This is a genomic window from Ruegeria sp. ABV3_008 (genome assembly GCF_056161185.1).
In genome coordinates this window covers 222,813-276,725 of record NZ_JBSWYP010000006.1, presented here as the reverse complement: position 1 = coordinate 276,725, position 53,913 = coordinate 222,813, and the positions used below count along the sequence as shown (strand labels likewise).

At 56.9% G+C, this 53,913-nt stretch carries 63 protein-coding genes and 3 pseudogenes (2 of these 66 running past the window's edge); 34 read left to right on the top strand and 32 right to left on the bottom strand.

All coding sequences use genetic code 11. The annotated features are described in order from the left end of the window. The 4 genes from ACXAH8_RS13050 to ACXAH8_RS13035 form a co-directional block, all read right to left on the bottom strand. Positions 1 to 650: the 5' portion of a tyrosine-type recombinase/integrase gene (locus ACXAH8_RS13050; protein ID WP_475219026.1), read on the bottom strand. It extends 445 nt beyond the left edge of the window; 650 of the gene's 1,095 nt are visible here — the first part of the coding sequence; its start codon is at positions 648 to 650; its stop codon lies beyond the left edge, outside the window. A 219-nt stretch (positions 651 to 869) separates the two neighbouring features. Then, positions 870 to 1,235 carry a hypothetical protein gene (locus ACXAH8_RS13045; RefSeq protein WP_475219024.1) on the bottom strand — a complete coding sequence of 122 codons (366 nt, stop codon included), beginning with the start codon at positions 1,233 to 1,235 and terminating at the stop codon, positions 870 to 872. A gap of 167 nt (positions 1,236 to 1,402) precedes the next feature. Next, entirely contained in the window at positions 1,403 to 1,654 is a 252-nt protein-coding gene (locus tag ACXAH8_RS13040) for a helix-turn-helix domain-containing protein (protein WP_475219021.1), read from the bottom strand. A gap of 596 nt (positions 1,655 to 2,250) precedes the next feature. Then, a complete protein-coding gene (locus ACXAH8_RS13035; protein ID WP_475219019.1) occupies positions 2,251 to 2,487 on the bottom strand; it encodes a hypothetical protein in 237 nt (78 codons plus the stop codon). Between the two features lie 423 nt (positions 2,488 to 2,910). Here ACXAH8_RS13035 and ACXAH8_RS13030 point away from each other — a divergent pair. The 6 genes and pseudogenes from ACXAH8_RS13030 to ACXAH8_RS13005 form a co-directional block, all read left to right on the top strand. After that, a pseudogene (locus tag ACXAH8_RS13030) lies at positions 2,911 to 3,048 on the top strand (helix-turn-helix domain-containing protein); the annotation flags it as partial. 77 nt (positions 3,049 to 3,125) lie between these two features. After that, positions 3,126 to 3,300: pseudogene (locus ACXAH8_RS13025) on the top strand (integrase core domain-containing protein); the annotation flags it as partial. A 222-nt stretch (positions 3,301 to 3,522) separates the two neighbouring features. Beyond that, positions 3,523 to 5,319, top strand: a complete 1,797-nt coding sequence (locus tag ACXAH8_RS13020) for an adenylate/guanylate cyclase domain-containing protein (protein WP_475219016.1) — start codon at positions 3,523 to 3,525, stop codon at positions 5,317 to 5,319. A 43-nt stretch (positions 5,320 to 5,362) separates the two neighbouring features. Next, complete coding sequence (locus ACXAH8_RS13015; RefSeq protein WP_475219014.1) at positions 5,363 to 6,301, top strand: phosphatase PAP2 family protein; 939 nt, start codon at positions 5,363 to 5,365, stop codon at positions 6,299 to 6,301. Positions 6,302 to 6,387: 86 nt separating this feature from the next. Continuing rightward, positions 6,388 to 6,984, top strand: coding sequence for a C39 family peptidase (locus tag ACXAH8_RS13010; protein ID WP_475219012.1), 597 nt, complete (start codon positions 6,388 to 6,390; stop codon positions 6,982 to 6,984). After that, positions 6,981 to 7,559 (top strand): hypothetical protein, encoded by a 579-nt coding sequence (locus ACXAH8_RS13005; RefSeq protein WP_475219010.1) that lies wholly within the window; start codon positions 6,981 to 6,983, stop codon positions 7,557 to 7,559. The genes ACXAH8_RS13010 and ACXAH8_RS13005 overlap by 4 nt, the downstream gene beginning before the upstream one ends. Positions 7,560 to 7,816: 257 nt before the next feature. Here ACXAH8_RS13005 and ACXAH8_RS13000 read toward each other — a convergent pair. The 4 genes and pseudogenes from ACXAH8_RS13000 to ACXAH8_RS12985 form a co-directional block, all read right to left on the bottom strand. After that, positions 7,817 to 8,018: pseudogene (locus ACXAH8_RS13000) on the bottom strand (IS481 family transposase); the annotation flags it as partial. A 365-nt stretch (positions 8,019 to 8,383) separates the two neighbouring features. Next, positions 8,384 to 8,698, bottom strand: coding sequence for a DUF1244 domain-containing protein (locus tag ACXAH8_RS12995; RefSeq protein ID WP_475219008.1), 315 nt, complete (start codon positions 8,696 to 8,698; stop codon positions 8,384 to 8,386). A gap of 76 nt (positions 8,699 to 8,774) precedes the next feature. Further along, positions 8,775 to 9,014: a DUF6868 family protein gene (locus ACXAH8_RS12990; protein WP_475219006.1), complete on the bottom strand. Its 240-nt coding sequence runs from the start codon at positions 9,012 to 9,014 to the stop codon at positions 8,775 to 8,777. Positions 9,015 to 9,075: 61 nt separating this feature from the next. Then, the gene (locus ACXAH8_RS12985) at positions 9,076 to 9,813 is read right to left on the bottom strand and encodes an N-formylglutamate amidohydrolase (protein WP_475219004.1); all 738 of its coding nucleotides are present in this window, start codon (positions 9,811 to 9,813) and stop codon (positions 9,076 to 9,078) included. Between the two features lie 127 nt (positions 9,814 to 9,940). On the opposite strand from ACXAH8_RS12985, the gene pyk reads away from it, so the two are divergent. From pyk to rplT, 5 genes are all read left to right on the top strand, one after another. After that, complete coding sequence (gene pyk, locus ACXAH8_RS12980) at positions 9,941 to 11,386, top strand: pyruvate kinase (protein WP_475219003.1); 1,446 nt, start codon at positions 9,941 to 9,943, stop codon at positions 11,384 to 11,386. Positions 11,387 to 11,632: 246 nt separating this feature from the next. Then, on the top strand, positions 11,633 to 12,070 hold the full coding sequence (locus ACXAH8_RS12975) for a universal stress protein (protein ID WP_170380993.1): 438 nt from the start codon (positions 11,633 to 11,635) through the stop codon (positions 12,068 to 12,070). A 14-nt stretch (positions 12,071 to 12,084) separates the two neighbouring features. Beyond that, on the top strand, positions 12,085 to 13,635 hold the full coding sequence (locus ACXAH8_RS12970; RefSeq protein ID WP_170380992.1) for an alanine/glycine:cation symporter family protein: 1,551 nt from the start codon (positions 12,085 to 12,087) through the stop codon (positions 13,633 to 13,635). 181 nt (positions 13,636 to 13,816) lie between these two features. After that, positions 13,817 to 14,017, top strand: a complete 201-nt coding sequence (rpmI, locus tag ACXAH8_RS12965; protein WP_010443552.1) for a 50S ribosomal protein L35 — start codon at positions 13,817 to 13,819, stop codon at positions 14,015 to 14,017. A gap of 14 nt (positions 14,018 to 14,031) precedes the next feature. Then, positions 14,032 to 14,397: a 50S ribosomal protein L20 gene (gene rplT, locus ACXAH8_RS12960; protein WP_008756009.1), complete on the top strand. Its 366-nt coding sequence runs from the start codon at positions 14,032 to 14,034 to the stop codon at positions 14,395 to 14,397. Between the two features lie 87 nt (positions 14,398 to 14,484). On the opposite strand, the gene ACXAH8_RS12955 is transcribed toward rplT, so the two are convergent. Together ACXAH8_RS12955 and ACXAH8_RS12950 are read right to left on the bottom strand one after the other, a co-directional pair. Next, on the bottom strand, positions 14,485 to 15,303 hold the full coding sequence (locus ACXAH8_RS12955) for a DUF2189 domain-containing protein (protein ID WP_475218998.1): 819 nt from the start codon (positions 15,301 to 15,303) through the stop codon (positions 14,485 to 14,487). Positions 15,304 to 15,445: 142 nt separating this feature from the next. Further along, a complete protein-coding gene (locus tag ACXAH8_RS12950) occupies positions 15,446 to 16,837 on the bottom strand; it encodes an aminotransferase class III-fold pyridoxal phosphate-dependent enzyme (RefSeq protein WP_170475109.1) in 1,392 nt (463 codons plus the stop codon). Between the two features lie 224 nt (positions 16,838 to 17,061). On the opposite strand from ACXAH8_RS12950, the gene ACXAH8_RS12945 reads away from it, so the two are divergent. Further along, entirely contained in the window at positions 17,062 to 18,690 is a 1,629-nt protein-coding gene (locus ACXAH8_RS12945; protein WP_475218996.1) for an acyl-CoA synthetase, read from the top strand. Here the strand turns inward: ACXAH8_RS12945 and ACXAH8_RS12940 are convergent. The 4 genes from ACXAH8_RS12940 to hmgA all read right to left on the bottom strand — a co-directional run bounded on the left by ACXAH8_RS12940 (position 18,687) and on the right by hmgA (position 22,375). After that, positions 18,687 to 19,022 (bottom strand): DOPA 4,5-dioxygenase family protein, encoded by a 336-nt coding sequence (locus ACXAH8_RS12940; RefSeq protein ID WP_475218994.1) that lies wholly within the window; start codon positions 19,020 to 19,022, stop codon positions 18,687 to 18,689. The genes ACXAH8_RS12945 and ACXAH8_RS12940 overlap by 4 nt on opposite strands. Before the next feature lie 90 nt (positions 19,023 to 19,112). After that, positions 19,113 to 20,369, bottom strand: coding sequence for a fumarylacetoacetase (gene fahA, locus ACXAH8_RS12935; protein WP_475218992.1), 1,257 nt, complete (start codon positions 20,367 to 20,369; stop codon positions 19,113 to 19,115). A 20-nt stretch (positions 20,370 to 20,389) separates the two neighbouring features. Then, positions 20,390 to 21,013 (bottom strand): LysE family translocator, encoded by a 624-nt coding sequence (locus ACXAH8_RS12930; RefSeq protein ID WP_475218990.1) that lies wholly within the window; start codon positions 21,011 to 21,013, stop codon positions 20,390 to 20,392. A gap of 6 nt (positions 21,014 to 21,019) precedes the next feature. Continuing rightward, positions 21,020 to 22,375: a homogentisate 1,2-dioxygenase gene (gene hmgA, locus ACXAH8_RS12925; protein WP_475218988.1), complete on the bottom strand. Its 1,356-nt coding sequence runs from the start codon at positions 22,373 to 22,375 to the stop codon at positions 21,020 to 21,022. Positions 22,376 to 22,432: 57 nt separating this feature from the next. On the opposite strand from hmgA, the gene ACXAH8_RS12920 reads away from it, so the two are divergent. From ACXAH8_RS12920 to ACXAH8_RS12910, 3 genes are all read left to right on the top strand, one after another. Then, entirely contained in the window at positions 22,433 to 22,873 is a 441-nt protein-coding gene (locus tag ACXAH8_RS12920) for a MarR family winged helix-turn-helix transcriptional regulator (protein WP_475218986.1), read from the top strand. A gap of 59 nt (positions 22,874 to 22,932) precedes the next feature. Beyond that, complete coding sequence (locus ACXAH8_RS12915; protein ID WP_475218984.1) at positions 22,933 to 24,189, top strand: adenylate/guanylate cyclase domain-containing protein; 1,257 nt, start codon at positions 22,933 to 22,935, stop codon at positions 24,187 to 24,189. Positions 24,190 to 24,270: 81 nt separating this feature from the next. Further along, on the top strand, positions 24,271 to 25,608 hold the full coding sequence (locus tag ACXAH8_RS12910; RefSeq protein ID WP_475218982.1) for a serine hydrolase domain-containing protein: 1,338 nt from the start codon (positions 24,271 to 24,273) through the stop codon (positions 25,606 to 25,608). A gap of 3 nt (positions 25,609 to 25,611) precedes the next feature. Here ACXAH8_RS12910 and ACXAH8_RS12905 read toward each other — a convergent pair whose 3' ends face one another. Beyond that, the gene (locus ACXAH8_RS12905) at positions 25,612 to 26,421 is read right to left on the bottom strand and encodes a division plane positioning ATPase MipZ (protein WP_170463159.1); all 810 of its coding nucleotides are present in this window, start codon (positions 26,419 to 26,421) and stop codon (positions 25,612 to 25,614) included. A gap of 154 nt (positions 26,422 to 26,575) precedes the next feature. Between ACXAH8_RS12905 and ACXAH8_RS12900 the strand changes: the two genes are divergently transcribed. Beyond that, positions 26,576 to 27,526, top strand: coding sequence for an AEC family transporter (locus tag ACXAH8_RS12900; protein ID WP_475218980.1), 951 nt, complete (start codon positions 26,576 to 26,578; stop codon positions 27,524 to 27,526). A gap of 80 nt (positions 27,527 to 27,606) precedes the next feature. Continuing rightward, on the top strand, positions 27,607 to 29,193 hold the full coding sequence (locus ACXAH8_RS12895) for an MFS transporter (RefSeq protein ID WP_475218978.1): 1,587 nt from the start codon (positions 27,607 to 27,609) through the stop codon (positions 29,191 to 29,193). 120 nt (positions 29,194 to 29,313) lie between these two features. Here ACXAH8_RS12895 and rpmE read toward each other — a convergent pair whose 3' ends face one another. Both rpmE and rplS read right to left on the bottom strand, forming a co-directional pair. Next, positions 29,314 to 29,535, bottom strand: coding sequence for a 50S ribosomal protein L31 (gene rpmE / locus ACXAH8_RS12890; protein WP_170380502.1), 222 nt, complete (start codon positions 29,533 to 29,535; stop codon positions 29,314 to 29,316). 11 nt (positions 29,536 to 29,546) lie between these two features. Continuing rightward, positions 29,547 to 29,930: a 50S ribosomal protein L19 gene (rplS, locus tag ACXAH8_RS12885; RefSeq protein ID WP_170380501.1), complete on the bottom strand. Its 384-nt coding sequence runs from the start codon at positions 29,928 to 29,930 to the stop codon at positions 29,547 to 29,549. 366 nt (positions 29,931 to 30,296) lie between these two features. On the opposite strand from rplS, the gene ACXAH8_RS12880 reads away from it, so the two are divergent. Further along, positions 30,297 to 31,094, top strand: a complete 798-nt coding sequence (locus ACXAH8_RS12880; RefSeq protein ID WP_170474278.1) for a glycoside hydrolase family 25 protein — start codon at positions 30,297 to 30,299, stop codon at positions 31,092 to 31,094. A 5-nt stretch (positions 31,095 to 31,099) separates the two neighbouring features. Here the strand turns inward: ACXAH8_RS12880 and ACXAH8_RS12875 are convergent, their stop codons facing one another. The 11 genes from ACXAH8_RS12875 to ACXAH8_RS12825 form a co-directional block, all read right to left on the bottom strand. Next, positions 31,100 to 31,432 carry a hypothetical protein gene (locus ACXAH8_RS12875; protein ID WP_475218975.1) on the bottom strand — a complete coding sequence of 111 codons (333 nt, stop codon included), beginning with the start codon at positions 31,430 to 31,432 and terminating at the stop codon, positions 31,100 to 31,102. Positions 31,433 to 31,663: 231 nt separating this feature from the next. Continuing rightward, positions 31,664 to 32,473: a tRNA (guanosine(37)-N1)-methyltransferase TrmD gene (trmD, locus tag ACXAH8_RS12870; RefSeq protein ID WP_475218973.1), complete on the bottom strand. Its 810-nt coding sequence runs from the start codon at positions 32,471 to 32,473 to the stop codon at positions 31,664 to 31,666. Next, positions 32,470 to 33,285 (bottom strand): hypothetical protein, encoded by an 816-nt coding sequence (locus tag ACXAH8_RS12865; RefSeq protein ID WP_475218971.1) that lies wholly within the window; start codon positions 33,283 to 33,285, stop codon positions 32,470 to 32,472. Before ACXAH8_RS12865 ends, trmD begins: the two co-directional genes overlap by 4 nt. Beyond that, a complete protein-coding gene (gene rimM, locus ACXAH8_RS12860; RefSeq protein WP_475218969.1) occupies positions 33,285 to 33,788 on the bottom strand; it encodes a ribosome maturation factor RimM in 504 nt (167 codons plus the stop codon). The genes ACXAH8_RS12865 and rimM overlap by 1 nt, the downstream gene beginning before the upstream one ends. 143 nt (positions 33,789 to 33,931) lie before the next feature. Further along, the gene (bluB, locus tag ACXAH8_RS12855; RefSeq protein ID WP_475218967.1) at positions 33,932 to 34,567 is read right to left on the bottom strand and encodes a 5,6-dimethylbenzimidazole synthase; all 636 of its coding nucleotides are present in this window, start codon (positions 34,565 to 34,567) and stop codon (positions 33,932 to 33,934) included. A 12-nt stretch (positions 34,568 to 34,579) separates the two neighbouring features. After that, entirely contained in the window at positions 34,580 to 34,969 is a 390-nt protein-coding gene (gene rpsP, locus ACXAH8_RS12850; RefSeq protein ID WP_475218965.1) for a 30S ribosomal protein S16, read from the bottom strand. 70 nt (positions 34,970 to 35,039) lie between these two features. Beyond that, positions 35,040 to 35,336 (bottom strand): chorismate mutase, encoded by a 297-nt coding sequence (locus ACXAH8_RS12845; protein ID WP_170380494.1) that lies wholly within the window; start codon positions 35,334 to 35,336, stop codon positions 35,040 to 35,042. Then, complete coding sequence (locus ACXAH8_RS12840; RefSeq protein ID WP_475218963.1) at positions 35,333 to 35,884, bottom strand: GNAT family N-acetyltransferase; 552 nt, start codon at positions 35,882 to 35,884, stop codon at positions 35,333 to 35,335. Before ACXAH8_RS12840 ends, ACXAH8_RS12845 begins: the two co-directional genes overlap by 4 nt. Next, the gene (locus ACXAH8_RS12835) at positions 35,881 to 36,435 is read right to left on the bottom strand and encodes a GNAT family N-acetyltransferase (protein WP_475218961.1); all 555 of its coding nucleotides are present in this window, start codon (positions 36,433 to 36,435) and stop codon (positions 35,881 to 35,883) included. The genes ACXAH8_RS12840 and ACXAH8_RS12835 overlap by 4 nt, the downstream gene beginning before the upstream one ends. Beyond that, on the bottom strand, positions 36,436 to 37,944 hold the full coding sequence (gene ffh / locus ACXAH8_RS12830) for a signal recognition particle protein (RefSeq protein WP_475218959.1): 1,509 nt from the start codon (positions 37,942 to 37,944) through the stop codon (positions 36,436 to 36,438). A 161-nt stretch (positions 37,945 to 38,105) separates the two neighbouring features. Further along, positions 38,106 to 38,624, bottom strand: a complete 519-nt coding sequence (locus ACXAH8_RS12825) for a hypothetical protein (RefSeq protein WP_170556351.1) — start codon at positions 38,622 to 38,624, stop codon at positions 38,106 to 38,108. A gap of 88 nt (positions 38,625 to 38,712) precedes the next feature. On the opposite strand from ACXAH8_RS12825, the gene ACXAH8_RS12820 reads away from it, so the two are divergent. Next, a complete protein-coding gene (locus ACXAH8_RS12820; RefSeq protein ID WP_475218957.1) occupies positions 38,713 to 39,243 on the top strand; it encodes a prolyl-tRNA synthetase associated domain-containing protein in 531 nt (176 codons plus the stop codon). On the opposite strand, the gene ACXAH8_RS12815 is transcribed toward ACXAH8_RS12820, so the two are convergent. Together ACXAH8_RS12815 and ACXAH8_RS12810 are read right to left on the bottom strand one after the other, a co-directional pair. Next, positions 39,244 to 39,984, bottom strand: a complete 741-nt coding sequence (locus tag ACXAH8_RS12815) for an aspartate/glutamate racemase family protein (RefSeq protein WP_475218955.1) — start codon at positions 39,982 to 39,984, stop codon at positions 39,244 to 39,246. It abuts the gene before it with no gap. Between the two features lie 73 nt (positions 39,985 to 40,057). Beyond that, a complete protein-coding gene (locus ACXAH8_RS12810) occupies positions 40,058 to 40,639 on the bottom strand; it encodes an FMN-dependent NADH-azoreductase (RefSeq protein WP_475218953.1) in 582 nt (193 codons plus the stop codon). A 112-nt stretch (positions 40,640 to 40,751) separates the two neighbouring features. On the opposite strand from ACXAH8_RS12810, the gene ACXAH8_RS12805 reads away from it, so the two are divergent. The 4 genes from ACXAH8_RS12805 (at position 40,752) to ACXAH8_RS12790 (ending at position 43,365) form a co-directional block, all read left to right on the top strand. After that, on the top strand, positions 40,752 to 41,630 hold the full coding sequence (locus ACXAH8_RS12805) for a LysR family transcriptional regulator (protein WP_475219042.1): 879 nt from the start codon (positions 40,752 to 40,754) through the stop codon (positions 41,628 to 41,630). Next, positions 41,627 to 42,532, top strand: a complete 906-nt coding sequence (locus tag ACXAH8_RS12800) for a DMT family transporter (protein WP_170641471.1) — start codon at positions 41,627 to 41,629, stop codon at positions 42,530 to 42,532. The genes ACXAH8_RS12805 and ACXAH8_RS12800 overlap by 4 nt, the downstream gene beginning before the upstream one ends. Before the next feature lie 58 nt (positions 42,533 to 42,590). Then, positions 42,591 to 42,866 carry a hypothetical protein gene (locus tag ACXAH8_RS12795; RefSeq protein ID WP_170668017.1) on the top strand — a complete coding sequence of 92 codons (276 nt, stop codon included), beginning with the start codon at positions 42,591 to 42,593 and terminating at the stop codon, positions 42,864 to 42,866. Between the two features lie 85 nt (positions 42,867 to 42,951). Further along, positions 42,952 to 43,365, top strand: a complete 414-nt coding sequence (locus ACXAH8_RS12790) for a universal stress protein (RefSeq protein WP_170556358.1) — start codon at positions 42,952 to 42,954, stop codon at positions 43,363 to 43,365. 1 nt (position 43,366) lies between these two features. Here the strand turns inward: ACXAH8_RS12790 and ACXAH8_RS12785 are convergent, their stop codons facing one another. After that, positions 43,367 to 43,702 (bottom strand): ArsR/SmtB family transcription factor, encoded by a 336-nt coding sequence (locus ACXAH8_RS12785; protein WP_170641466.1) that lies wholly within the window; start codon positions 43,700 to 43,702, stop codon positions 43,367 to 43,369. A gap of 84 nt (positions 43,703 to 43,786) precedes the next feature. Between ACXAH8_RS12785 and ACXAH8_RS12780 the strand changes: the two genes are divergently transcribed. The 8 genes from ACXAH8_RS12780 to ACXAH8_RS12745 all read left to right on the top strand — a co-directional run bounded on the left by ACXAH8_RS12780 (position 43,787) and on the right by ACXAH8_RS12745 (position 50,124). Then, positions 43,787 to 44,698, top strand: a complete 912-nt coding sequence (locus ACXAH8_RS12780) for a DMT family transporter (RefSeq protein WP_475219040.1) — start codon at positions 43,787 to 43,789, stop codon at positions 44,696 to 44,698. Positions 44,699 to 44,883: 185 nt separating this feature from the next. Beyond that, entirely contained in the window at positions 44,884 to 45,216 is a 333-nt protein-coding gene (locus ACXAH8_RS12775) for an AtpZ/AtpI family protein (RefSeq protein ID WP_170380482.1), read from the top strand. A 2-nt stretch (positions 45,217 to 45,218) separates the two neighbouring features. Further along, positions 45,219 to 45,977 carry a F0F1 ATP synthase subunit A gene (locus ACXAH8_RS12770; RefSeq protein ID WP_170380481.1) on the top strand — a complete coding sequence of 253 codons (759 nt, stop codon included), beginning with the start codon at positions 45,219 to 45,221 and terminating at the stop codon, positions 45,975 to 45,977. A 48-nt stretch (positions 45,978 to 46,025) separates the two neighbouring features. Then, on the top strand, positions 46,026 to 46,250 hold the full coding sequence (locus ACXAH8_RS12765; RefSeq protein WP_005981269.1) for a F0F1 ATP synthase subunit C: 225 nt from the start codon (positions 46,026 to 46,028) through the stop codon (positions 46,248 to 46,250). An 86-nt stretch (positions 46,251 to 46,336) separates the two neighbouring features. After that, positions 46,337 to 46,888 (top strand): F0F1 ATP synthase subunit B', encoded by a 552-nt coding sequence (locus tag ACXAH8_RS12760; RefSeq protein ID WP_475218948.1) that lies wholly within the window; start codon positions 46,337 to 46,339, stop codon positions 46,886 to 46,888. 5 nt (positions 46,889 to 46,893) lie between these two features. Beyond that, positions 46,894 to 47,454 carry a F0F1 ATP synthase subunit B gene (locus tag ACXAH8_RS12755; protein WP_170668015.1) on the top strand — a complete coding sequence of 187 codons (561 nt, stop codon included), beginning with the start codon at positions 46,894 to 46,896 and terminating at the stop codon, positions 47,452 to 47,454. A gap of 147 nt (positions 47,455 to 47,601) precedes the next feature. Continuing rightward, positions 47,602 to 48,459 (top strand): DUF5672 family protein, encoded by an 858-nt coding sequence (locus ACXAH8_RS12750; RefSeq protein ID WP_475218946.1) that lies wholly within the window; start codon positions 47,602 to 47,604, stop codon positions 48,457 to 48,459. 150 nt (positions 48,460 to 48,609) lie between these two features. Next, positions 48,610 to 50,124, top strand: coding sequence for an FkbM family methyltransferase (locus tag ACXAH8_RS12745; protein ID WP_475218944.1), 1,515 nt, complete (start codon positions 48,610 to 48,612; stop codon positions 50,122 to 50,124). Between the two features lie 17 nt (positions 50,125 to 50,141). On the opposite strand, the gene ACXAH8_RS12740 is transcribed toward ACXAH8_RS12745, so the two are convergent. Then, entirely contained in the window at positions 50,142 to 50,918 is a 777-nt protein-coding gene (locus tag ACXAH8_RS12740; RefSeq protein ID WP_475218942.1) for a FadR/GntR family transcriptional regulator, read from the bottom strand. A 149-nt stretch (positions 50,919 to 51,067) separates the two neighbouring features. On the opposite strand from ACXAH8_RS12740, the gene ACXAH8_RS12735 reads away from it, so the two are divergent. The 3 genes from ACXAH8_RS12735 to ACXAH8_RS12725 all read left to right on the top strand — a co-directional run. Next, a complete protein-coding gene (locus ACXAH8_RS12735; RefSeq protein WP_475218940.1) occupies positions 51,068 to 52,276 on the top strand; it encodes an aminotransferase-like domain-containing protein in 1,209 nt (402 codons plus the stop codon). Positions 52,277 to 52,311: 35 nt separating this feature from the next. After that, entirely contained in the window at positions 52,312 to 52,707 is a 396-nt protein-coding gene (locus ACXAH8_RS12730; protein ID WP_475218938.1) for a hypothetical protein, read from the top strand. A 141-nt stretch (positions 52,708 to 52,848) separates the two neighbouring features. Continuing rightward, on the top strand, positions 52,849 to 53,913 hold the 5' portion of the coding sequence (locus tag ACXAH8_RS12725; protein WP_475218935.1) for a chromosome segregation SMC family protein. It continues 2,391 nt past the right edge of the window; only the first 1,065 of its 3,456 coding nucleotides appear in the window; its start codon is at positions 52,849 to 52,851; its stop codon lies off the right edge, out of view.

The following is a 53,913-nucleotide window of genomic DNA, read 5'->3' as shown; positions in this document are numbered from 1 at the left end:
GTTCCTGAACGGGTGACGATCAGAGGCTTATCCATATCAAGCCCCGCGAGGTTTTTGATACGCATGGGGCAACTCAAGAGGATGGTCAGCGCAGCAGCGTGCATCGCCGCCAAAGCGCTGTCCCGCTGGGTCGGATTGTCATTTGCGCGTTTCATCAGTGTATCTGGCAGACTTAGCAAGAGGGCCACGTTTTCCCAGTCGTTGAACTGGGCAAGACGCTCCGCGTTTTTGTTGCTCATACCGCGCGGGGTCGTAGCGACCCGTTTGTGTATGGCTTTGAGTGCCTTGATAACGTTTTCCGGCGCGTTCAGATGGTGCCTTCCAATCGCGATACCGGTTGCAGCTATGTTGCTGAGGCCGGAAGGCACGCAATTGCTTCCATGTCGATCCATCATCGCCCGGAAGGCAGTTTTGAGGTTGTCTGGTGTGACCAATGCAGAAAGGCTGGTGATGTCTTCCGGGTTGCTACCAGTTGTGACCAATGTGTCCAGCATTTGACGCAGATGCGCTTGGGTGTTGCGCAGGCTGTTCTCGCGCAGCGGCTTGTCAGGACCGTCCTCGCTGAACAGATCACGTTGCGCCAAGCGGTCGATATAGGCTTTGATCTCTGCTTGCAGGCTTTCCGGGTAATCCGTCAGCGGGCGGGCCACGTACCGATCAGACGGCAAACGGTCCAGCGGAGGCAGATCAAGGTCGTGTTTGCCGATCACGTGGTTCCACGTGTCGATCATGGATTGAATATACTTCGCGGGTTCGTTCTTCAGGAGCACAGCGTCAAGGGCTGCCTGAAATGACCGAACCTCTTCGCTGTTGACTTCCAATGGTTGGATCGATCGGGCACTGCAGTAGCGTGCAAAACGCATCAAGCCCTAAACCTGATGGCTGGACACTACGGCATTGAGAAATGTGTCCCATTCTGGTGTCGGGTCAAACTTGGCTTCCACGTCTTGCAAGACGCCGACCGTCCGCAACGCTCTGGCCAAGTCGCTTAGGGTAGTGCTGAGGGTTTTAGGCTTCACACCACAGGCTGCCGGATGCAACGATGCCAGTAGCTTGCGTAGCTGCGGTATGTCTGTCGGAATGTCCGACGGCGGTCGGTTCAAATATGTGCTGATGCGTGAGATCGCGGATAGATTGGACTGCTGACGCTTCTTGTCAGGGTCTGGGTTGGCCTTTAGCGCGTCTAACACTTCGGCCAAAGTCGCTGGGGGTTGGATATCTTGGTGATGTACCACGATAAACCTCTTCGGTTTTGAGATAAGGACAAAGGGGGACATTTGAGGACAGGCAGACCCATGACGGCCCTCTTGTGGACATTCGGGAAACCAAGGGTGTGAATTTAAATCCAAAGTTCGTTCCCCCGTTTTCCCGAACGCTGAAAAAGACGAATATTGTGAATATGTTAGAGAACATGTGCCGCAGCCTGATTGCCGCGTTGTTTGGCAAGGGCCTGCAGATCATTACGGGCGACGCGCCAATCGCGGCCCAACCGAGTTGCAGGCAGTTTACCGGATTTAATCCAGCGGCGAACGGTCTTGGTGCTGATGCGAAACAACGCGGCGACATCGCGTACGCTGAGATAAGCGGCATCTTCGTCGAGCGGCAAATCAACCATGATCCACCTCTCGATCTTCGTCGTTGCAACGGGTTGCAAAATCCGACCGAGCCACTTCGCGCGCCAGAAGGCGTACGCGTGCGATCAGAGGTTCGGGGATATCAAGAATGGGCGGTTTGCCCGAGGGAGCAGAAGACGAACACGTTATCGATACGTTCCTTTTCAAGGAACCGCTCGAAGCAATGATCGCGATGTTTTGGCTTAGGAGTGCACTCCAGACGACAAAACATTGACCTCAAAGGAGATCAGGATCATTGCTATCGAGTGCGTCGAGAACGAAAAATCGTCCTGTCCAATCCCAATATTGGCGGCCCAGCCATCACGGCTGGTAGGTTGATAGTCCTTGAGGCTTAAGGGCAGTTGCTTGCTTGTCAAAGACGCACGGTGTGGTTACTCCACGGTTACCGAAGCAGAGACCAGATCGAGTTCTACATGTGTAAGCTAATGAAATTATGTATTTTTTATCTTATTTTGGCTTGGGTTGGCTATCCGAACGTGATACCGTCATTTTCAAGGGTGCCGTGTGAGTGCCTGGATACCTCCTCTCTCTGACAAGCGACGAGGCCACTCCAGTCGGCTTACGCCGACATGTGTCAACCCGGCACCCGATCCCAACAATATGAGCGGAACAATGGTCAGTCCCAGCCTCGCTTGACGGCTCCGGACAACATTACAGTAATCTTGTCTGCCATCATGTGATCTAAGTAGTTTTTGAACATGAACACCTTGCTGAATCCGTACCGTGTTCCAAGACCGCGATTGTGCTGGATGCGGTAACCTTGGCTGACACGTTCGCGGACCTCTCTTACCATGTCGTGGTCATTGTTTTTCAAATCGCGGTTCGCGTCGTCCTTCAACCGACGTTCACCCAATCGACCATCCAAGCTGGTAGGGCGACGGAAATACTCTGATATCTGAAGCAATGTTTTGTTCGCCCGTGGTCGTTAGTACGATGGCAGGTGACCAACACAGTGCAGGTACGCAGCTCGATCCCAGATGTCGTCACGCAGCTTTTGGCAGTTGGTCAAATCGCTGAAATACCGCCCGTAGAGTCGCGACTTGTCCACCGGTGGAGACCGCTTGCGAGGCACAAAGTCGAAGGGCGGTTTTGGGGCGCGCGGGTCAAAGGTCATATCAGTTTCCGTTCGTGCAAAGTTACAAAAAACTTCTAATAATCATGGGTGTAGTACGGATCATATTTTCTGAATGTTTTGACATTACGCGGTGCCCAACTGCTGCCCACAGAAAAATGAGACTTACAAGTCGTGGTGGTATGGGACTCATCAGACGATCCAATGAACTCGATAGATGAACGCAAACGCATAGGCTGGAACTTGAGAGGAATGCGGAAGGAAAAACGTACAACTCAAGAAGGCTTCGCAACTGAAAGCGGGGTTGATCGCGGGCACATCAGCGGCGTTGAAAGAGGCGTGCGAAACTCGACGGTTGCAGCACCGAGCCGCTGCCGCCTTAGCTCTCCGGACAACTCTGACGACGGACAGGACAGGAAGAAGCACAAATCAGCATTGAAAACTGGAGGCAACACTACAACACGAAGAGACCTCACACCGCATTGGGTTACCCTCAGCCGGCACCAAAAAACCATTGTCCCAATGAACCAGAGACCAGTCGTGCACCAACAATCAAACTGGACCAGTCAAATCGGCCCAACCAAAAGCACGTAGGGCGTTCAGCTAATTTAACGTGAAAATGAAGATCAACCCATTATTTCCGTTACTTTTGCCTACTTTTGGCGGAAGGTTAAACAATACCGTCATTCGATTAGACGCATAGTGAAAGGCCAATTAACAAATAAAGAAGCAGCTCGTTGGTAGTCGCTCGCAGTGTTGTTTGATTGTGAGAATAAAACTAGCTTAAGACTAGGTGTCGTTCGGAGCTTTTTTTAAATGGACCACTTAAGCGCCATAGATGAGTTCGAACCCTCAAAGGCGATTGATTTGGGGCCTGACTACAAGGCTGTGCTCTTTGCAGATGTGGTAGAGTTCACCCGGCTTATGGAATTGGACAGCGTTGAAACCTACCGGCGATTTCGGCAGATCAAGGTAAGCGTCATAGATCCGCTGATCGTGGCCTGCCGTGGAGAAATTGTAAAAAACACTGGTGATGGCTTTGTTTGCGTTTTTGATGTTGCTTCGGATGCTTTGCGTTGCGCGCAGGAACTCCACAGGCGCGTAAAAGACGCTCAACATGTTGTCATTGTTGATGAAGCAATTGTTTGGAGGGTTGGGCTACATTGGGGAAGGTTGATTCGAGACCAGAATGATATCTTTGGGCACGTGGTCAATGTCGCATCTCGTCTTCAGGAGCTCGCTCCACCAGGGGGCACGGTTGTTTCACAGGATTTTCTCGAAGCCAGCCAAACCAACGAAAACTTTGAGAAGATTGATCTAGGTCCGGTTAGGCTAAAGAACCTTGTCGAGCCAATTCCAGCCCTTCTTCTAGGGGGCTTTGATGGTTTGAATCATATGACCTCGGTCGGGATTGCGGAACAGGACTCGGTTCCTTCGATTGCTTTGCTGCCTTTCGAAAATCTGAGCGCATCACTCGAGACCGAAAACCTAGCAATGGGTTTTGTCGACGACATAATAACCTCCCTCAGCAATCTGAAAGAAATATTCACCGTTTCGAATGGCTCCACCGTAGGGCTTACGCAAACACAAACCGACATGAACGAGATCGTCGAGAAACTGGGCGTACAGTATCTTTTTACCGGGCGCATTCACAGCTATCACCCGAACTGGCGACTTTCAGTAGAACTTACCGATGCACATACAGGTGAAGTTGTTTGGGCGGATCAATACAAGATTCTAATTGACGAGATTTTCGATCTACAGGACGAAATAACCTTGAACATTGTAAGACGAATTTCGTCTCATGTTCAAAACCGTCAAGTCAGGAAGGCACTTCGCAAGGCGCCACAAAGTCTTACAGCATATGATTATTTTCTTAGAGCGCTCAGCCTGATTTATCAGCTCAATCCTGAAAACTTCGCGCTTGCCAAAACGCTATTGAACAACGCGATCCGCGAGGACCCTACATGGGGTGCCCCCTTTGCCTTGTTGGCCCATTGGCACATGTTCCGCGCAGCTGAGGGTTGGTCGAACGATCCAGAGCAGGACGTCGCCCAAGTGATGCGCGATGCGAGGCTTGCGATTGAGAGGGATGAGTCCAATGCACTGGCTCATGCCTTGTTGGGTCAAGCGTTGGGATTGTTTGAACATGATCTCGAAGCAGCCAAGGACTATGTCGACCGGGCGCGGGATATTTCCCCAAACAGTGCTTGGGCGTGGACATTCAGCAGCGGACCTTATGGCTTTGGCGGAGAAACGGAAACAGCCATCAAATTCGCAGAGCGTGGGCTGCGATTGTCCCCGATTGATCAGCATGTATTTTTTATGCAAGGGCTGTTGGCTCAGAATCATTATTTGCATGGAAACCACGCGGAAAGTACGGCCTGGGCTCGGCGATCCTTGGCCGCAAACCCCCGATTTGGCAATGCGGCGCGGATTCTGATCGCCAGTTTATCGGCTCAGGGCATGGATGACGCCGCCTCCAGAATTGTAAGCCACCACAACACGATAGCCCCGAAATTTCGCTTGTCTCAGTATAAGACTCGCTGTCCTTTCACTAAAGAACACGCCGAAATTTATATTGACTCGTTGACACGCGCAGGCGTCCAATAACTGCCAAAGCATTTGTTTCAATAGTTTCTGTGGGGGAGTTGATATGAGTGGCGGTGGCTCTGGTGGTGGTTCAGGTGGCGGATCCGGTGGTGGTTCTGGCGGTGGATCAGGTGGCGGCTCGGGCGGTGGTTTCGGGTCAAATATCTGGGGCGGAACAAGCCATTTCGGCTTCAGCCCGGTGTATGGCAAAGGACCGTTGGACAAAGATCAAATCCATCCGGAAAGAACGTTTTCGGATGAAGATTGGGCTCCTGGCTATTTTGCCGAACGCATCCTCGCTGAATTCAACGAAGTGAACCCGGGCTGGCGTAACAACGCGTTTCTGAGTGGCGTCAGTGAAGTTAATGATATTACTCCCGGGCCGAAAAGGAAGCTACTGCCCTTCAATGGTGCGAGCGGAGATCCCCTGAAAACTGCCTTGTTCACACAAGTAACCGAGTTAACGGAAAAAACGTTTGAACGTCGCGTTCGCGAGGTTGAAATCTACGATCAGATTGACAATTGCCTGGATCACTTTTCGAACGTGCTAAAGCTCACGCCTCGTCACTACAATACGCACAGGCTGATGGCGGCGGCATATCGCGTTGGCTTGACGGTCGCGATGCACTTCAAAAAAGAGCATGCTTTCCCACGTCCAAATCAAGTTTATCCGTATCTGGTCCCTATGATACCGGTTCCGATGCACCCGTCTTGGCCAAGTGGACATGCGACACAGGCCTTTCTTGTGGCCGAAGCGTTAGCGGCCGCTGCATCGTGGACTGAAGAACCCGCAATGACTGTAGCGCGCCGGATCGCTGAAAACCGGGAGGTTGCAGGCGTTCACTACAAAGAGGACTCAGTCGCGGGCGAGTTGATGGCCAAGGTGGTGATAGACCTGCTGAACAAAGGGGCTGGCGATACCCCGTTGTTTGAAGAACTCAAGCAACGTGCCGAGTCGGAGTTGAACGAAACCAGCGCTCCTCCTCCTCTTCCGCCGCCTTAGTCTTAAATCATGTCTCTCCGACACGAACCGCGCAATCTGCGACCAACGACGCAGATCTCCGAAAAGGTCGAAGAAAGGAACAGGCAATGATCGAAAAAGATTTGGGCCCGATGGTGCCCTTACAAGAGCAGCAAAACTGGTGTTGGGCTGCGACTACTGCGGGCGTCCATAACTTTGTGTATTCAAAAACCGACCCAAACGATGTGAAGAAATGCGAAGTCGCAAATCGAATGCTGGATCTCAACGATTGTTGCAACTTGACCAACGGCCAAACGCCAATCGAATGTAATGTGCAGTCGGGACTGACGCTTCCATTGTTCGAGTATGACTGCCACAAGACGACCTTTGCCAACAAAGTCGACTTTGACAACATCATGGCTGAAATTGATAATGACCTGCCTTTGTGTGTACGTGTTGTCTGGCAGCAAGGCTTTGGCGAGGGGCACTTTGCCGTTATTGTCGGCTATATTTTTGATGACGAAAACGGGACCATTTCGGATGTGATCATAGAGGACTCGGCCTACCAGCGCTCGATACAGACATATGCATCCTTCAAAGAGTTTTATCGTACCATCTTGATGACACCGGAAGGCGTGGAGGTTAAAGAGGGGTTCTGGACGCATTCATATTTCATTGCTTCGCAATCGGAGCCTGAAACAGATAGCGAGGATTCGGAAAGATGATGAATCCAAAACCACCAGAGGGCCTGACAGACAAAGTAAAAACTGAAGTTGATACCCGGATGCAGCAGACAAGCAGCGCCGCCTATCTGGGATTTAATCCATTGATTCCACTACGCGCTGAGGCTTTGACGCCAATCCCGCGTTACTCCCTCGCGCTTACCCATCCAACCACTGTCGAGCAGGTTCACTCGCTGGATACCGTATCGAGCTGGAGTTATCTGGTTGAATTGACACCCCAAGGTGGAGGCGATTCACTATTCATTTTCGCCGAAGCGGTAAAAACGCCGGGGGGCGAATACGAATACAGTAGTATTACGAATCTTCCTAAAGAAATCAATGGGACCCAGGTGCCGGGTATTTTCACGAACGACGCGCATGCCTTGGCTATATTGGAAGCTCCTTATTATTACATTGAAGCGTTCTGGAAACGGACACGCCTTCCCGCAACTGATGTGTTTGTGTTTGTGCGGAATACGTTTGGTCGATTTCCACCCTGGACGCCAGATAGTCGTAATATAGTGCCACTGTCCGATCTAGTGTACTACCTGAATACACAGTTGGATCGGCCATTCTAAACTGATCATCTTACTTGAATTGTTAAGTTCGATATCGATTTGGTTCGACGGTTTAGCTTGATCCGCTGTCAAAGACTGATTTATTCAAAACTACTCGCAAGACTTCCAAAGCCTCCTGCAAAAAAGTAAATTCTCTACCCAATACCACTCTGCAACCTACCAAATCCTTTGCCTAGCGTATGTTTTTTTTAATTCTTGCCGTTTCAGCACAAATCGACGAATCCGGTGAGCAACGGAAAAAGAATGTTAGATTGGGCTTAGGTGTTCAGTCCCGGCATCTGGTGGATGGGATCGATATTTGAGCGATCTGGTTTTGAATTCTAGAATTTGCAGATGTATTCATATGGCTTGAGACCGCTTTGTGTCTTTAGAACGGTGAGCGTAGTTGTGGGCATAGAGGAAGTCGGCTAAGTGCGAACGAAGCTGGTCGTGGCTTTCGTAGTGATACCGTTTGATGGTTGTGTACATAGCTTCGCGCCTAAACCTGACATGTCATTTGCGTTCGACAACGGCGGTTGCGCCCTCCCGCAACCAGCGTCAGAAAATCCAAACAACCCTTTCAGACTAGAAACAGTCAAGCGAACTGTTTTTGTAGCAAAAGTACCTCGTCAGGCTCATAACCTGAAGACCGTAGGTGCAAATCCTGCTCCCGAAAATAAAAAATAATACACTTTTTTGCGATGTAGCTCCCGTCGGGAGGTCTCGTGGGTTTGCGCACCAACCGAAACTCGAAAAATGTTGGAACGCATCACAGCGTGCCCTTGAGTTCTGCCCTATCAGAAAAGAGTAGAAGTCCGAGCTCTCCACCTCTTGGCGTCAAGGTCTCAGCCCTTTTTCGTGACATTTTCCTCAAATGCGACCTTGAAGGCGGCCTGTTTGTCGGGGCTGGCTTCGGTCTGGTAGTTGGCTTTCCATTCATCCATGGTCATGCCGTAGAAGATCTGACGGGCTTCGTCTTTGCCCATCTCGAAGCCTTTGTCGTTGGCCGCTTCCTGATACCAGCGTGACAGGCAGTTGCGGCAGAACCCTGCCAGATTCATCATGTCGATATTCTGAACGTCCGTGCGATCTTCCATCAAGTGCTTTTGCAGCCTACGGAACGCTGCGGCTTGAAGTTCGATTTCGGTTTGCTTGTCCATGGTCTGGCTCCGAAGTATTGGATGCGGTCTATTTCCGAATTAACGCTCTGAAGAGGGTGTTTCAACTGACTCTGCGTCAGGCCAGTTTCAAGGCGAGCCACGGAATGATGCAGAAAATCAGCGTGAGGATTTTGTAGTTAGCTAGATACCGAAAATAGGCACGCTTTACATCAGGCCGTTCCATTTGGAACATTCCGGCATGAATCCCTGCAATCCAATCCTGCAACAGCACAATCATAACGGTTGTGAACAGCAAAACAGCGATGTTCAGTATCGCCATCCAGCCAAAAATACTCGTCAGCAACTCTTGTGTCATGGTCGCCTCCTTCCCAGTCGCTAATGTGGGGGCTGAAGGTGTCGCTCACAATAATGTGCGATCAAAGGCCGCTGTCTTTTAGCGCATCCTGAAGGATCACTGCGAGCCTTTCTGCCCAGGCCCGCTGTCCCGCGTGATCCGCGATCAGATCATTGCGAAGCTCGATCAATGCATTTGGTCGACCGTGCGAGGTGCAATGCGTGTCGATGGCATCGCCGGGTAGAACGCCGGTATAGGGCTCGTTCACGCCGACGCACAGATTGTCTTCGGCCTTCAAGCGGTTGATCAAAGGGCGTGAGAAGCGCTCGTCCGGGGTGTGTAGAACGCCTACATGCCAAGGGCGTGGTTCGCGACCGCGGAGTTGGCGGGTGAAAGAGTGCATCGACACAATCACCGCATGGGGCAGGGCGGCCAGCCGTCCAAGCGCGTCGTGATAAGGGCGGTAGCACATGTCCAAACGTCGCTCACGCTCTGCCGCATCAGCGTGGCGATTGCCGGGAATGATCGAACCGTCATAGAGCTTCATCAGCAGGGTCGGGTCATCCTCACCCCGGTTCGGATCAATCACTAGGCGCGAGAAATTGGCTGCGACGACCGGCGCGTTCAGGATCTCGCCCAGATGTTTAGAGACCTCGTAGGCGCCGACATCATAGGCGATGTGGCGTTCCATATCTTCGCGCGGCAATCCCAGATCCCCGCCGTTGATTTCGGGAGGAACGGTGTTGGTCGCATGATCGCAGGTGATCAGCCATCGGGATGGGCGATCCTCGCCATGGATAAAAAACGGAGTGTATGTCATGTGCCTGTCATCAAGTTTGCGGCAGGTGTATGGCAGTTGCTTCCAAAAGGGAATTGCGCAATAACCACCCACATACTGTTTGCGGTAACATTGCCGCATCACCGAGGGATTGAGGAGAGCGAAACCAGTGCGACGCCTTAGAAATGTAAAAATCGTGGCGACGCTGGGACCGGCGTCCAATGACTATGACACCATCCGGGCCTTGCATGAGGCCGGGGCCGACGTCTTTCGCCTGAACATGAGCCATGGCAGCCATGACGAGATCCGCGAACGGCATCGCATCATTCGTCAGGTGGAAAAGGATCTGGACAGCCCGATCGCGATCCTGGCCGATCTTCAAGGCCCGAAGCTGCGTGTTGGGGTTTTTGCCAATGATGCGGAAGAACTGGTCGAGGGTGCCGCGTTCCGGCTGGACCTCGACCCCGAGGCCGGAGACATCAACCGTATTTGCCTTCCACACCCCGAGATTTTTGCAGCGCTCGAACCCGGCGCGCGGCTGCTGGTCAATGATGGCAAGATCCGTCTGACCGTGCAGGATTGCGGCCAGGACTTCGCCAATTGCACTGTCGAAGTCGGCGGGACGATCTCGAACCGCAAGGGTGTGAACGTGCCTGATGTGCTGCTGCCACTGGCAGCCTTGTCGGCCAAGGATCGCGATGATCTGGAGTTTGTGTGCCAATTGGGAGTGGATTGGCTGGCGCTCAGCTTTGTACAGCGGGCCAAAGACGTGTTCGAGGCGCGCGCGCTGGCGGATGGACGAGCGTCGATCCTGTCGAAGATCGAAAAGCCCGCAGCGGTTGAGGCGTTTGACGATATTCTCGACGCATCAGACGGGATCATGGTGGCCCGTGGCGATTTGGGTGTTGAGCTGCCGGTTTCGGCTGTTCCTCCGATCCAGAAACGTCTGGTTCGCAAGTGCCGTGGTGCGGCCAAGCCGGTAATCGTCGCGACCCAGATGCTTGAGAGCATGATCGAAAGCCCGATGCCTACCCGCGCCGAGGTCTCGGACGTTGCAACTGCGATTTACGAAGGCACGGATGCCATCATGCTCAGCGCGGAATCTGCGGCCGGTTCGTACCCGATTGAGGCCGTGCAGACGATGAACAAGGTCGCCATTGAGGTCGAGGCCGACCCGACCTACACGCAGATCATCGCCGCCTCGCGTACTGCCAAAGGGTCGACCATCGCGGACGGTATCGTGGCAGCCGCGCGGGAGATCGCGGAAAAGACCGACATCAAAGCGATCTGCTGTTTTACCCAAAGCGGCACCACAGCGCTGTTGACTGCGCGCGAACGTCCCGGCGTCCCGATCATCGCTATGACGCCAGCAACGGGAACCGCCCGCCGTCTGTGCCTGAGCTGGGGTTGTCACTGTGTGATGACGCCCGAACTTGAGAGGTTCAAAGGGGCCGTGGTCAATGCGGCCCGCGCCGCGCGCGCAGGGGGCTTCGCCGCCGAGAGCGATCAGATCGTTGTTACCGCAGGCGTTCCGTTCAATGTCCCCGGAACCACCAATATTCTGCGTATTGCCCCTTGTGATGAGCGGCTGATCTACAACACCGATCCGGGATGAGTTCGCCCGGATTTCAGGAAGGATCATATTGAGAACTCTCAAGCCGCCTAATTTTTAGGCGGCTTTTCTTGTTTTTTTTCAAGGGGAAGATGCCCGTAGGGTTGTATTCAGCAAAAATACCTCTGTTTTTTGGTGATTTTGCCGGATACTGAACCTTAGGGCGATCATCTCAGATAGTTCCAGGTTCCGGTCGCCCTACCGGGGGCACGGGTCCCGGTCAAACCAGAAAAAAAATGGAGGAACGTCATGACAACAAAGATTGTCATTGGACTGGACGGGACAGAAACCGGAGAGCGCGCTATCGCCTTTGCCAAGGATTTGGCTGGGCGGATTGGCTCATGCGAAATGCTGGTTGTTTATGTCATCGAATGGTCCCCTTTCACTTTCCAAACACCGGAAGAAAACGCCCAACGGCACAAGCGGCGCGAGGAAGAGGTCGAACTGGCCACCTCGCGGATCATTGCCCCTACGGTTGAGGCGCTAAAGGCCGATGGGTTCGAAGCGCACGGCATCGTGCGCCATGGCGACGTGGCCGAGACGCTGAACGCGATCACGGTCGAAAACGGCGGCACTCAGATCATCGTCGGCCGCGCCTCGGCGGATGGGTTCAAGAAACGGCTGTTTGGAAGCTCGACTCAGAACTTGGTCATGCATGCCGACGTGCCTGTCACGGTCGTGAACTGAGCGGAGGGATTAGGATGAATATGCTTCAAAAACTGGGCCTTGGTGCGACCATGGCTCTGATGTCTGGCCCCGCTTTCGCGCAAGAGGCGCCCGGTCTGGACGAGAAGATCAATCAGGCTTTCGCGGATTTTACCGGCCCCTTCGTTAGCTTTATCTTCGCGCCGTTTCCGGGCACTGGATTCCCATGGATCGTGGGGTGGCTGGTCGTCGCGGCCACAGTGTTTTCGCTCTATTTTGCCTTTGTGCAATTCCGATTCTTCGGACACTCGATCAGCTTGGTTAAAGGCGATTACTCCGACCCCAATGACGCGGGTGAGGTCAGCCATTTTCAGGCCCTTGCCACCGCTTTGTCGGGGACCGTTGGTCTTGGGAACATCGCCGGTGTGGCGGTTGCCATCGGGATCGGTGGTCCGGGTGCCACATTCTGGATGATCGTCGCGGGCCTGTTGGGCATGGCGTCGAAATTCACCGAATGTACCTTGGGTGTGAAATACCGCAACGAATATGAAGACGGCACCGTTTCGGGCGGTCCGATGTATTACATGTCCAAGGGCTTTGCCGAGCTGGGCCTGCCGGGCGGCAAAATCCTGGCGGTGCTATTCTCGATCTTCTGTATCCTTGGCGCGTTGGGCGGGGGCAACATGTTCCAGGCCAATCAGGCGCACCAGCAGATTGCGGGGATTGTCGGAGACTATCCGGGCTGGATCACAGGTTTGGTCTTTGCGGGCATCGTCTTTGCGGTGATCGTGGGTGGCCTGAAATCTATCGCGCGGGTGACCGAGAAAGTCGTGCCGTTTATGGGTGTCATGTACGTTCTGGCGGCGCTGGTCATCATCCTGATGCATGCAGACCAGATCGGCTGGGCCTTCGGTCAGATCTTCGCAGGTGCCTTCACCGGCCTCGGCGTTGCTGGCGGCATGGTCGGAGCGTTGATCCAGGGCTTCCGTCGTGCAGCGTTCTCGAACGAAGCGGGTGTGGGTTCCGCAGCGATTGCGCACTCAGCCGTACGGACCAAAGAACCGATCACCGAGGGCTTCGTCTCGTTGCTCGAGCCGTTTATCGACACGGTTGTGATCTGTACCATGACTGCGCTGGTGATCATCATCACCCAGCAGCTGATCGTTGATCCGGCAACCGGCAACTACATGCTGAACGAAGCGGGCAATGCGATTGCAACGGTCGACGGCAATACCGGCGTCAGCCTGACCTCGGCGGCCTTCGGCAGCGCGTTCAGCTGGTTCCCGTTCATTCTGGCGATTGCCGTGGTTCTGTTTGCCTTCTCGACCATGATCAGCTGGTCCTACTATGGCCTCAAGGCATGGACCTATCTGTTCGGCGAAGGCCACACCAAAGAGTTGGTCTTCAAGATCATCTTCTGCATCTTCGTTGTCATCGGTGCGGCGGCCAACCTTGGCCCGGTCATCGATTTCTCGGATGCGGCGATCTTTGCGATGGCGGTTGTGAACGTCTTTGCGCTCTACTTCCTGATGAAAGTGGTGCGTCAGGAGCTGGCGTCCTACTCCGAACGTCTGAAGAGCGGCGAAATCCGCAAATTCAGCCACTAAACACTTCACCGGGGCGGCCCTGTGCTGCCCCGGTGCCAAGGCCACTGCGAAAAGCGCAGATTCTGGGCCAAACCCCCTTGCCAGTATGACCGAACTTGCGTAAACGGCGCATCTGATCGCGTGACCGGCCGAGATGGCATGCCGAGTCGCGTTTTGTACCGAACCCTGAAAGGAGACGGAAATGCCTAAGATGAAGACCAAGTCGAGCGCCAAGAAGCGCTTCAAGGTGACTGCGACCGGTAAGGTCCTTGCTGGCCAGGCCGGCAAACGGCACGGCATGATCAAGCGGACCAAGAAATTCATCCGCGATGCCCGTGGCAACACCACCCTGTCCGCCCCCGACGCCAAGATCGTCAAGGGCTACATGCCCTACGACCGCTAAGAGGAGATTAAGAGATGTCCCGCGTTAAAGGTGGAACCGTAACTCACGCCCGTCACAAGAAGGTCATCAAGGCCGCCAAAGGTTACTATGGCCGCCGCAAGAGCACCTTCAAAGTTGCTCGTCAGGCCGTCGACAAGGCCAACCAGTATGCAACCCGCGACCGCAAGAACCGCAAGCGCAACTTCCGCGCGCTTTGGATCCAGCGTATCAACGCTGCTGTCCGTTCGCATGACGAGGCTCTGACATATTCCCGCTTCATCAACGGCCTGAACCTGGCCGGTATCGAAGTGGACCGCAAAGTTCTGGCCGACCTGGCCGTACACGAACCGGAAGCGTTCGGTGCGATCGTCGCCAAAGCTCAGGCCGCTCTTGCTGCCTGATCTCTGAAAAGAGAGACAGTGAACAAAGGGCCGTCTCACTTGGGGCGGTCTTTTTTTGTTTTGCCTGTTCCCCAACGGGGACCGCGTTCAGTCCTCGGCCGGAGGGGCGGCGCGCTGATAGAGGTGCCACGTGGTGTGGCCAAGGATCGGCAGGGTGAAGATCAGGCCCAGAAAGGCTGGGATCAGCGAGAGCAGCATTGTTGCCGAGATGATTGCTGCCCAACCCAGCATCACCACGGGGTTTTCGGTAACAACCCGGATCGAGGTCAGCATGGCCGAAACGAAGTTGGTCTCTCGGTCTAGAAGCAGCGGCATGGCGACAACGGTGACCGAAAACAGCACGGCCGACAGGCCCGCGCCGATAAAGGTGCCAATGGCCAGAAACGTCCAGCCTTCGGGCGTGAAGAAGACGGTGTTCAGAAATCCGTCAAAGTCCGAGAAGGAGGCATCCTGCAGGATGATCGCCAACCAAAGGCGCACCTGATAGACCCACACCCAGAAAATGAACAGGGTGACAAAGGCCATCCAGCCCATCTCGCGTTTGCGTTGATTGGCCATCACCGTCAAGATATCGGACCATCCGAACTGTTCCCCGTTCTGCAATCGTCGGGACATCTCATAGAGCCCGGCAGCGGCAAAGGGCGCGACCAGTGGAAAGCCCACAATGGCCGGAATGATCATCCAGACCTTGCCGAGCCAGATCAGGCACCACACAAAGACAATGCCAAAAACGGCGTAGAACAGGCCGAAAAACCCGCTCATGACAGGGCGGGCCAGAAAGTCTGCCACGCCCGCCTTCAGTGAGTCCTTGATGTCCTGCGCGCTTACTGTGTTGACCTTGAGCGCTGCACCTTGCGGCGATGCCATGTCGCCCGACGGTTCCGAGTCTGAGGTTTTGGGTGTCATGATACACTCCTCTGCATGCAAGTCTGCGACGGTTGATGCGCAAGAGCAAGAGGTGTGTCTGATCGTCTGGTTCGCAAAAAGGCTTGCGGCCCAGAGGTCGGGAAACCGGGGCGTGATCCCCCGGTTTCCCGGTTTTCATTCGCTAGCCGAACACACGTCCCAGCGCGCTGTCGACCGCATCGGTGATCTGGTCGATATCATCCGCCGTCGCGATGAGCGCAGGCGAGAAACACAGCGTGTTGTTGCGACCCGGCAGCGAGCGGTTGGTCGCGCCGATGATGACACCCTGCGCCATGCAGTCTGCCACAACGGCCTGTACCTTCTTTTCGTCCATCGGTTCACGTGTGGAGCGGTCCGCAACCAGTTCGGCACCCAGGAACAGGCCTTTGCCACGCACATCGCCGATGACCTTATGCTTCTCCATCAGCGCTTGCAGGTTACCCATCATGCGATCGCCCATGTCGACGCAGTTGCCCAGCAGGTTCTCATCCTCGATGATGCGCATATTCTCGATCGCCGCGGCCGGACCAGCGGTGCAGCCGCCGAAGGTCGAGATGTCACGGAAATAGTTCATCGGATCCGCCGCGTCGTCTTTGAACATGTCAAAGACCTCTTCGGTGGTGACCAGACAGGCGATGGCCGCATAGCCCGAGGCAACGCCTTTGGCCATGGTGACAAAGTCAGGCTTCACGCCATACTGTTGGTAGCCAAACCAGGTACCCGTGCGACCGACGCCGCACACAACCTCATCAATATGCAGCAGCACGTCGTACTTCTTGCAGATCTCCTGAACGCGCTGCCAGTAGCCTTCGGGTGCTTCGATCACACCGCCACCTGCGGTCACAGGTTCAAGGCACAGCGCGCCAACGGTGTCTGGCCCTTCGCGCAGGATGACCTCTTCGATCTGGTCGGCAGCCCACTCGCCAAAGTTTTCCTCCGGCGCGCCGTTAAGTTCGTGCTTGCGGTATTCCATGCAATGGGGAACCCGCACGAAATCCGGAGCAAACGGGCCGTATTGCGCGTTGCGCTCATCCTGACCACCCGCTGACATCGCCGCCAGAGTCGAGCCGTGATAGTCACGATCGCGATACAGGATTTTGGTCTTCTTACCGCCATAGCGCTTATGCGCGATCTGACGGATCATCTTGAAGGCTTTCTCGTTCGCCTCGGAGCCTGAGTTTGTGTAGTAAACGCGGCTCATGCCCGGCATCTTTTCGATCAGCTTCTCCGCAAAGATCGAACCGGGAATCGACCCTGCCGAATTCGCAAAATAGCAGAGCTTCATCAGCTGGTCATAGACCGCCTTGCAGATGGATTCGCGGCCGTAGCCAACGTTCACCGTCCAGACGCCGCCGGAAACCGCATCCAGATGCTCTTTGCCTTTCTGGTCCCAGACACGCATGCCTTTACCTTCGACAATGATGCGGGGATCGTTTGTTTCAAAGGGTTTATGCTGGATCAGGTGGTGCCAGATATGGGCGCGGTCGGCCTCGACCACGCGGGAAAGATCGTTTTCGTTGAACGTGCCGTCCATGACATGTCCTTTCAGTCTGATGCGGTGTGCAGATTGTGGGATCGGTCCCACGATAGCAAGTAATTGCGATGGCCCAGATCACCGCGAATGGGGTCGCGAATATAGGGCCAGATGTCATCATAGCGTATCGCCAGAGCCCCGCCAGTTGTCGTATTTCTACAAGATGGTCACAGCCTTGTGTTTATGGTCATGTGGCGAAACACGCGAATTGGGAGGGTTGGCGGATGCAAGCAGCCAATATGTATGAGCGTCATCTGGATAAGAACCGTGCGAATTACACGCCGCTATCCCCGCTCAGCTTCATCGAACGGACGGCGGCGGTGTATCCCGACTACCCGTCCGTCGTCTATGGAGACCGCCGCTATAGCTGGGCGCAGACCTATGCGCGCTGCCGCCGTCTTGCCAGCGCCCTGACGGCCCGTGGGGTGGGCAAGGGGGATACCGTCTCGATCATCGCCGCCAATATCCCCGAGCTCTATGAGGCCCATTTCGGCATTCCCATGGTCGGCGCTGTTCTGAACGCGATCAACACGCGCCTTGATGCGCCTATCATCGCCTTCATCCTTAACCATGCCGAGGCCAAGGTGCTGCTGGTCGACCCCGAGTTCTCTGCTGTCGTCAAAGAGGCACTGCCGCAGGTCGATCATGACCTTCTGGTGATCGATATCGAAGATCCTAGCTTTGATGGTGGCGAACGCCTTGGCAGCCTGACCTATGACGCCCTGCTGAACGAAGGCGATCCGGAGTTCGATTGGTATCTGCCCGCGGATGAGTGGGATGCGATTACGCTCAACTATACCTCTGGCACGACCGGCAACCCTAAAGGCGTGGTCTATCATCACCGGGGCGCGGCCCTGAACGCGCAGTCCGACCTGCTGGACTGGGGAATGCCCAAACACTCGGTCTACCTATGGACCCTGCCGATGTTCCACTGCAATGGCTGGTGTTTCCCCTGGGCCATGGCGCTGAATGCCGGGGTCTCGGTCTGCTTGCGTGCGGTTCGGGCCGAGCCGATCTATGCCGCCTTCCGGGAGGAGAAAGTCACCCATTTCTGCGGCGCGCCCATCGTTTTGAACATGCTGGCGCATGCCCCCGATCACCTCAAGGATTTCGACCACCAGATCAAGGTGATGACTGCCGGTGCCCCGCCGCCCGCCGCCGTGATCGAAGCGATGGAGGGAATGGGCGTCGAGGTGACCCATGTCTACGGTCTGACCGAGACCTACGGCCCTTCGGTCGTTTGTGCGTGGAAGGATGAGTGGAACCAGAAGGCTCCAGCCGAACGGGCCGCCCTTAAGGTGCGTCAGGGCGTGCGCTATTCAGCGTTGTCCGGCCTGATGGTGGCCGATCCCGAAACGCTGGAGCCCGTGCCCGCCGATGGTGAAACCATGGGTGAGATCTTCATGCAGGGCAATGTGGTTATGAAGGGCTACCTCAAGAACCCCGATGCCACCGGTAAGGCCTTTAACGGCGGTTGGTTTGCCTCGGGCGATCTGGGGGTGATGTACCCTGATGGCTATGTCGCGCTGAAGGACCGGTCCAAGGACATCATCATCTCGGGCGGTGAGAATATCTCATCTGTCGAGGTTGAGGGGGTTCTTTACAAGCACCCGGCGGTTATGGAGGCCGCAGTGGTCGCCCGCCCGGATGAGAAATGGGGAGAAACCCCCTGTGCTTTCGTTGAGCTAAAGCCCGAGACCAGCGCGACCGAAGCCGATCTGATTGCGTTCTGTCGGGACAATATGGCCCATTTCAAAGCGCCCAAGACCGTGGTGTTCGGGACTTTGCCCAAGACATCCACCGGCAAGGTTCAGAAATTCGTGCTGCGGGATCAGGCGCGGGCGTTGGGCTAGGCCTCGTCGAAAATCGACAGGTCCAGGTCCAAAAGCTCTCCCATCCACACGGCGTGATCCCGGTGGTCGGCCAGGTGATCGCCGGTTTCAGCGTGTGTAAAGATCGTCAGGCCCTGCCGGTTGAGCATCAACCACGGAATGACCTGATCGAACGCGTCGGCGGCAAAGCCCAGCTGGCAGCTCCACCTAGGATGTGGGCCAACCGGGCGCGCGTGCATGCGTCCCATCTGGACCGGAAAGAGGCGGGCCGCCTCTTCGCAGATGTTTTGAGCTAAATCCTGTGTGTCGGCGTCGAAATAGACATGGGCGTGATAGCCGGTGATCTCAGACATCGGGGACCTCATTGCTTGGATGCAATGAACCTAGGCGGTCTTGACCCTCAATCCTACCAACACCGGCACACAGGTGCTGTGCAGCACGGCTCAGGGCTTGAGAGGGTCCTCCAGCGCCGGAAGCACAGTGCCATGGCAGGTCCCGAACCCGATTGTATAGCCATCCCCCTGCGCGGAGCCGGACAGAGTGAGCGTGTCTCCGTCTTCAAGGAAGCTGCGGGCCTCATCGGTCTCAAGGCTCAACGGGTCTTTGCCGCCCCAGCTGAGTTCCAGCAGCGAGCCTCGGGTATTGCGCGTCGGCCCGGAAATTGTGCCGGACCCCAGCAGATCACCGGTGTTCATCGGACAACCTGAACTAGCGTGATGGGCCAGTTGTTGCGCGGCCGAGTAGTACATCTCGCTGTAGTTCGTGCGGGTGATTGTGGTCGCCGCATGCCCCTCGGGGGCCAGCGTCACCTCAAGCGAAAGGTCATAAAGCATCGGGCCACAATCCTTCAGGTGATCCAGCAACTCGAATTCGCGCTCGGGTGTGTCACAGCGGAACGGCTCCAGCGCCGGTTTGGTCACGATCCATGGGCTGATTGATGTGGCCGTGGCCTTGGCTTGGAACGGCCCAAGGGGCTGATACTCCCACGCTTGAATGTCACGGGCGGACCAGTCGTTTAGCAGAACGTAGCCGAAGATATGATCGTCCGCCTGCTGCACCGAGATCGGGCCGTCGGACGGAGTGCCGACAATTGCCCCCATCTCAAGCTCAAAGTCGAAGCGACGGCTGGGCAGGAAGGCGGGTTTGTCCTGATCGGGCGACTTCAGCTGTCCCCACGGGCGGCGGATATCCGTACCCGAAACCACAACCGAGGATGCCCGGCCATTATACCCAATCGGTATATGCAGCCAGTTCGGCGGCAGCGCGTTCTCGGGGTCCCGGAACATCGAGCCCACGTTGAAGGCGTGATGCCGGCCGGCGTAGAAATCGGTGTATTCGCTGACTGCGAAGGGCATGTGCATGACAACCGCGCTTTGCGGTACCAGCAGGGGCTCCACAACATCTTGCTCCGTCGCGCCTTCGGACAGTAGCGCCGTCAATCGGTCGCGCAGGGCGGCCCAGACGGCAGGGCCTTGCTCCATCAGTGGGTTCCAGAAAGGCAGGTCGAACAGCGGCTCATCGGTCAGGGTGATGAGCCCTTCGGCCTCGGCTGCGGTGACATCGAGGATCAAATCCCCAATGGCAACGCCGCATCTGGGCTCTTCGTCGCCAAGGGCAAAGACCCCGTAGGGCAGGTTGTTCAACGGAAATGGATGGGTCGCGTCATTGGCCGAAGCGACCCAGGATTTCAGCAAAGGCATCTTTTGATCCTTGTCTTGGTTTATTGAGCGTCTCGCAGGGACTTCAGCCCCAGCAGAACGGCAGCCAGAATCATGAACCCGCCCCCCGCGCGATCCAGCCACAGCCGCGCAGACCCTTTGAGCCGCGTTGCTAACCAACTGGCGCTTGCTCCGTAGGCGGTCAGAAACAACCCGTCCATGATCAGATAGGTGGCCGAGAGGATCGCGAATTGCGGCCAGAAGGGCAGCGCGCCGTCGATGAACAGCGGAAACAGAGCAGCAAAGAACACCACTGCTTTGGGATTGGCGGCTGACGTGATGAAGCCCTGCATCCACAAGGTTTTGCGGCTGGCCATTTGTGCGGTTTGCGCTGTTTGAGGTTTGGCTTTGACTATCGCCTTGACGCCGAGAAACACCAGATAGGCGACACCCAACCATTTGATCACCGCCAGCGCAGTGCCTGAGGCTGCAATGATCGCGGCAAGCCCGAGACCCGCCGCCAACATCTGTAACAGGTTCGCCGTCAGATCACCAGCAGCCGTGAACACGCCCCGGCGCAGCCCGTTGGTGGCCGAGTTCGACAGCATCAAGAGCTGGCTCGGCCCCGGAGTGCTCATCAGCAGCAGGACGGTGGCGACATAGGTGATCCAGATATCAAAGCTCATGGCAGGTCATTTCTTTCCCGGCGTTCCATCGAACTTTTTCTCAAGCGAGGCCCAACAGTCAATATAGTCGTCCTGCAAGGGGGCCTCGGTTGCGGCAAAGGCCGTCAGATGCTGTGGGAAGCGTGTTTCGAACATGAAGGACATCGTGTGATCCAGCTTGTCCGGCCCCAGATTGGCGTTTGAGGCTTTTTCGAACGCTTCGCGGTCCGGGCCGTGCGGGATCATCATGTTGTGCAGGCTCATGCCGCCGGGAACAAAGCCCTGCGGTTTGGCGTCATACTGGCCGTAGATATTGCCCATCAGCTCGGACATGATGTTCTTGTGGTACCACGGCGGGCGGAACGTATCCTCCGCCACCATCCAGCGCTCGCGGAACAGGACGAAGTCGATATTGGCCGTGCCGGGCTGGCCCGAAGGCGCTGTCAGGACGGTGAAGATTGACGGATCCGGGTGATCGAACAAGATCGCGCCGACCGGGCAATAGGTGCGCAGGTCGTATTTGTAGGGCGCATAGTTGCCGTGCCAGGCCACCACGTCCAGCGGGCTATGACCGATCTGAGTGACGTGGAACTGCCCGCACCATTTGATCGTCACGGTCGAGGGCACCTCTCGGTCCTCGAATGCCGCGACAGGTGCTTTGAAATCGCGCGGATTGGCCATGCAATTGGCACCGATCGGTCCGCGCCCTGGCAGTTCGAATTTCTGCCCGTAGTTCTCGCAGACAAATCCGCGTGCCGGACCTTCCAGCACTTCAACACGGTATAGCAATCCGCGCGGCAGGATCGCGATTTCCTGCGGCTCCAGATCAATGATCCCCAGCTCGGTCACAAAGCGCAGACGACCGTCTTGCGGAACCACCAGCAGCTCGGAGTCGGCTGAGAAGAAATAGTCATCCACCATCGATTCGGTGACCAGATAGACATGGCTGGCCATGCCGACCTGCGTGTTCACGTCCCCCGCCGTCGTCATGGTGCGCATGCCGGTCAGCCAGGTCAAAGGGGTGTCAGAATGCGGAACCGGGTCCCAGCGATACTGGCCCAGGCTGATCACATCAGGGTCGATACAGGGCGCGGACCTCCAGTAGGGCAGGTCAATTTTCTCATAGCGATGCGAATGCTTGACCGACGGGCGAATGCGATAGCACCATGTCCGCTCGGGTGGATTGGCGGTGAAGGCCGTGCCGCTGAGCTGTTCGCCATAGAGGCCATAGTTACAGCGCTGCGGACTGTTCATGCCCTGCGGCAGCGCGCCAGGCAAAGCCTCGGTCTCAAAATCATTGCCGAAGCCTGGCATATAGCCAGGATGCGTTCCGACAGGTGTGACAGCCTGCGTCAGACCATGCGGTTCAGCCTTGTTGGACATCGTGAGCTCCTCGGTTTTCTGCTTGTGAAATATTAGTTGTTTTTGTAACTAACAAGCATGTCCCAGGAAAAAGATGATTTTGATCTGCAGAATTTTTTGCCGTTCCTGTTGAATCAGGCAGCTGAGGCAGTCTCGTTGGAGTTTCAGCGCCTCTACAAAGAACGCTATGGTATGCTGCGCAGCGAATGGCGGGTGCTGTTCCATCTGGGTGTCTTTGGCACTCTGACCGCGAAAGAGATAGGCGCGCGCGCGAAACTGCACAAAACCAAGATCAGCCGCGCGGTTCATAAGCTGGAACAAAGCCGTTACCTCAAGCGCACAAGGGATGAGGATGACCGAAGGGTCGAATGGCTGACGCTGACGCCCGCCGGTCAGACCGTCTATCGTGAACTGAGCGGTATAGCTGAGCGCTATGACGCGAAACTGGCGGGCGCATTCTCGGAAGAAGAGGCCGCCATGCTGAGGAAAATGCTGCGACGGCTGGCAGGGATGGCATAAGGTCTGGTAATTTCCATGACGCGGCCCACATTCAGGGCAGTACTTTGACGGACAATTCCATGACCTCTTCTGATCCCATCTTTGACCTTATCGACTGGCTTGTTTCCAAAGGGCTTGAAGGGGCTGGTCAGGAAGAATTGCTAGACGGCTTTTGCAACCGCCTGATTGATCTGGGCCTTCCCCTGATGCGATTCCACGCGGCGCAGTCGACGCTGCATCCGCTTTATGGCGGTACTGGCTATAGCTGGTATCGGGATTCCGGCGGGGAATCCGAGCGGTTCGCAAACACCGACACCCCAAGCGAAGTCTGGCAACGCAGCCCACTCTATGCGCTTTTGCACGAGGACATGGATGACCTTCGCGTTCGACTGGTGGACCAGAACGAACCCAGCCGTTTCCCCTTACTGAATGACCTGCGCGAGATCGGAGCGACGGATTACTATGCAACGGGTGTTTCGTTCGAACGCTCCGAACAGGTGCGCCCGGCGGGTGAGAAAAAGATCGGTGACGGAGTGCTGATGTCCTGGACCAGCGACGCTCCGACCGGTTTCGATGACAGCGATCTGGGGAAAATTCACATCGCGCTGCCGCATCTGGGGCTTGCGTTGAAATCGGCCAAGAACCAGACCATGGCCAAGGATCTGATGCGCGTCTACCTTGGACGCGATGCGGGGCGGCGTGTCCTGTCTGGCGAAATCCGTCGCGGTTCGTTGCAACAGATTGATGCGGTGATCTGGAATTTCGACCTCGAAGGCTTCACCACCCTGTCCGAGGATATGCCGGGTCACGAGATCATCGACATGCTGAACGACTATCTTGCCGTTGCCGTGCGTGTGGTGCACGACAATGGCGGCAACATCCTGAAATTCATGGGTGACGGGCTGATGGCCATGTTCGACGTGGGAGAGAGTGATGCCGATGCCCGCGCGGCTCTCGCCGCTGTCGCCATGCTGCAAAGCCGGATGGAAGAGCTGAACGCGCAAAGACAGGCGAATGGGCAGAGGGTGGCGAATTTCACCCTGGCGCTGCATTCGGGTGAGATCCTCTATGGCAATATCGGATCAGAAACTCGGCTGGATTTCACGGTGATTGGTCCTGCGGTCAATCAGGCAGCCCGGATTGCCGGGATGCACCGGTCGTTGGGCCAGAGGATTCTCGTTTCGGACGATGTCGCCCGCGCCGCACAACCTTGCAGCCAGGAACTGATTTCGGTCGGGCGCTACATGTTGCGCGGTGTGAACGAACCGAAAGAGCTGTTTACGATCTACAGCCCCACGCAGGTCTCGAACGAGACAGATTCCAGGAACGCAACGTAACGGTGGCGTGGCGCGCGTCGTGGTGAAACCCTCTGGTCAAATGGAAAAAAGGGGCGGGCCGCCTAGGCCCGAAATGGGGGCATGTTCAGGAAGGTTCTAAAATACTCGGTTGGCGCATTGGCGCTGGCTGTTGTCGCAGCAGGCGGCTACCTGTGGGTCGCGCCACCGGATCTGTTGAAAGTGGGCACTAACTATTCGGCCAAGATCGTCTGTTCGAACGTGTTCCTTGCCGGGCGCGATGCCGATACCGTGCTGCAAAGTGATGTGCAGGCGCCGGGGCATCCGTTGCTAAAGCAGGTTTCGGTCAGCGTCGACGAACAGGGCAAAACGGTTGAGGCGCGGGTATTTGGCTTCTTCGCTCCGGCCACATCGCAGTATCGCACCGGTTTGGGATGCACCAATGTTCATGCGGCAAAGCTGGCAGATCACACGCTGCCCGAACCCGCGCTCGTACCCAACGGTCTTTGGCCGCATGGAAATGAGGTGGTTCTGTCCGAGAACCCCGCGCTGACCGATATACTGTCGGACCCGTCCTTGCTGGGAGAAGGCTACCGCGCTGTCGTGGTCGTCAAGGACGGGCGCATCATTGCTGAGGCTTATGCTGATGGCTTTGACGCAGAAACCCCTTTGTTGGGATGGTCGATGACGAAAACGATCACCGCAGGGTTGATTGGTACGCTGATCCAGTCGGGCGATATGGCGCTGGGCGATGATCTGACGGATATCTTCCCAGATTGGGCCGGGGACTCGCGCCGCGATATCACGGTCGAGGACATGCTGGCCATGTCCAGTGGCCTGCAATGGGATGAAGAATATGGCGACGTCTCGGACGTAACGCGAATGCTGTATCTCAAGGATGACATGGTCGATTTCGCCGCCGGACGCCCTGCAGCCCATCCCACCGCGACCGAGTTCAGCTATTCCTCGGGCACGTCCACAGTTCTGTCGCGGGTTTGGCAGGGCCAGCTTGAAGAGGGCGACCTCGGCTACCCCCGCACAGCGTTGTTCGAGCCTCTGGGCATGCACTCAGCTGTGATGGAGACCGATGGGGCGGATACATTCGTGGGTTCAAGCTACATGTACGCCACCGCGCGCGACTGGGCGCGCTTTGGGCAGTTTCTGCTGCAGGGCGGTTTTTGGAAAGGGCAACAGATCTTGCCCGAAGGCTACACCGACTGGATGTTTGAACCCGTCGCAATCTCGGACGGAGCTTATGCCAAAGGGCATATGTGGCTGGACGGCCCACGTGGCGAGCCGCAATTCGAGGACACCGTCTGGCTGCAGGGCCATGACGGCCAATCCGTCGGCATTTTTCCTTCACAAGATATGGTCGTGGTGCGTTTGGGGCTGACGCCGTCACGGTTAGGATACTCGCCACTGCCTTTGGCCAAGGCTCTGATCGCGGCTGTGGTTGAATAGTGCTTAGAAGTCGATTTCGACGCCGGGCAAGTTCAACTCGCGCATCATGTCGCGCAGCTCCTGACGCGCGGCGATGTTCGAGATGTTCAGCTGTTTGACGCCGATATCTTTGAGGTCCAGCAAAGTCAGGCCACGGGGAAAGAGCTCGCGGAAGATGACCCGCTCGGAAAAGCCCGAAGCGACGCGGAACCCAATGCGTTGCGACAGCATCTCAATCGCGCGTTGCATCTTTTCCTTGTTGACCATGCGCTGAGTACCCACGCGGTTGCGTACGACGACCCAGTCAATCGGTTTCAAGCCAGCCTGCGCTCGCAATTGCCGCGCATTCCACACCATTTCGGAATAGACCGAAGGGCCAAGAATCTTTTCACCCTTGGAATCAATCCGGGCCAACAGGTCGAAATCAATGAAACTATCGTTCAACGGTGTGATCAGCGTATCGGCCAGCGAATGCGCCACTTGGCTGAGGCGGGTGTGTGAGCCAGGGCAGTCGATCAGGATAAAATCGCTGTCGTTCTCAAGCTGCGAAACAGCCGCCGACAGACGATGGTCATAGATGTTCTCGCCTGGTTTCAGGGTGCTGGCATCGATCTCAGGCAGGTCGTGGTGGCGCGGGCTGGGCAGGGTCGCCTCAGCGTTTTTCAAGAAATTCGCCCGGTTCTCGAAATAGCGTCCCAAGCTGCGCTGGCGCAGGTCTAAATCCAGCGTGCTGACCTTGCGGCCCAGACGCGCCAGAGCGGTGGCCACATGCATGGAAACGGTCGATTTGCCTGCGCCGCCCTTTTCGTTCCCCACTACGATGATATGTGCCATGCCGTCGTTCCCAAGCCCTGCCGTGTTTGTCCACACGTTGTTATTAGCCACTATATGTTGTGTCAGCTGGGAAGAAAAGAACCTCGAGGCGTTGTTTCGACCAATATCAGGCTCTAATTTGGAAAACCCAATCGCTTTCGCAGTTTAGAACGCCATGCTTGCCAAAACCGGGTCCGTGATTCACTGTTCAATCGGGGATCGGACAGGAGGATACCGGTTGGAGCAACTGTTCCTGAGCGTTCTGAATGTGGTTTTACCGGTCCTGATTTGCGTGGGTATCGGGTATGGGCTGGCGCTTACCAAGTCTCCGTTTGACAATAAGGTGGTCGGAGGGATCGTCTCGCGGGTCGGCTATCCGACCCTGATCCTGTCGCATCTTGCGGGCACCAAGCTGAATGTGGGCACGTTTCTGGATATGATGAGCGCTGCTGCGCTGGCTGTGGCCAGTTTTGGCGTTCTGGGCTTTGTGGCTTTGCGGCTTATGCGCCTGCCTGTAAGGGCATTTCTGACGCCCCTGATGCATGGGAATGTGGGCAATATTGGCCTACCGATCACTCTGCTGGCGCTGGGCGATGCGGGGATGGCCTATACAATGGCCTTTGTCGTCGTTGTCCTGATCAGCATCTTTACCCTTGGCATGTGGATCCCGGCGGGTGTGTTCTCGGTCAGAAAGCTGGTCACATCACCGATCATCTATGCCGTGGCCCTGTCGCTGATCCTGATGGCTACAGGCACCAGCCTGCCGCAACCGATTGCCAAGTCCTTCGATATCCTCGGCGGGTTGTCGATCCCTCTGATGTTGCTAACACTGGGCCACACGCTGGCAACGCTGCGGATCGCCAGTCTGGGGCGCGCCGTCTTGCTGACCGGGCTGCATCTGGTCATGGCTGTGGGTATTGCCATGGGTTTGGTCTGGCTTTTCGGTTTCACAGGCGCCGAGCGCGGCGCCCTGATCCTGTGCTGTCTGATGCCGTCCTCGGTGGCGACATACCTGTTCATCGACCAGCACGTACCGGAATACGGTCCGGATGTCGCCGGGTTCATCCTTGTGTCTACCCTGACCACCATACTTGTTCTAACGCTGGCCCTGACCTACTGGATTTGACGTAAACCCTATGCGTAGCTGCAAAAATCGCTAATCTACTGATAAATTGCGGTAAAGAGCCACAAGCTCAGGGTGACACGATGAACGGAAAGACGCCGACAGACGTAGCCCCACAAGCCCGCGCCCGCGTGGTGCTGGCGATGACGGCAATCTGCATGATGGTTGTGGGGTTCAACACCACCGCCGTTGCGACGATCCTACCTAATCTGAAGGCCGAATTCGACCTGACACCGTCCGGCCTGCAATGGGTAATGGCGATCTATACTGTCGCCAGCGCCTCGCTCGTTACCATCGTCAGTCGTCTGGGCGATATCACTGGCAAGATGGGGGTTTTCTTCTTTGGTATGGTCGTCTTTGCCTTCGGATCTGGCTCGGTCCTGTTTGCGCAAGACGCAACGATGCTGTTAATCGGGCGCGGAGCGCAGGGTGCGGGGGCGGCAGCGTTGTTCGGAACCTCTCTCTCACTGCTAACAGCGGCGACTCCTGAGGAGCAGAGAGCCGGTGTCACCGGTTTCTGGGGCGCTATCGTAGGGCTGGCTATCGGCGTTGGTCCCATCGTAGGCGGTGCCTTTGGGCACTACATTAGCTGGCGTGCAGTGTTTGCCGCCGATCTGGTTCTACTGGTCGTGGCCTTTATCATTGGGTTGCATGTCAGCAAGCGAAAATACGTGCCTGACACACGCCTTGCCGGGGCACGATTCGACTATCCTGGAGCAGTTGCCATTCTGTTGTTTCTCGGGCCGCTGTCCTTTGCGCTTAGCAATGGGGAAAGCGGCGGGTGGAGCACGCCACTGACGCTTATACCGCTGGCTGTGGCGGCCTTGGCGACCGTCCTGCTGGTCATTGTCTCGCGTCGCAGTGATGACCCGTTGATCGAGCTGCGGTATTTCCGCCATCCGCGTTATTTCATGGCTGCCGCGGGAATGTTCTTTACTGGTTTCACGCTTTTCTGTTTCTTTGTCTATTTCAACACGTTTGTGCAATCGCCGGATGCCTTTGGCTATACCTCCATCGGTGCGGGATTGGCGATCATGCCGCTTAGCCTCAGCATGTTCGTCATATCTGTCACCGCGCCCCGCTTTCTGGCGCCCTACAGTTTCCAGTGGCCGGTTGCGATCGGGCTAGGGGCAATGGCATGTGGGTTCCTGTTGCTGACGACGGTTTCGAATACAACGCAATATTCCGAGATCTGGTGGAAGCTGCTGATCGTCGGGATCGGGTTGGGTATCTGTTTCTCGCTTCTGCCGCGTCTCGGCCTTCGCTTGCTGCCCGAAGAGCATGTTGGGCAGGGCTCAGGCGTGATCAACGCCTGTCTCTATTTCGGAGCAACCATGGGGGCAGTGGTCGGTGGGTTGGCAGAGTCCATCACCATACGTCGGGGCCTGTCCGAAGTGATTGACGCGCTGCCCTCTGGATCAACGCAGCGTGCTGATCTGGCACATGCGCTAACCCACGGCAAACCTGGCGAGGTCCAGCAGTTACTCACCAGCTTGGAGCCGACGGCAGGAACAGCTCTGGCTGAGGCTCTGCGGGATTTGCAGGACAACGCCTTTGACAGTGCAATGGTGGTCGCCGCAATTGCCGCTCTGATCGGGATGGTTTTGGCGCTGCTGCTGCTGCGCGGACCCGTGCCGCCACTGCACAGTGCAGTGGAACTGACGAAGTAAGACAGTTATCGATAAGATTTTTTTGTAGGCAGGTCAGCGTAGCGTGCATCATGCATTTAGTCGGAAACAAAAAAAGGCCGCCCCCAAGGGACGGCCTTTCGAAATCGAACGGGGTAAGGCTTAGAAGCCCAGACCTTCGTATTTCTTTTTGAACTTCGACACGCGGCCGCCTGCGTCCATCAGGCGCGACGAGCCACCGGTCCATGCGGGGTGCACGGAGGGGTCGATTTCCAGAGCCAGCTGATCGCCTTCGCTGCCCCAGGTGGATTTCATCTGAACAACGGTGCCATCGGTCATTTTGACGTCGATGACGTGATAATCGGGATGGATGTCTTTTTTCATCTTTCCGTTCCTTACGCTTCGGCGCCAGCTTTGGGCTTGTAGTTGGTGACCTCTGCGATACGTGCGGATTTACCACGACGGGTGCGCAGGTAGTACAATTTGGCGCGACGAACGCGGCCACGGCGAACAACGGTGATGCTGTCGATGTTGGTCGAATGCAGCGGGAACACACGCTCCACGCCTTCGCCGAACGAGATTTTGCGGACGGTGAACGAACCGGCGATGCCGTTGCCACCTTTACGCGCGATGCAGACACCTTCGTAGTTCTGCACACGGGTACGCGACCCTTCGGTCACTTTAAAGCCGACACGAACGGTGTCACCGGCTTTGAAATCGGGGATGTCTTTCCCCAGGGCGGCAATCTGTTCCGCCTCAAGCTGTGCGATCAGGTCCATCGCATTCACTCCTATCTGCTCGTGGTTGGTCCACGAAGTTTGGGCACGGCCTGAGAGCTCTTGGTCTTCACCGGGTCCTGCGCACAGCCCGCCAGAGGTCAGATCGAATGTTCCTTTGGTCCGGTCTGCCCTGACACGCGGTGGCCGAAGAAAGCCAAGCGGTGCGCCATAAAACAAACCAAAACACCGGAGTCGCATCACGCGGCACCGGATTGCGCTGCTTTAGGGGGTTTGCGGACAGGGATCAAGCCCAAATCGCAGGCACCGGCGGTGGGATTTTGCCAATTCCCGAATGCGCCGTTGCTTTGTGCGTTGGATCAGGCATTCTGAGGTCAATTACAAGAGCAGTTATTTCAGGCTGAAACAATGACCCGATTTGCAATCATGCTGGCCCTGGCGGCTGCAGTTTTGATGTCCTGCGGACGCAGAGGACCTCCGCCGCAGGTCGTAGAGGCCACGCCGGGCGTGGACCGGACCGCGCCCGCAGTGATCTACCCCGATTTTGGCGATGCCGATCCACATGACTGGGATGGGCGACATCCCGGGCTGTACCCGGTTCACGGATTGGATGTGTCGCGTTGGCAAGGGCCGATTGACTGGCGTCAGGCCAAGGCCTCGGGCGTCAGCTTTGTGTTCATGAAAGCGACCGAGGGGGGTGATTTTACCGACCCGATGTTCGACGAACATCGCCGCGGCGCGCAGGCGGCGGGTGTGCCGTGGGGGGCGTATCACTATTACTATTTCTGCCGACCGGCCCGCGAACAGGCGCAGTGGTTCATTCAGAATGTCCCGAAAGGTGCGGACCTGCCGCATGTGTTGGACATGGAATGGACGCCGCATTCGAAAACCTGCACCCTGCGCCCTGATGGCAAAATCGTCCGGGCCGAGGCGCAAAAGTTCCTCGATATCCTCGAACGGCACTATGGTCGCCGACCCATCGTCTACACGACTGTGGATTTCTACCAGGATACCGACATCGGACGGCTGTCAAAGACCGAGTTCTGGTTGCGCTCGGTCGCGGGACATCCTCGCCAGGTCTATCCCGGCGCGGTCTGGAGGTTCTGGCAGTACACTGGCACCGGGCTGGTGCCGGGTGTTCAGGGCAAGGTGGACATCAACGTCTTCAGCGGTCCGCCCGAGATCTGGGCGCAGTGGAAAGGGTAGACGCCTTAGGATTGAGGCGCAGCGTAGCTTTCCACGGTGCCGCCCGCGACAAGGTGATCGAGCCTGCGCAAACGTTCCTTACCGTAGGCGTTGCGCAGCCAGAATGCTTCTCCTTGGGTCAGCACGCGGCGGTCAAAGCCGCGCTCGCTCAGGCAGCGGTCTACCTGATCCATCTCGCCTTGCGCTCTGAGTTCGTGTCGGCTGCCATATGCTAGCACGGAACCGACCAAAGGTGACGACATCAGGATGAAAGCTGGATAGGCTCCAATCACTGCGGCATTCCCGCCGATGTCTGCTTCGTTCGAGCAAGACAAAACCGCGTTTCTGGCGGAAGCCATATTATGTCCGGCCTGAGTTGGCACGGAGTTTTCCAAAGCACTGGTCGCGCATGCCGAGACAAGTGCGCAGCCCAAAAGTATTAGCTTTTTCATGAATTGCCGTTCTTTCAAATATGCGAATCTTTTGAGTCCATCGCAAAACTCAAGGATGAGTAGGTCACGATTTTCTCAACTTCAATTAGCATCGACTTTATCTGTGGACCTGCGGTTTGCGGGCCACAGTCGCCTGTGTCATTTGAAAGATTTCTGCTTGGCGCGAAGGTAGTTGTCCCACACATCAGGCCGCCGTTCCCGCGTTATGTCCTCGGCCATTTGTTGGCGCCATTCGGCGATGCGGCCGTGGTGGCCGGACATCAGGACCTCGGGGATCGGGCGGCCGTTCCATTCTGCGGGGCGCGTGTATTGCGGGTGTTCCAGCAGGCCCGAGGAAAAGCTCTCTTCCTCGGTCGAGGCCTGATTGCCCAGCACGCCGGGGATCAGCCGCACGGTGGCGTCGATCAGAGCTTGCGCCGCGATCTCGCCGCCAGTCATGACGAAATCGCCGAGACTGATCTCTTGCACGCCGTAATGCTCCAACACGCGTTCGTCCACGCCCTCGAACCGGCCGCAGAGCAAGGTCATCCCGTCGCAGCGCGCGAGGTTCCGCATCATCCGCTGGTCCATACGCTTGCCGCGTGGGCTGAGGTAGATCAGCGGCCAGTTGCCGCGGATACCGGCCATGGTCTGTTCGATGGCTGGCCCCAACACGTCGGCCCGCAACACCATACCCGCGCCGCCGCCTGCGGGTGTGTCATCCACATTGCGGTGTTTACCGATCCCGAATTGCCGCAAATCAACAGTTTCCAGCTGCCAAAGCCCTTCCTGCAGAGCCTTACCTGTCAGGCTTTCGCCCAGAACGCCGGGGAAAGCGCTGGGAAACAAGGTGATGATCTTGGCTTTCCATACGCCGTGCAGATCCGGCGTCGGAGTCATCAACTCGCGCGGTTGCAGAGTGGGTCGGATGGCCTTGCGACCGTGGGATTTGCTTGGTGTATCTGTCATGATTGGGCAACCAGATCGTCCTTGGCGCGTTTGATGAGGGCCTTCTTTTGCGCCATCAAAGCCGCATCGTCCAGCGCGGAACGGTTCAACTCCAGCAATTCTAGCAGAACATCATCAGTCGGACGGGCCTTGTGCGGCTCCGGCGCGACCAGTTTGAACATCTTGTCGCGTGGTAGATTCAGAAATGCCGCAAACGGAGCGCCTGGACCAAAGCGCCGCTTGCGCAGGTCCTCCATCCACTCGGTCTGGACCTTGACCAGCGGCAGCCGGTCCTGAAGCATATCGGCTGTCTCTTTTGGGGAGGGGAGGTCGTTCAGCGCGTCTCGGAAGCCGTCATAGTCCTGCACCAGCCGTGTCCGCCGCAGATCATGTGCCCAGAGGCTGCGCATCCAATCCTCACGCTGTCGCAAGGACAGATAGATCGTGAGGTCGACCGGCTCAGGCCCCAGACGGTCTGTCACCTGCTCAACCAGCGTCGTCGCCAATTCCGGGGTCGCCCCGTAGCCTTCGGCGCTGTTGCGACTGGGGCGCAGGCCGGCGAAATTCTCCTCGCTGAGGATCAGGCCGCGACTGGTGCCAAAATCGATCGGGTCCAGAAGCGCGCGGACACCTGTTTCGAACTCGGCCAGTGTGCTGTTCATCCGATAGACCGAATGCCGCGTGGCGATGTCTGCAAGTCCGGTTTTGCGGGTCTTGTAGGGTAGGATCAGCGAAAAATGGGGCCAGATCAGCTGACGGTTCTTGTAGAGAAACGACTGCGCAACGGTGGTGCCTGTCTTGTGCAACCCCAGATGCAGCAGAACGCGCCGCATCAGATCAGGCCTTCTGGCGGATCGGCAACGATGCGACCGGCCTCCAGATCAACTGTCGGAACCGCTTCCAGAGTGAAGGGCAGCAAGACAGTCGATTTCAAACCCGGCCCGTGCAATTCCAACAAATCGGTCGCGCCGTGGTTTTGCACGGACTTCACCTTGCCCAAAAGGGTGCCGCCGGTGTCATAGACCTCAAGCCCTATCAGGTCGGTGTGATAGAACTCGTCATCCGGCAGCGAAGGCAGTTGATCCCGCCGGGCATAGAGGCGCAGGCCGTTCAGGGCGTCCGCCTCTTCCTTGGTTTCAACCCCGCCGAGACGCGCAGCAAACCCGTTCTTGATCGCGCGGGTCAGCACCACGGGAAAGCGCTCTTTGCCGTCTTCGTCGGTCAGTGGCGAATAGGCTTCGATGTCTTCCGGCACGGCGCAAAAGCTTTTCAGCCGCACCTCGCCGCGCACACCGTATGATCCCGCAATGCTGCCGACGCAGATCAGATCACTCATTTGAGCCTTCCGTTATACATAGTCCGTTCCGCCATTGCCCGATCACTTCGCAGGCTTCACGCTGGTTGTTGCGTTCAAAGAACACGCCAACAATAAATGCGATCAGCAACAGGATGGGAAGCCGTAACAATCCGAACATCGGCCTATCGCACCTCGATCGGCAGAGTCTCGTCGCGGTCTTCCCAACCGGCCCTTTCCAACTCGGGCGTGTCGGACTCTTCTTCCGGCCAGCCCACGCAGAAGTAACCGATCAGCCGCCAGTTGTCCGGGACGTTCAGATCGGTGTTCATTTGGTCGGGGTCGAGGATTGAGACCCAGCCCAGCCCTAGCCCCTGCGCGCGCAAGGCGAGCCAGAACAGGGTGATGGCCGAGACAACCGAATAGCGCCGCATCTCGGGCATGGTGCCAGCGCCCAGACCCTGGCCTTTGCTGGTGGTGTCATCGCAGAACACCGCCAATTGCACAGGCGCCTCCTGCATGCCCGAAAGTTTGAGGCCGCTATACAGCTGTGCTTTCTCACCGGAATACCCGGCCAGAGCGTCCCCATTGGCGGTTTGGAAATTCTTGAGCGCCGCGTCGCGCGCGGCCTTACTTTCGACGCGGATCACGCGCCAGGGTTCGCTGAGCCCCACGGATGGGGCCAGTAGAAACGCGTCGAGGCAGCGCGCCAGCACTGCCTCGTCCACAGGGTCGGTGCGGAACCGACGCACATCGCGTCGGAGCCGCATCAACAGATCGAACTGCGTGCGAAAATCGTCGGTGAAAGCCTGATCCTGCACGCGTCGGCCTGCTTATTCTTCTGCTGCAGCTTCTTCAGCCGGTGCAGCAGCCGCTTCGGCAGCTTCAGCAGCCTTTGCAGCTTTCTCTTCCGCGCGCTCTTGGGCTTTCTTGCCCGGAGTACCCTTGTTCGGGTTGTTGCGCTCGGCTTTGTCACGGGTGCCGGCAGCTTCGAGCATACGTGCGATACGGTCGGTGGGCTGAGCGCCCTGATCCAGCCAGTACTGGATGCGCTCCACGTTCATTTTCACGCGCTCTTCGCTGTCTTTCGGCAGAAGCGGGTTGTAGGTGCCCAGTTTTTCGATGAAACGGCCATCGCGAGGCATACGGCTGTCAGCCGCAACGATACGATAGAAGGGACGTTTTTTCGAGCCGCCGCGGGCGAGACGAATTTTCATTGCCATGGTGGTATCTCCTTAAGATGGCGTTCGCCGGGGTCTTGTCCGGCTATTCTTGGTATACTTGGAAACGGGGTTATTCCTGATGTTTCCGGTGGTGACGGATGACTTCCTGAATGATGAAATTCAGAAAAGCCTTGGCGAAATCGGGGTCAAGATCGGCCTCTTTCGCCAGGTCTTCTAGCCGTGCGATCTGCGCGGCTTCGCGCGTGGGATCGGACGGGGGAAGGTCGTGTTCGGCCTTGAGCTTGCCAACGGCCTGCGTGTGCTTGAACCGCTCGCCTAACGTATAGACAAGGATCGCGTCCAGCCGGTCGATGCTTTCGCGATGCTCTTTCAGCAGCGTCGCAGCCTGTGTCACGGGGTTGGTCATTGGCCGGTCCTTTCGGAGGTCAAAGCAGGTTCAGAAACGTTGATACGCGGGTGACGCCACATCTGGGCTTTCTTGCCCAGCAGTTCGGCCTCGCGTTCATAGGTGGCGCCAAGACGCTCGGCCAAAGCACGCGAGCGTTCATTTGCATGGGCGATATAGGACATAACGCCGTTCAGGCCTTGATGCTGGGCAGCGTAGTGGCGCGCGGCTTGCGCGGCCTCGAAGCCCAGACCTTTGCCTTCGGCCTGCTCCAACAGGGTCCAGGCCAATTCCGGCTCATCCCAGCCCGGAGCAAAGATCATACCCGCCCAGCCTACGAACGCGCCGCTCGATTTTTCGGTCAGATGCCACAGGCCATAGCCATTGAGCGCCCAATGACCCAAACGTTTAACCAGCGAGTCCCAGCTGCCCAACTCATCTTTCGGACCTCCGACCATATAGCTGCGTTCTGTTTGAAAGAACGCGGTCATCGCGGGCAGGTCGTCCTGATGCGGTGCGCGCAGGATCAGACGTTCGGTTTCGACAGTGGGGATGTTGAAAGAGGTCATGCGTAGGCCTCCATTCCACAATTCACCAGATCCGCCGGGGCAGGGTGCCGCCAGATTTCTGAGGTCCCGTATTTGGGATGCTCGTAATTGTATTCGAACTGTGCGCCCAAACGTTTGGCAACGGCGATGCTGGCGTGATTTTCGGGGTCGATCAGCGAGATCGCAGTGTCCCAACCCAGAACATCGTATGCGTAGCTGCGCGCTGCAAACCCAGCCTCAGTCGCGTATCCTTTGCCAGTGGCGTGGTTCAGCAGTGTCCAGCCAACCTCGGGCTCAGGCCAGCCTTCGGGACACCAGAGGCCGACACGACCAAGATATTCGCCGGTGTCTTTTTCATCGACGCTCCAGTATCCGTAGCCGCGCAGCGACCAATGGCCCAGCAGAGCAGCGATCACACGCCACACCTCGTCCCGGCGCATCTGACCGCCGACATACTCCGCAGCTTCGCTGGCGAAGAACGCGGTGTCTGCGTCAAGATCAGCTTCGGACGGCGCGCGCAGGATCAGGCGCTCGGTCTCAAGCTGGGGGATATGAGGCGTGAGGGCAGTCATCTACTTCTTTTTGCCAAACCCGCTGAGGCCCTGAGGCAGGCCCATGCCACCGCCCAGTCCGGGCAGGCCACCGGGCATCTTACCGCCCATGGCCTTGGCCGCCTGTTCCAGTGCTTTGGGATCCATGCCTGCGGCCATGTCCTCGGGTGAGGGGCCACCTTTGCCGAACATGCCCTTCATGGCCTGTTTCAGCATCTTGCCTTTGCCCATCTTGCCCATCTTCTTCATCATGTCCGACATCTGTCGGTGCATCTTGAGCAGCTTGTTGAGGTCGCTGACCTCCATCCCAGAACCCGCCGCAATCCGTTTCTTGCGGCTGGCCTGCAGCAGCTGAGGGTTGGCGCGTTCGCGTTTGGTCATCGACTGGATCATGGCGATCTGCTGGCGCAGGATCTTGTCGTCCAGACCGGCCTGATCCATCTGCTTGGCCATCTTGCCCATGCCCGGCATCATACCCATCATGCCTTGCATGCCGCCCATCTGGATCATTTGTTCCAGCTGCATTTTCAGGTCGTTCATGTTGAACTGACCTTTGACCATGCGCTTCATCATGCGCTCGGTCTGTTCCATCTCCATCGTTTCCTGGGCTTTTTCGACCAGAGCAACGATGTCGCCCATGCCCAGAATACGACCGGCGATTCTGTCCGGCTCGAAGGTTTCGAGCGCGTCCATCTTTTCGCCCAGACCGACAAAGCGGATCGGCTTGCCAGTGACTGCGCGCATCGACAGAGCCGCACCGCCGCGACCATCACCGTCCATCCGGGTCAGAACCACGCCCGAGATGCCGACCTTGGCGTCGAACTCCTCGGCGACTTCAACCGCGACCTGACCGGTCAGGCCGTCGACGACCAGCAGGGTCTCACGCGGGTCAACTACATTGCGGACCTGCTCGACCTCGTCCATCAGCACTTCGTCGATATGCAGACGGCCCGCGGTGTCGAGCATATAAACGTCATAGCCGCCTAGTGTCGCCTGTTGCTTAGCGCGTTTGGCGATATCGACCGGCGTCTGGCCCGGCACGATCGGCAGCGTATCGACGCCGACCTGAGTCCCCAGCACCGCCAGCTGATCCATCGCCGCCGGGCGATAGACGTCCAGCGAGGCCATCAGGACCTTCTTGCCCTCTTTCTCTTTCAGGCGTTTGGCGAGTTTACCGGTGGTGGTCGTCTTACCCGAGCCCTGCAGTCCGACCATCAGGATCGGGGCAGGCGGGTTGTCGATCTTCAGCTTGCCGGGGTCTTCCTCGCCACGCAGGGTTTCGACCAGCGCGTCGTGCACGATCTTGACGACCTGCTGACCGGGCGTGATCGACTTGGTCACCGCCTGTCCGGTCGCCTGTTCCTGAACCTTCTTGACGAACGCGCGTGCAACGGGCAGCGAGACGTCTGCCTCAAGCAGGGCAACGCGAACCTCGCGCAGGGCGGTCTTCACGTCCTCTTCGGACAACGCGCCTTGTTTGGTCAGCCGATCAAAGACGCCAGAGAGGCGTTCGGATAGATTTTCAAACATGCCTTCGGCCTCCTATGCCGGTTTAGATGTGGCATCCCCTAAGTAGGAAACGCCGGTTAAATACACAATTGCCCCCACGGGCGAAACTCGCTGGTGGGGGGCGATCCCTGAACGACTCAAGGGACCGGAAGGTCTACGCTTCCGGATGTTTGGATGCGGCTTTAGGCGGATTGGCTGTCAGAGTCAACCTTGTGCGCCGGAAGCCAGGCATTGACCGCATCGACCATGCGCTGTGCGCCGCCTCCGCTGACATAGGCTTCGACAATCGGGTGACGGCCGGCACTCATGCCCTTTTCCAGAATCAAAACGGGGCGATGCATCTTGGACGAGTTTCCTTTGCGACTCGAGGTGGTGGTTTCCACCTCGGCATGGGAGAGGTTTGACAGATCATGTTCCACGGTGTCATAACCAAAAATCGATTGGCGGCGGATAAGGATGCTGTTCGAGCGACGGTCCAATATGACCTGCACGCGTCGCACAAAGACGCAGAAGGCGCCAAAGCCCAAACCGCCACCGACCAGTGCAAAGAAAATGCCAAAAAAAATACCCTCACCCCCTTCGGTGGCCATGAAGAGGCCTGCGCCGACGAAACAGAGGATGAAGACAACCAGCATGATGCCTATCAGCCAGGGTGTATTGGACAGGATCAACTGGTCCGGGGTGTTGCGCGTGACTTTCATGGCGGCACGCTAGCATCGAATTCTAGGTCTGTCGTGGCTTGAATTTACCCGCGCGTTGCGCGATGAGCGCGTCAAACAGGAGGCTTTCATGGACGCATCATCCGCTTTTCAGGACACATTGCCGCTCAGTTCCGATGCGTTGTTGGCGCAGTTGGATGATTGGGGGTTGGCGTATCGGCTGCATTCTCATGTGCCACTGCGCACAGTTGAGGATGCGAAGGCAGTTGAGGGCCAGTTCATGGTGCCGGGCGAGAATGCGTTGCGGTTGAAGAACCTGTATCTGCGCGACAAGAAAAAGCGCAACTATCTGGTGACGCTTGAACAGAGCCGCGAGATTGACCTTAAAGCGCTGGGCGCTGAATTGGGGATCGGTAACCTGTCATTCGGCTCGGCGGATCGCTTGTTGGAGAACCTCGGCATCCGTCCGGGTGCAGTCAGCCCGCTGGCGATGATCAACGGGGTACAGAATAACGTGCGGTTCTTCATGGACGCAGCGGCGCAGCAGGCCGACGTGATCTACATGCACCCGCTGGTCAATGACCGAACCGTCGCGATGTCGCAGTCCGATTTGATGGCGTTCTTCGACCGGATCGGATGCAACGTGACCTGGCTGCCTTAGTCACTCCTCCAACGCTTGTTTCAGCGCAGCGGCGACATGGGCCGCCGACGGGTTGATGAACAAATGTCCGTCGGCTTCGAACACCGGGTCGTCCAGATGGTTTGGAAAGGCCAGCGGCAGTTCCGTACAAGCCAGCAAGATGGCCGTGCCCGGTTCTGCATGCTTGTTACAAAAGGCCAGCAGCCGGTCATGAGCGGATTCTGACGCACCGCCGTAAAACTCGTTGTCGATCATGGCCTGCATCTCGGCGATTTCGACTTCGGGCAGACGATCATTTGCGGCGATGCCCTCATCGGTCAACCTGTCTGCGTAGTTGGTCGCCTGCATGGTTACGGTCGTGCCCAAAACCAGCGCCCGTGGAGCGCCCGTCGACGCGGTGACCTCGGCCGTCGCGTCGAAGATGCTGAGAATGGGCATCGACACGCCCTGCCGGATCGCATGAAGACGTGCATGTGGAGTGTTTGAGGCGATGATCGCAAAATCACATCCCGCGTTCTCCAAGGTCAGAAGCGCTTCGCGAAACACCGCGTCGAAAGCGGTCCAACTGGCCTCATCGCCGGCCACTCCGCGCAAGGCCCGTGTTTTGGCTTGCGTGACGGATTCGATTGTCATCGGTGGAATGGGTAGGGGGGACTCGTGTCCGCGTTCGGCGAAATATCGCCCGGCCCCTTCGGAAATCGCGCGGTAGTAATCCACCGTCGAGGCCCAGCCGACACCCCCAAGAATTCCGATCTTTTTCATGACAAACGTCCAATCCGCAGAAAGCTACTGCTGCGCAGATTGGACGTTTCGTTTTGCTTTGACCAGAGCCAGATCAGGCTGCCAGTTCACCAATGGCTTTGTGGGCATTTTTGACCGACGAGTCCGCATCAATGGCCAATTGATCTGCAGCTACGACGTCGACGTCAGTGATGCCGATGAAGCCTAGAACATGTTTGGCGTAGTTGGTTGCAAAGTCGATTTCAGATCCGACCGCCGTGCCACCTGATGCGATTGCCAGAACGGCGCGTTTGCCTTCCAGCAGGCCTTTGGGGCCGTTCTCGGAGTAAGAGAATGTCAGACCGGCCCGGGCAACCAGATCAATCCATGCCTTGAACGCCGCCGGGACCGAGAAGTTGTAGATTGGCAGGCCGATCACGATGGTATCGGCGCGTTGCAGTTCGTTCACCAGTTCGTCGGACAGGGCCAGTTGATCGCGCTGAACGGCATCGCGTTGGTCTGCCGGGGTGAAGTTAGCGGCGATCCAGTCCTCGGTCAGTAGGGGCAGGGGGCTAGCCAGATCGCGGCGGATGATGCGTTCCGCGCCGAGATGCTGGACGACGCGATGCGACAGGTCGCGGGTTGCGGATCCGGTGCGGCGGGCCGAGGCGTCGATATGCAGGATTGTTTTGGTCATGATGTCCTCATTGGGGCAATTTAGCTCTGCTCCCAATATGAGCGTTGCGCTGGCGAACAAAACTCGGCTAAGTCAACATTGAGTGTTTGAAATTGCACATTATGAGGTCGTGATGGACAATTGGGACGAAGTCAGAACCGCGTATCAGGTGGCCCGTATGGGAACGGTCAGCGGCGCGGCCGAGGTTCTGGGCGTGCATCATGCAACGGTCATTCGCCACATCGACGCCATCGAGGCGCGTCTGGGCGTGAAGCTTTTCCAGCGCCATGCGCGGGGGTACACGCCGACCGAAGCGGGTGAGGACCTGTTGCGCGTGGCCCAAGCCACAGAAGATCAGTTCAACCAATTGGTTGGTCGCATGAAAGGGCGCGGCGATGACGTCTCGGGCGAGTTGGTCGTAACCTCTCTGGCGTCGCTGGCCCCTCTGGTCGTGCCGACATTGACCGAGTTTCAGAAGTCACATCCGGGCCTGATCGTGCGCTATCTGACCGGGGATCGTCTGTTCCGACTGGAATATGGTGAGGCACATGTGGCCATTCGTGCCGGTGCCGCACCCGATCAACCAGACAACGTGGTACAGCCCTTTGTCGCGCAGGAAGTCGGGCTCTACGCTAGCAAGGATTATATCGCGCGGCGCGGCAAACCTTCGTGCGTCGAGGATTTTGGCAACCACGCCTTTGTCGGAAATGACGACGAAAACAGCCGCGCGCCGTTTTCTCGCTGGCTGCGTGCGAATGCACCGGTTGAGGCAATGACCTTCTTGTGTTCCAACAACTTCACCTGTGGCGAAGCGGTTCTGGCCGGGGCAGGGATAGGCTTCATGGCCCGGTGGGAAGCTGCGCGCCATCCTGAACTCGAAGAGGTTATGGAGCCGCTGCCGGAATGGTCCGGTAAACTGTGGCTGGTGACCCATGTGGACCTGCATCGCACGACCAAGGTGCAGTCTTTCCTGCAATTCCTGAAAGACCAGTCCAAGGGCTGGCTGCCATGAGCCCACAAGCGCGTGGCCATCTGGCCATGCTGGTCTTCTCGGCCCTGGTCGCAGGCAGTTTCTCGTTGGGGTCGATCATCGCCAATGAGATCGCCCCGGCGGCGCTGAATGCGGTGAGGTTCGGGATAGCAGCAGGTGTGATCGGCCTTGCCGCATTGGCCACCACCGGTTTGCCACGCAGCGCGGCGCAGGCGCCTTGGCGGTATCTTGTGCTTGGCGGGCTGTTCGCCACCTATTTCGTGCTAATGTTCTACGGGCTGCAAACCGCCCCACCGGTCAGCGCGGCTGCGGTGTTCACCTTGACGCCCGTCATTGCCGCCTTCGCCGGGTGGGCGCTGTTGCGTCAGGTCACAACACCCCGGATGGCACTGGCTTTAGTGGTCGGTGCGGCAGGCGCGCTTTGGGTGATTTTTCGCGCGGATTGGCAGGCTTTCCGGGCGTTCTCGATCGGAGGGGGCGAGATCATCTATTTCTGGGGCTGTGTCGCCCATGCGATCTACACCCCGATGGTGCGCAAACTGAACCGGGGCGAGCCGGCTGTAGTGTTCACCTTCGGCACGCTTGTCGCAGGGTGCCTGTTACTGACCGGCTTTGGCTGGCGCGACATCCTTGCAACCGACTGGGCCAACCTTCCGGGTATCGTCTGGCTGGGCCTGTTCTACCTGTCCTTCTTTGCGACCGCCGTCAGTTTCGTGCTGGTGCAGTTCGCAGCTTTGCGCCTGCCCTCGGCCAAGGTGATGGCCTATACCTATCTTGTCCCAAGCTGGGTGATCTTGTGGGAGATCGCGCTGGGCAACGGCATCCCGACAGGCCTTATTCTGGGTGGGGTCGGGCTGACCATCCTCGCGCTTCTCATGCTGTTGAAAGACGAAGCGCCCGCTCCGCAAACAGAGCCAAAGTGACTCTTGTGCCTGATCCCAGCTGTGGCAGATTTCGACTATTGCGCGAAAGGAACGCAAAATGACCCGAGTTTTCGTGATTGGAACGGCTCTTTTCCTCTGTGGCTGTGCCTCGAACGGCTCTGACCAGAAAGGATCAGATCTACAGGCCAGTTGTGAGGCGCTGGTCTCGGCGGAAACTGGGGTGGCATCTGGCGATGTTCAGGCGACCTCAACCCAGTCAGAGGCAACGGGAACGGTCGTGAGCGTCTCTGTGGCGGGCGCCGAAGCGCCCTGGATTTGCCGGGCGGATGTGACCGGTGTGATCACCGACGTAGAATACAGTCAGGAGGGGTAAACCGGCCCTTTTGAAGGGGTTGAGCCAGATCAAGGCCCTAAATTGCGGTGTCCTCTAATCTCAAAACTGGAGAGAGGAGGAATTCATGTACAATCACATCATGATCCCTGTCGACTTGCATATGCCGCCTGAGGTCCAGAAGGCAACTGCAGTCGCGACTGAAATCGCCAAATGGCAGAGCGCCAAGGTTACCCTCGTCAGCGTGACGGGTATGCAGCCTGGTGAAGCCTTGCAAACGGATGAGGCGATTGCCGAAAGCCTATCCGCGCTGGCAGACGAGATCGGCAAACTGAGTGGCACCGAGGTTGAGACGCGCAATATCCACTCCGTCGACGTGGCCGCCGAAGTGGACGGGGATCTTGCGAAAGCCGCCGAAGAGATTGGCGCGGATCTGATCGTTGTTGGCACACACGCCCCGCGGATCACAGACTACATCTTCACGAGCCACGCCGGGAAACTGGCGCAGCATTCAAAAATGTCGGTCTTCGTGGTCAGATGACTTAGGGGTCGTCTCCCGACGGTAGCTCGACTTCCAAGAACCGTTCGAACGCGTCCAGATTGACGGGTTCGAACTGCCCGAAGCCCTGCATCCAGACCGAGGCCGCGCGCAGGGCGTCCGGCTCAAGCTTGCACCATTTTACCCGCCCGCGTTTTTCCTGGCTGATCAGCCCGGCCCGGGTCAGAATGACCAGATGTTTAGAGATCGCGGCCAGAGACATCTCGAACGGTTCGGCCACATCCGTGACGGCCATGTCATCCTCTAGCAGCATCGCAAGGATGGTGCGGCGGGTCGGATCGGCCAAAGCGGCAAAAACAGTATCGAGATCGCTAGACATGTCACGTTCCTAATGCGCAGGAACCGGTTTGACAATTTGCAGCCCATTGCGATGCTGCGCCGTGAATTGCAAATGGGTGTCTCAATGCCGCTGAAATACTGGCTGGTGATCTGTATCCTCGGCATCGGCTGGGGCATGTCTTTCATGTTCAACGCCATTTTGCTGCGCGAACTCGGGCCGCTGTCCGTGTCCATGGGACGGGTCGGCTTCGGAGCACTGGGGTGCTGGATTTACGTTATTGGCGCCCGTCTGAACGTACGCCTGTCAGTCAACCGCGCGATTGCCTTGCTGGGGTTTGGTGCGCTCAGCTATGCCGCGCCATTCGCGTTTTATGCGCTGGGCCAGCAGCATATCGGCGCGGGTGTAGCGGGTATCGTGAACGCAACGACGCCTGCCTTCGCTGTCATCGTCTCGCATTTCTGGCCGGGGGGTGAGCGGGCAACCTTCTTTAAGTCACTGGGCGTGGTCTGTGGGTTCGCGGGAATTGTCGTGCTGTCGCTGCCGGTTCTTCACTCTGGGGCCGATTCCCAGTTCTGGGCCATTTTGCTGATCCTGCTGGCTCCGGTTTGCTATGCCTTCTCGGTCAACTTCGCGCGCGCGTTCCGGGATATGCAGCCCGTGGTTCTGGTTGCCTTGGCTCTAACCGGAGCAACACTGGCAATCACTCCGCTGGCCCTCTGGCAAGAGGGGTTGCCCCATGTCACCCGGGTTGAGACCTGGGCGTCTCTGCTGATGATCGGATTTGTTCTGACCTCGGCGGCGTTCATCGTGTTCTATTGGCTGCTGCCCAAAGTGGGTCCGACGAACATTTCAACCGTTACCCTCATCGCGCCGGTCTCGGCGTTGGTGCTGGGAACATGGGTGTTGCAAGAGGCCCTGCGCCCCGAGCATTTGCTTGGCATGGCAGCGATCCTTGTCGGGCTTTTGCTGATTGATGGGCGCATTGTTCGGCGGATGCGCCAAGGCGCGGAAGTCAAAGATCAACCAAAGGGTTGAATATGGCTTTCTAGGCGGATTGCCTGGCTTTGGCCTTTGCCTTAGCAGTTGAGCGATTTTGGATAGGTGATTTATTTTTTTAAAAACAAGGCATTAACCTGCGTCAATTCGGGCGCGCAAGCCCGTTGACTCTGCGCCCCTTGCCCCTTAGCACCTAGCCTCAAGACTGTACGAGGGAAACGCCCGTGACCGATGACGACCAAAAGCAGCGTATGGCGCAGCTTGAGGCCAAGATCGACGCGGCGAAAAAGGCGAAACAGCCCAAACCACGTGCAGATGCTGACGTGTCCGGAGGCGAGCTTGCCTGGAGGATGGTCATCGAAATGGTATCCGGTCTGGGGATCGGATTTGGCATCGGATACGGGCTGGACAGCCTGCTCGGGACAATCCCGATCTTTCTGGTGCTGTTCACATTGCTGGGTCTTGTCGCGGGCGTGAAGGTTATGCTCCGCAGCGCGAAAGAGGCCCAAGAGAAACAAATGGCGGCGACGGCTGCCGAGAAGGACGAGAGGGACTGAACGTGGCAACTGAGACCACCGCAGCAGAGGGCAGCAGCCTGGTATTCCACCCAATGGATCAGTTCATCGTCAAACCGCTGTTTGGAGACGGCGCTGTTGGCATGTTCACTATCACCAACGTGACCCTGTGGCTGTTCTTTGCGATCGTCGCGGTTGTTCTGCTGCTGGTTCTGCCCACATCGAAGCGCGCAATCGTTCCGACGCGTATGCAGTCGATCGCAGAGCTGACCTACGGTTTCGTCTACAAGATGCTGGAAGACATCTGCGGCAAGGAAGGCGTTAAGTTCTTCCCTTATGTCATGACCCTGTTCATGTTCATTGTCTGCGCCAACTTCCTGGGCCTGATCCCGACCTCGTTCACCACAACCTCGCATTTCGCGGTCACCATCCCGCTGGCGCTGGCTGTGTTCTTGACCGTAACTGTTCTGGGTTTTGTCAAAAACGGTGCCGCGTTCCTGGGTCTGTTCTGGGTTTCCAGCGCGCCTCTGGCACTGCGCCCGATCCTGGCGATCATCGAGCTGATCTCGTACTTCGTGCGCCCCGTCAGCCACTCCATTCGTCTTGCCGGTAACGTCATGGCTGGCCACGCAGTTATCAAGGTTTTCGCAGGCTTCGCTGCGGTTGCCGTGATCTCGCCCGTGTCCGTTCTGGCGATCACCGCAATGTATGGTCTTGAGGTCCTGGTGGCCTTCATTCAGGCCTACGTATTCACCATTCTGACCTGTGTTTATCTGAAAGATGCGCTGCATCCGTCGCACTAAGGTCCGAACACCCAACATCGAAACTTCCAATTCGTAAGGAGATACATCATGGAAGGCGATCTCGCACACATCGGCGCAGGCCTGGCAGCAATCGGTTCCGGCGCAGCCGCAATCGGGGTGGGCAACGTAGCAGGCAACTTCCTGGCCGGCGCCCTGCGCAACCCTTCGGCGGCTGCTTCGCAGACCGCAACACTCTTCATCGGTATCGCGTTCGCAGAAGCCCTGGGGATCTTCGCATTCCTGGTCTCGCTGCTGCTGATGTTCGCCGTATAATCTGCGGAACCTGATCCTTACGCGCAGGTGGGCCCAAGCCATAGCGGCCCACCTGTTGTAAAGACACGTTTCCGACGGAGGATATCATGGCGACTGAACCCCTTACAGAAGAGGTAGCTGGCTCGTGCGTCGACTCCTATGGCTCTGCCATCGGGATGCCGCAGCTCTGCTTCGATTGGTTCCCCAACCAGATTTTCTGGCTGGTCATTACGCTGGTCGTCATCTTTCTGGTCCTGTCTCGCGTGGCACTGCCCCGCATCGCGGCAATCCTGTCTGAGCGTCAGGGGACCATTACAAATGACCTGGCTGCGGCCGAAGATCTGAAGGCCAAGGCGGTCGAGGCCGAAGAGGCCTATAACAAGGCGCTGGCCGATGCCCGTTCTGAGGCACAGCGTATCGCAGCGGAAGCCCGTGCCGAAATCCAGTCTGGTCTGGATGACGCGATTGCCAAGGCAGATGCGGAAATCGCTGCGAAGGCGGCTGAATCGGAGAAGGCGATTGCCGACATCCGCGCCGGTGCGCTGGAAAGCATTCAAGTGGTTGCCAAGGATACGGCGGCTGAACTGGTGACTGCATTGGGCGGCGAGGCAGATGCCAAAGCCATCAACAGTGCCGTTGACGCGCAGATGAAAGGATAAGTGACATGCGGAACACTCTTGCCCTTATCCTGACCTTCGGCGCAGCCAGCCCCGCATTGGCGGCCAAAGGCCCGTTCTTCTCGCTTGGTAACACCGACTTTGTCGTTCTTCTGGGCTTCATCGTCTTCATCGCGGTTCTGTTCTACTTCAAGGTCCCCGGCATGATCGGTGGCGCTCTGGACAACCGTGCTGAGGGCATCAAGTCCGAGCTCGACGAAGCCCGCGCCCTGCATGAAGAAGCCCGCAGCCTGCTGGCCTCGTATGAGCGCAAGCAGCGAGAAGTGCAGACCCAGGCAGATGCCATTGTGGCTGCAGCCAAGGACGATGCGGCTCTGGCAGCGGAACAGGCCAAGGTCGATCTGGAAAAATCCATCGCACGCCGTTTGGCGGCCGCGCAGGATCAGATTGCTTCGGCTGAGGCGTCGGCCGTGAAGGAAGTTCGCGATCAGGCGATCTCGGTAGCGGTATCTGCCGCAAACGCCGTTCTGGCAAAACAGATGACTGCGACGCAGGCGAACAAGCTCATCGACGCGGCCATTGCTGATGTCGGTGCTAAGTTGCACTAGAGCATGCAAGACCAATGTTTCAGGCACCTGTTGAGGTGCCTGAAACATAACAACACCGAACGTTACGGACGCCCTGTATTTCCAAAGAACAACACTTCTATAGTACCTACTGGTTGCATTGAAACAGAGTGACTTAGGAGATAGATCTTGAACAAGTCAGTAAGCAGTACATGTGCTGTTGTGGTGCCGGTCTATCGTGAACTTTGTTCGGCTGAGCTTCAGGTACTCAAGCACAATCTGGACGTGTTGGCGAGAAATAGAGTCGTGCTCATTGGTTCACGCTGTCAACGTGATTTGCTACGAAAGACGAGAGATGTCATATCACCAGCGGTCGGACAGGAAATTTTCTTGGAGCTCTTTGAAGGCAATCACTTTGAAAGTGTCAAAGGTTACAACAGTCTACTAAAAAGCGAGACATTTTTTCGCCGCTTCTTGGACAGCGAGTACATTTTGATCTGTCAGCATGATGCGGTTGTTCTAAGGGATGAAGTCGAGGAGTGGGTGCAAAAAGGTTATGCATTTGTCGGAGCACCCATGTTTAAAGGATATAGCGAGCCTCACAGACCATTGAAGCTCTTGAAGACGTTGAATGGTGGGTTCAGTTTGCGTCACGTTCAATCTGCTTTGAGGGTGTTGCAATCGACGAAAATAATCAATCGGACCAAGTTTTTTGGTACGCTTTCTAAGCTTGGTTTCGTGCGTATTGCTGATTGGATTTGTCGAATTTTTCTGAAATCCAGGGTAATGGTTGTGAAATCCGGTATAAACGAGGATATTTTTTGGTCCGGATTTGTGCCAGAAAGATTTCCAGATTTTAGGGTTCCATTCCCGAAAGACGCCGCTCAATTTGCCTTTGAAGCTTGCCCGTCAGAGTTGTATGAACTGCTTGACAAAAAATTGCCAATGGGTGGTCACGCGTATGAGCGATATGAGCCTGACTTTTGGGTAAAACATGTGCCCGCCGAATTGAAGGCTGCAATAGGATATTTGGGAAAAACTGAATAGCGAAGCCCGGACTATTGCTTCTGTCGAAGTGTCAAACAAGGCAGACATTTGGTCGGCAGATTTCATTGGATACCAGCCTGGCAGAGCTCAGTACAATCTTGCTTTGTGCAAACTGCGACGCATGTCGCGCGAGGAAACGGACGAAAAGAAATGAAAACGATACCGAAGGCGTCTGTCGTAACCAAAAAGACCGGGTACGAGTTGGAGTTTTCGTTCTGTTCGTTGGTGTCCAGCGCTGATCAATACCAAAATATGATTGTTTCAATGCGAAATGCGGGTTTTGATGATACATTTTGCGAGTTTCTCTATGTCGACAATCGCGCGGAAAATACTGGTGATGGATTTGCTGGTTTGAATGCGGCCCTAAACCAGGCTCGAGGGCGGTATGCGATTTTGTGCCATCAGGATATCCTTGCAATAGATGGACCCGCAAGGTTGCGAGAAGTAATTTCACAAGTTAGCGAGTTGGATCCAAATTGGGCGGTTTTAGGGAACGCAGGAGTTGGAGGCAAAGATCGTTTTTACTATTTGACTGAAAGAAACACAGTTGTCGCAGGGACGAAAAGGAACCCAATAGCCAGGGTGAATTCTCTTGATGAGAACTTCATGGTGGTTCGCCAAAACACCCGCGTTGCATTCTCGAATGATCTCACGGGGTTTCATCTCTATGGAACAGACCTCGTTGCGCAGGCCGAAATGCGAGGATACTCTTGTTACGTCGTCGATTTCCGAGTGGAGCATTTGGGCCTAGGCAAGATTGACGATGCGTTCAAGGAATCTTGCAATAGGTTCGAAGAAAAATATGCTCGCGCATTCAAGCCGAAGACTGTAACCACGACATGTGCAACAGTCGACATTGGTACATTGGAAGGTAAGGGGCGAAAAGATCGCTACCTTGGATTTGAACGCGGACCAAACTTTGTTCGGCCGAGTAAAAAAGCGAAGAAGAAAATTCGTTCAAAACTGTCGGGGCACACCATTGAAATAGACGGAATGCGATTCAGCTACCCCGAAGATATTCCTTTTGCTGCGTACCACGCCCTCTACAAAGGGTTTTATCAGCAACCAGAGCGCAATTTGATGCAGGACTATCTTCCTGCTGATCTCCCAGTCGTTGAACTTGGTGGATCCTATGGAATTGTCTCAGGACTTGTGAATCGAAAACTGAACGAGGACGCTCGCCAAGTTGTTGTCGAAGCTAACCCCAAACTCTTAGACCTATGCAGAGAAAACGCGCTCGCTATCAACCCTAGTCGAAAACTTGCGCTAGTTAATTGTGCGATAGACTATTCTGGAAGAGATAGTATCTCGTTTACGGTCACCTCCGGTACCCACGGTAGCCATGTCGCTGAAGACTGGCGGGACAACGGAACCGGTGGCGAAAGAATATCGGTGCAAGCCATGACATTGACTCAGCTAATGCAACAAGAGTGCATTGAAGGTGAGTATTCTTTGGTGTGTGATATTGAAGGCGCTGAGTTCGATCTGATTTCCCAAGATGCAGCGGCGCTTAGCAACTGTCGTGCAATGATTGTGGAGTTGCATCCTGGAGTATTTTACGATCAGGGGAAAACCGTTCAGCAATTACTAGAAAAGCTGGAGGCTTACGGTTTTGAAATTCAAAAAAGTGAAGCAACGGTTGTTGCTGCCGTACGCGCGAACTAGGAATTGGTAGCTCTACATCAATCGGGCCACATCATCGGTAGATGTTGAAGTCTTTGCTTTGCGATTTCGTCATTTCGTTTCGAGGTTTGCTGCTCAAAGAGACACGTTTCGACAAAATTCAAATGTTTTTCAACAGCTTGCTTTGCCTTGAAGGGATCGCGCTGTTGCAGCGCCTGATTAATCGCCCGGTGTTGGTCGAGGATGGCTTCGCGGGTTGCGCGTTGTTGGAACATCATTTGGCGATTGTAGAACACGCCCTGACGCAGCAGGTCGTACATCGATCGCATCATATGCAGCATGACCACATTGTGGCTGGCCTCGATGATGGCCATGTGGAAATCCGCGTCCAGCTGCGCCTCATCTTGGGTGGCGTTGCGGTCATGGGCGGCCTCCATCCGGTCAAAGATCGCCTGAACGACCTTCAGATCACTGGTCGATCCCAGACGCGCGGCACGCTCGGCCGCCAGCCCCTCGAGGTCGCGGCGGAAAGAGAGGTAGTCGAACACCGCCTCTTCATGGCTGCCAAACAACCGGATCAGTGCTGGCGAAAAGGCAGATCCTAGCACCTCGGCCACATAGATCCCTGACCCGGCTTTTGCGGTCAGTAGGCCCTGCTCCTGCAATTCGGCGATGGCATCGCGTAGGGACGGGCGCGAGACTCCCATCCTCTCGGCCAGTTCTCGTTCTGACGGCAATCTCTCGCTGGGGCGTAGGATGCCACGCAGGATCAGCAGCTCAATCTGCCGAACCACAGCAATCGATAGCTTCTCGGTCTGAATTTTCTGAAAAGGCATAGGGTCGTCCGAAATTGGTCAAAACATATGACCACAGGGCGCGTGCGGGTTCAAGAACAGGGCTTCACATCGTGTGAAACATTAGGTCAGCATTATTGACTTTACTTAGTGCCTGCATAGGCTGCGCGCATTGAGATCGGAGGAGCCCAATGACTACAAATCCGCTATTCGCCACTCGGACGCAGAACATGAAGGCATCCGAGATCAGGGAGTTGCTGAAACTGTTGGATCAGCCGGATATCATCTCATTCGCCGGTGGTATCCCCGATCCTGCCCTGTTTCCGGCGGACGCGTTTGCGCAGGCCTTTCAGACGGCCCTTGGTCCAGATAGGCAGGCGCAAGCGTTGCAATATTCGGTGAGCGAAGGATATGCTCCGCTGCGCGAATGGCTTGTCGACCATATGGTCTCTATCGGAGTCGCGTGTGATATGGACAACATCCTGATCACTTCGGGCTCGCAGCAGGCACTGGACTATTTGGGCAAGCTGTTTCTGTCGCCGGGCGATACCGCTCTGGTCGGCTGGCCGACCTATCTGGGGGCAATCTCCGCGTTCAATGCCTATGAGCCGCGCTTCGACCGGCTCAACATTCCCGGCAATCAAGGGGCCGAGGAATATCGAAAGGCCGCAGGCACAGGACGGGTCAAATTCGCGTATCTCTCGCCGGACTTTTCCAATCCCACGGGTGAAACTGTCGATTTGCGTGGGCGCGAGGCGCTGCTGGATCTGACCGAGGATCTGGACTGCGCGGTCATCGAAGATGGGGCCTATCAGGCGCTGCGCTATGACGGTGCGCCAATCCCTCCGGTTCTGGCGCTGGAGCAATCGCGGAAGGGGTCGATCGAGGCCTGTCGGACGATCTATTGCGGTAGTTTCTCGAAGACCCTGTCGCCGGGGTTGCGGGTTGGTTGGGTTGTGGCGGCCAAACCTATCATCTCGCAGCTGGTTCTGATGAAGCAGGCGGCGGATCTCCATTCGGCCACGATCAACCAAATGGCCGTGCATCAGGTGGCGACGGCCTGTTTCGAAGGCCATATCCCAAAAGTTAGGCAGACCTATCGCGCGCGCCGCGATGCCATGCTGGCGGCGTTGCAGGCCCATATGCCCGACTGTGTCTCCTGGACAAAACCCGAGGGTGGGATGTTCGTGTGGCCGACGCTGCCCGCTGGGACCAGTGGTGCTGCGCTTTTGGCCCGAGCTCTGGACACGGTCAAAGTGGCCTTTGTTCCAGGTCAGGCGTTTTTCCCAGATGGCAGTGGTGAAAATACAATTCGGCTGAGTTTCTCAAACTCGGACGAGGACACCATCCGCGAGGGAATTCGACGCCTTGGGCAGGTCTTGCGCGCAGGCGATTGGTAAGGCTTCGTTAACCATATCACCGTTAGAACGGCAGCATGATGCGCTTACTTCCTATCCTGCTGCTGGCTGCCTGTTCGGGTGGCTCGCCTCATTTCCGTGATCTGCCTGCGACGCGGGTCGCGGTGAATGGCAGTGTCTTTGACGTGCGTGTGCGCGGGCCACTGGCCGAGGCGGTGCGGGTGAACTCTCAATACGCGCCGCGCTTGGGGCCGGTTCGCGACCGTGCGGCGCTGGCCATGGCGCAGGTCTCGGGCTGTCCGTTGATGGATGTGCTGGGGGATGCGGCGGTGACGGTGGGCGTGCTGAGCTGTGATCAGGAACTTGGGGAAAAGCTGATCTTTGGTGCGCTGCTTTTGCGGCCCTATGAATGCGTCAACTACGGCTATTCTGGGGAGACCGGTTATCAGGTCTTCGAATGTACGCCCTACTAGCGCGCGTCGCATTGCGCGTGAAACTGCCAAGATGTTGTGGATAACTCGGGTCCATTGCCCATATCCTGCGCATATTCGTTGACTCGGCCCCAATCCGTTGCGCAGACTTCCCTGTATTAGGAATCATGGGACAGGCCGCCTTTGCGCTTTAGCAAACTCAAACTGACCGGCTTCAAAAGCTTTGTTGATCCGACCGATCTGATCATTGCGGATGGGTTGACTGGTGTGGTGGGTCCCAATGGCTGCGGCAAATCCAATCTTCTTGAGGCTCTGCGCTGGGTGATGGGTGAAAACCGCCCCAAATCCATGCGCGGCGGCGCGATGGAGGATGTGATCTTCGCTGGGGCGGCTACGCGACCCGCGCGCAACTTTGCCGAGGTGGTCCTAACCATGGACAACTCGGAACGTCTGGCGCCTTCGGGCTTCAATGACAGCGACCAGTTGGAAATCGTCCGCCGCATCACCCGCGACGTGGGCAGCGCTTACAAGACCAATGGCAAGGATGTGCGTGCCCGCGATGTACAGATGCTGTTTGCCGATGCCTCGACCGGGGCGCATTCGCCCGCGCTGGTGGGGCAGAACCGCATTGCCGAGCTGATCAACGCCAAACCCCGTGCCCGTCGTCGCATTCTGGAAGAGGCTGCCGGGATCTCGGGCCTCTATCAGCGACGGCATGAGGCCGAGTTGAAGCTGAAGGGCACCGAGGCCAACCTGACCCGTGTCGATGACGTGCTGGAACAATTGGGCGGCCAACTTGCGCAATTGGCTCGTCAGGCCCGTCAGGCGGCCCGCTACCGCGAGATTGGGGAACAGTTGCGGCAGGCTGAGGGGATGTTGCTCTATCGGCGCTGGAAAGAGGCCGATATCGCCCGCCAGGTTGCCGAAGACAAACTGCGCGACCGGATCACCGAAGCTTCACGCGCCGAGGCTGCCGCCCGGGAAGCCGCCGCCAAACGCGCCGAGATCGAGGAAACCTTACCTCCCCTGCGCGAAGAAGAGGCCATCGCCGCCGCCGTCCTGCAACGCCAGCAAGTGCAGCGCGATCAGCTCTCGGATCAGGAAACTCGCGCGCGCCAGACCATTGAAACGCTGACCAACCGCATTCAGCAACTCGGCAACGATATCGAACGTGAAACGGGTCTGAACCGCGATGCGGGCGAAATGATCGAGCGCCTGGAATGGGAAGCCCGCGAGTTGATCAAGGCC

Excerpts from the sequence above, each read along its gene's own strand:
- ACXAH8_RS12895 (WP_475218978.1), top strand. The coding sequence starts at position 27,607 with ATGAACGGAAAGACGCCGACAGACGTAGCCCCACAAGCCCGCGCCCGC.
- trmD (WP_475218973.1), bottom strand. The coding sequence starts at position 32,473 with ATGACAGATACACCAAGCAAATCCCACGGTCGCAAGGCCATCCGACCC.
- ACXAH8_RS12880 (WP_170474278.1), top strand. The coding sequence starts at position 30,297 with ATGACCCGATTTGCAATCATGCTGGCCCTGGCGGCTGCAGTTTTGATG.
- ACXAH8_RS12730 (WP_475218938.1), top strand. The coding sequence starts at position 52,312 with ATGATGCGCTTACTTCCTATCCTGCTGCTGGCTGCCTGTTCGGGTGGC.
- ACXAH8_RS13020 (WP_475219016.1), top strand. The coding sequence starts at position 3,523 with ATGGACCACTTAAGCGCCATAGATGAGTTCGAACCCTCAAAGGCGATT.
- ACXAH8_RS12780 (WP_475219040.1), top strand. The coding sequence starts at position 43,787 with ATGCCGCTGAAATACTGGCTGGTGATCTGTATCCTCGGCATCGGCTGG.
- ACXAH8_RS12805 (WP_475219042.1), top strand. The coding sequence starts at position 40,752 with ATGGACAATTGGGACGAAGTCAGAACCGCGTATCAGGTGGCCCGTATG.
- ACXAH8_RS12915 (WP_475218984.1), top strand. The coding sequence starts at position 22,933 with ATGACCTCTTCTGATCCCATCTTTGACCTTATCGACTGGCTTGTTTCC.
- ACXAH8_RS13005 (WP_475219010.1), top strand. The coding sequence starts at position 6,981 with ATGATGAATCCAAAACCACCAGAGGGCCTGACAGACAAAGTAAAAACT.
- ACXAH8_RS12840 (WP_475218963.1), bottom strand. The coding sequence starts at position 35,884 with ATGACCTCTTTCAACATCCCCACTGTCGAAACCGAACGTCTGATCCTG.
- ACXAH8_RS12990 (WP_475219006.1), bottom strand. The coding sequence starts at position 9,014 with ATGACACAAGAGTTGCTGACGAGTATTTTTGGCTGGATGGCGATACTG.
- ACXAH8_RS13015 (WP_475219014.1), top strand. The coding sequence starts at position 5,363 with ATGAGTGGCGGTGGCTCTGGTGGTGGTTCAGGTGGCGGATCCGGTGGT.
- ACXAH8_RS12820 (WP_475218957.1), top strand. The coding sequence starts at position 38,713 with ATGGACGCATCATCCGCTTTTCAGGACACATTGCCGCTCAGTTCCGAT.
- rpmE (WP_170380502.1), bottom strand. The coding sequence starts at position 29,535 with ATGAAAAAAGACATCCATCCCGATTATCACGTCATCGACGTCAAAATG.
- ACXAH8_RS12790 (WP_170556358.1), top strand. The coding sequence starts at position 42,952 with ATGTACAATCACATCATGATCCCTGTCGACTTGCATATGCCGCCTGAG.
- ACXAH8_RS12900 (WP_475218980.1), top strand. The coding sequence starts at position 26,576 with ATGCTTGCCAAAACCGGGTCCGTGATTCACTGTTCAATCGGGGATCGG.
- ACXAH8_RS12950 (WP_170475109.1), bottom strand. The coding sequence starts at position 16,837 with ATGGACGGCACGTTCAACGAAAACGATCTTTCCCGCGTGGTCGAGGCC.
- ACXAH8_RS12755 (WP_170668015.1), top strand. The coding sequence starts at position 46,894 with ATGCGGAACACTCTTGCCCTTATCCTGACCTTCGGCGCAGCCAGCCCC.
- rplT (WP_008756009.1), top strand. The coding sequence starts at position 14,032 with ATGTCCCGCGTTAAAGGTGGAACCGTAACTCACGCCCGTCACAAGAAG.
- ACXAH8_RS12795 (WP_170668017.1), top strand. The coding sequence starts at position 42,591 with ATGACCCGAGTTTTCGTGATTGGAACGGCTCTTTTCCTCTGTGGCTGT.
- ACXAH8_RS12815 (WP_475218955.1), bottom strand. The coding sequence starts at position 39,984 with ATGAAAAAGATCGGAATTCTTGGGGGTGTCGGCTGGGCCTCGACGGTG.
- rplS (WP_170380501.1), bottom strand. The coding sequence starts at position 29,930 with ATGGACCTGATCGCACAGCTTGAGGCGGAACAGATTGCCGCCCTGGGG.
- ffh (WP_475218959.1), bottom strand. The coding sequence starts at position 37,944 with ATGTTTGAAAATCTATCCGAACGCCTCTCTGGCGTCTTTGATCGGCTG.
- ACXAH8_RS12955 (WP_475218998.1), bottom strand. The coding sequence starts at position 15,303 with ATGACACCCAAAACCTCAGACTCGGAACCGTCGGGCGACATGGCATCG.
- ACXAH8_RS12825 (WP_170556351.1), bottom strand. The coding sequence starts at position 38,624 with ATGAAAGTCACGCGCAACACCCCGGACCAGTTGATCCTGTCCAATACA.
- ACXAH8_RS12910 (WP_475218982.1), top strand. The coding sequence starts at position 24,271 with ATGTTCAGGAAGGTTCTAAAATACTCGGTTGGCGCATTGGCGCTGGCT.
- rimM (WP_475218969.1), bottom strand. The coding sequence starts at position 33,788 with ATGAGTGATCTGATCTGCGTCGGCAGCATTGCGGGATCATACGGTGTG.
- ACXAH8_RS12905 (WP_170463159.1), bottom strand. The coding sequence starts at position 26,421 with ATGGCACATATCATCGTAGTGGGGAACGAAAAGGGCGGCGCAGGCAAA.
- ACXAH8_RS12975 (WP_170380993.1), top strand. The coding sequence starts at position 11,633 with ATGACAACAAAGATTGTCATTGGACTGGACGGGACAGAAACCGGAGAG.
- ACXAH8_RS12765 (WP_005981269.1), top strand. The coding sequence starts at position 46,026 with ATGGAAGGCGATCTCGCACACATCGGCGCAGGCCTGGCAGCAATCGGT.
- hmgA (WP_475218988.1), bottom strand. The coding sequence starts at position 22,375 with ATGTCCAACAAGGCTGAACCGCATGGTCTGACGCAGGCTGTCACACCT.
- ACXAH8_RS13010 (WP_475219012.1), top strand. The coding sequence starts at position 6,388 with ATGATCGAAAAAGATTTGGGCCCGATGGTGCCCTTACAAGAGCAGCAA.
- ACXAH8_RS12785 (WP_170641466.1), bottom strand. The coding sequence starts at position 43,702 with ATGTCTAGCGATCTCGATACTGTTTTTGCCGCTTTGGCCGATCCGACC.
- ACXAH8_RS12735 (WP_475218940.1), top strand. The coding sequence starts at position 51,068 with ATGACTACAAATCCGCTATTCGCCACTCGGACGCAGAACATGAAGGCA.
- rpmI (WP_010443552.1), top strand. The coding sequence starts at position 13,817 with ATGCCTAAGATGAAGACCAAGTCGAGCGCCAAGAAGCGCTTCAAGGTG.
- ACXAH8_RS12930 (WP_475218990.1), bottom strand. The coding sequence starts at position 21,013 with ATGAGCTTTGATATCTGGATCACCTATGTCGCCACCGTCCTGCTGCTG.
- ACXAH8_RS12800 (WP_170641471.1), top strand. The coding sequence starts at position 41,627 with ATGAGCCCACAAGCGCGTGGCCATCTGGCCATGCTGGTCTTCTCGGCC.
- ACXAH8_RS12745 (WP_475218944.1), top strand. The coding sequence starts at position 48,610 with ATGAAAACGATACCGAAGGCGTCTGTCGTAACCAAAAAGACCGGGTAC.
- ACXAH8_RS12835 (WP_475218961.1), bottom strand. The coding sequence starts at position 36,435 with ATGACTGCCCTCACGCCTCATATCCCCCAGCTTGAGACCGAGCGCCTG.
- ACXAH8_RS12875 (WP_475218975.1), bottom strand. The coding sequence starts at position 31,432 with ATGGCTTCCGCCAGAAACGCGGTTTTGTCTTGCTCGAACGAAGCAGAC.
- ACXAH8_RS12810 (WP_475218953.1), bottom strand. The coding sequence starts at position 40,639 with ATGACCAAAACAATCCTGCATATCGACGCCTCGGCCCGCCGCACCGGA.
- ACXAH8_RS12995 (WP_475219008.1), bottom strand. The coding sequence starts at position 8,698 with ATGGACAAGCAAACCGAAATCGAACTTCAAGCCGCAGCGTTCCGTAGG.
- ACXAH8_RS12865 (WP_475218971.1), bottom strand. The coding sequence starts at position 33,285 with ATGCGGCGCGTTCTGCTGCATCTGGGGTTGCACAAGACAGGCACCACC.
- ACXAH8_RS12970 (WP_170380992.1), top strand. The coding sequence starts at position 12,085 with ATGAATATGCTTCAAAAACTGGGCCTTGGTGCGACCATGGCTCTGATG.
- fahA (WP_475218992.1), bottom strand. The coding sequence starts at position 20,369 with ATGCCTTTGCTGAAATCCTGGGTCGCTTCGGCCAATGACGCGACCCAT.
- ACXAH8_RS12940 (WP_475218994.1), bottom strand. The coding sequence starts at position 19,022 with ATGTCTGAGATCACCGGCTATCACGCCCATGTCTATTTCGACGCCGAC.
- ACXAH8_RS12845 (WP_170380494.1), bottom strand. The coding sequence starts at position 35,336 with ATGACCAACCCCGTGACACAGGCTGCGACGCTGCTGAAAGAGCATCGC.
- ACXAH8_RS12985 (WP_475219004.1), bottom strand. The coding sequence starts at position 9,813 with ATGACATACACTCCGTTTTTTATCCATGGCGAGGATCGCCCATCCCGA.
- ACXAH8_RS12945 (WP_475218996.1), top strand. The coding sequence starts at position 17,062 with ATGCAAGCAGCCAATATGTATGAGCGTCATCTGGATAAGAACCGTGCG.
- ACXAH8_RS12920 (WP_475218986.1), top strand. The coding sequence starts at position 22,433 with ATGTCCCAGGAAAAAGATGATTTTGATCTGCAGAATTTTTTGCCGTTC.
- rpsP (WP_475218965.1), bottom strand. The coding sequence starts at position 34,969 with ATGGCAATGAAAATTCGTCTCGCCCGCGGCGGCTCGAAAAAACGTCCC.
- ACXAH8_RS12760 (WP_475218948.1), top strand. The coding sequence starts at position 46,337 with ATGGCGACTGAACCCCTTACAGAAGAGGTAGCTGGCTCGTGCGTCGAC.
- ACXAH8_RS12740 (WP_475218942.1), bottom strand. The coding sequence starts at position 50,918 with ATGCCTTTTCAGAAAATTCAGACCGAGAAGCTATCGATTGCTGTGGTT.